A 57671-nucleotide genomic window follows, 5' to 3' on the forward strand; every position below is an offset into this window, starting at 1 on the left:
ATTCGATCCAAGAAGGCGTTAGAGAGTGTGATGCAGTTGCCAATATTTATGGAGACTTAATCCGTGGGACGAAAGAATTTGGGGGTGATTACCCTGCAATCGTACCAATGCTGCCTGCTGGAGAAAATACATCTACCCCACATATCACTTGGACAGATAAAAAATATACAAATAATCAAATGGTTATCATTGAAATCGCAGGATGCTACCAGCGCTACCATTCACCACTAGCACGTACCGTTTCACTTGGAAAGCCAAGTCAAGAAGCATTGGATGTATCCAAAATTGTAGTGGAGGGATTAAACGCAGCGCTTGAAGTAGTCAAACCAGGTGCTACTTGTGAAGAGCTTGAAATCGCCTGGTCAAAAGTTATTTCCAAGCATGGAATTGTCAAAGATTCAAGAATTGGTTATTCAATGGGATTAAATTATCCGCCTGATTGGGGCGAGCATACAGCGAGCATTCGCAGAGGAGATCACACCGTATTACAGCCGAATATGACGTTTCACTTAATACCAGGATTATGGTTTGATCATTATGGGATTGAGATAAGTGAATCTTTCAGAGTGACAGAGACTGGCTGTGAAGTGCTCACGAATTTTCCAAGAGAGTTGTTTGTAAACGAAAATTATAATCTTAAAGTTTAATAGAGTTTACAAGGAGTGAGCCATTTTGAAAATTTTTACAGAAAGAGACATTCGCTCTTTTATAAAGTTAAACAAAGAAGTGATTCACATTATTGAAGACGCCTTTAAGCAATTAGTGACAAATAAAGTGGTTATGCCTCCGATTATGCGTATTGATGTGAAAGAAAACAACGGAGAAGTAGATGTGAAGTCAGCGTATATTCCAAATAAAGAATTTTTCGCTTTAAAGGTCTCCTCTGGTTTTTTTCATAATTATAAATTGGGCCTGCCGAGTGCTAATGGATTCATGATGCTTATTAGTACGAAAACGGGCGAGCCTAAAGCCTTTTTACTAGACAATGGTTATTTAACAGAAATCAGAACGGCAGCAGCAGGAGCAATTGCAGCGAAATATCTAGCAAAAGAAGACGTGACTACTGTCGGAGTTATTGGTACGGGAGCACAGGCAAGATATCAAATGAGAGCGCTTAAACTTGTTCGCGATTACAAAGAAATACGAGTATACGGCCGATCGGAACCTAATGTTCGGAAATTTAAAGAGGAGATGGAGGCTGCTTTGAATATCACAGTCATCCCAGCCTCCTCTCCTGAACAAGTTGTAAAGGGCAGTGAAATTGTCGTTACAACCACACCTGCGAAAAGTCCAATGATTAAATCAGAATGGCTTCATCCTGGCCTTCATATTACTGCGATGGGGTCGGATGCTGAAGATAAACAAGAGCTGGAAGGAAATGTTATTGCAAACTCAGATAGATACGTGTGTGATTCCAAGGCACAGTGTATCCGGTTAGGTGAGCTCCATCATGTAGTTAGAGAAGGGAAAATGAATAAAGAGGATAATGTAACTGAGCTTGGCGAAATCATTGCTGGAAAATCTCCAGGAAGAATCAATGATCATGAAGTAACAGTCTGTGATTTAACAGGCACAGGTGTGCAGGATACTGCCATCGCTCTATATTCTTATCAGATGCTTGAAGCCTTCGAAACCATTGGTATGAAGGTTGATAACCATAAACAATTGACAGTGATGTAGGATATTCAGTAAAGGAGGTAATTTCGTTCATGATCGTAACGAATGACCTTATCAAAGAGGTAATGACAATCGAACACCAGCTTGTAGGCTGGAGGAGACATCTTCATCAATACCCGGAATTAAGTTTTCAAGAATTTCAAACGGCTCAATTTGTTGCTGAAACATTGAAGGGGATAGAAGGTGTCTCCATTCAAACCAATATTGCTAACACAGGAATTGTAGCAACTATTTCATCAGGAGAAGGAAAAACAGTGGCGATTCGTGCTGACATGGATGCCTTGCCAATCACGGAAAAAAATGAACATGGCTTTCAATCACAAAATCCAGGTGTTATGCACGCTTGCGGTCATGACGCCCATACAACGATTTTACTTGGTGCAGCAAAAATTCTTGCAAAAAAAGCAAAAGAAGGATTATTTCAAGGAACAGTAAAGCTCATTTTCCAGCCTGCGGAAGAAGCGACAGATCATGAAGGTTTATCAGGGGCACCACGCATGATGCAGGAGGGGATATTGGAAAATGTAGAGTCCATCATTGCTCTTCATATGTGTCCATGGGAGCCTGTAGGAACCATACAGGTGAATGATGGCTATAGTATGGCAAACGTCGATGTTTTCTATGGGAAAATTAAAGCGACAGGCGGGCATGGGGGATATCCGCATTTAGGCACGGATCCCATTTGGATGCTAGGATCCTTCTTGCAAGCATTTTATGGAATTATCTCTAGGAAAATATCTGCACTAGATACAGCCGTTGCGAGCATTGGTCAAGTCAAGACGGGAACTGCCAGCAATATCATTCCTGAAGAAGTATCCATAACAGGTACATTAAGGACCTATTCACCTGAAGTCAGAGATCAGCTGGCGAAAGAGGTGGAGCAAGCATTTAAAGTGGTTGAGCCATTCGGAGGATCCTATACATTCGAAGTGGAACGAGGGGAGCCAGCTTTAAATAATGATCCAAAAGTAAATGAAATGATAAAAAATGCTGCAACAGAATTATACCCAGCGATAAAAATCGTTCAAAAACCATTTGGACTTGGCGGAGAGGATTTTGGATATATGACAAGTCAGATTCCAGGAGCCATGTTCTTTCTTGGATGTGCACTTCCAGATAGAATTTCACGTGACTTGCATACGAATATTTTTGATATTGATGAAGGTTGTCTGCCAATGGGCGTATCCATTCTTACAGAATCTGCTCTTAAACTACTAAAGCAGGATTAATAATCCTTTTATAACTTCTCAGGAAGGTGTGATTGTTTATGAAAACTGAAGTACTTGGTATGAAAATGTTCCTTGCGGGTGAATGGATCAGTAAAGAGGAAACGATTGCAGTATTAAACCCTCAAGACGATTCATTTATTACAAATGTTCCTGCAGCATCAGCAGAAGATATGCTATTTGCCATTGAACAAGCGAAAGAAGGGGCTCGAATTGCTGCTTCGATGCCAGTTCACCAAAGGATCAGCATCTTAAACAAGGCTGCCAATTATATAAATAAAAATAGCGAAAAATATGCTGAAACGATTGCATTGGAAGGCAGTAAAACCATTCGTCAAGCAAGAGCCGAAGTGAAACGCTGTATCCAAACATTGCAAATATCAGCTGAAGAAGCAAGGCGTATACATGGGGAAACGATTCCTTTCGATCAAAGAGAAGGCAGTGAGGATCGCCTTGGCTATTATTATCGTTTTCCAATTGGAATCATTGCCGCCATTACACCTTTTAATGACCCGCTCAACTTAGTTGCACATAAAGTCGGTCCTGCTATAGCCTCAGGAAATGCCATTATCGTTAAGCCAGCAACTGTTACGCCTCTAAGTGCTCTTCTGTTAGCGGAAGCCTTTGAAGCTGCAGGTTTGCCTCCTAAAGTGATCTCCGTTATCACAGGGCATGGAGGGGAAATAGGCGATATATTAATTACGCATCCAGCCATTCGGATGGTTTCTTTTACAGGCGGACTCGAAACGGGAGAAAAAATTGCCCATAAAGCAGGTTTAAAAAAGATTAGTATGGAGCTTGGATCCAATTCTCCTGTCATCATTTTGAAGGACGCCGATCTCCCAGATGCTGTTGAAGCAACCGTTTCAGGAGCGTTCTATGCAGTGGGACAAAATTGTCTAGGAGTCCAGCGGGTATATATTGAACAGGATATTTACGATGAATTCTGCTCAAAGTTCATTGCTCAGGTAAGGCAATATCGAGTGGGCGATAAGATGCTAGAAACAACAGACATGGGTCCATTGATTAATGAAAAGGAAGCGATGAGGGTAGAAAAATGGGTGAATGAAGCCGTTGATAAAGGGGCAACTCTCCTAATTGGAGGCAAGCGTGAAGGTGCCTTTTATTCTCCGACCGTCTTAACAGATGTACCGGCAGATTGCACCATCGCACAACAGGAGATATTTGGCCCAGTTGTTTTACTATATCCTGTTGATGGTTTTTCATCCGCGATTGAAAAATCCAACGATGTGGACTATGGATTGCAGGCTGGAATTTTTACAAGAGACATTGAAAAAGCATTTGAAGCCATCGAAAAAATGAATGTTGGCGGAATTATGATTAATGACAGTAGTGATTATCGGATTGACGGCATGCCATTTGGCGGTGTGAAGGGATCTGGACTGGGAAGAGAAGGTGTGAAGTTTGCTATCCAGGAGATGACAGAGCCAAAGGTCGTTTGTTTTAAGTTGAATTATAAAAAATCGGTGTAATTGTAATGCAGGGACACCTTTCACTAGGCTTAAAAACAGCCACAAAACAGGCAATCTAAAAGCTTAATAGATGAAAAAATACAATTAAAAAATTGATACCTGGAAGGGGAAATTACGATGTTATTAAAAGTAGCTGAAAGCGGACAAAAAAAATACGAGGAATTGGCTGAACTTGATAAGAAGCATTTCTTTCATCCATCCACTTCATTCAGACAACAAAAGACAGAAGGACCAGGATTTATTTTTACAGAAGGAAAAGGAATCTATTTAAAAGATATAAGAGGAAGAGAAGTCATTGATAGTTTATCCTCTTTGTGGAATGTAAATATCGGCCATGGAAGAGAAGAACTGGCCATTGCAGCGATGGAGCAAATGAAAAAACTAGCTTACAGCTCAACATTCGCAACGAACAGCCATGAACCAGTTATTCGATTAGCGGCAAAAATTGCTGAAATGGCACCTGGGGATTTGAACTATACGTTCTTCACATGTGGCGGTTCAGAATCAAATGATACTGCATTTAAAACAGCACGTTACTACTGGAAGATGAAAGGCTATGAAAATAAAACAAAAATCATTTCTCGCGGCAAATCTTATCATGGTGTATCCATTGGTGCTTCACCTGCTACAGGATTGTTCCCATTCAGAGATTTCCCAGGATTATCTCAAGACCACCTATATGTAGATTCATCCATTGAGGCACTGAAGGAAATGATTGAGCGTGAAGGTGCAGAAACCATTGCAGCCATCATTTCTGAACCGGTTCAAGGTTCTGGCGGCGTGAACTTACCACCATCACAAAACTTCTTTAAAGAACTTCGTGAGATCTGTGATCAAAACGATATCTTGTTCATTGCTGATGAAGTAATCAATGGTTTCTACAGAACGGGTAAAAACTTTGGAATCGACAACTTTGATGTTGTACCTGATATGATGGCCATTGCGAAGGGTATTACTAGCGGTTATGCTCCGCTTGGAGGGGTAGTATTCACGGATAGACTTAAAGAAGAGTTAACGGAACTGACAGAAGGTAACTTCTACCACGGATATACGTACAGCGGTCATAATACGGCCTGCGCAGTAGCTCTTAAAAACTTAGAAATTATTGAACAGGAAAAATTAAATGAAAATGTAAATCAAATGGGTGCAGAATTGTTTAAAGGATTCAAATATTTAGAGCAAGCTCACGAAGAAATTGGAAATATTCGTCAGATTGGTTTGCTTGGTGCTATTGAAATTTTTAAAGATAGAGAAACAAAAACAACATTCGAAGAATCGGTTGCACCTAAGGTAGTAGAGGAAGCCCTTAAACATGATATGATCGGCCGGGCAATTGTTTATGAGGGTCAAGATACCATTGCATTTGCACCGCCATTCTGTATCACAAAGGATGAAGTAGAAAAAATCATTTCGATTATTGATACTTCCTTAATAGCAGTTAAAAAAACACTATAATAGATAAATAATTTAATGACCTTTATATGGGAATCTATCTCAAAAAGTCGTAATTATCAAAAAATAAATTCGATACTGCCTCTAACCAACTAAGGCAAGATAGATAATTTGAAGTTTGTCCAAGTTCATTTGCAATGAAATCACTCTGCTAACGGTATGAAAAAATCGGTTTTCAGTTACCGATGGGATGTTCAAGTAAAGCCTTTTCCAATACCGATATATCACATGATGTAAAGGCAGGGTGATTGATCAATAAGGTGGGTAGCATTGTGGTAAATACGATTGAAAAACAAGAGGTACGAATTGAGAAGGACTTTTTAGGATCAAAGGAAGTTCCTAAGCAAGCATATTACGGGATACAAACACTACGTGCCATTGAAAACTTCCCAATAACAGGATATAAGGTTCATGAAGAACTTATTAAAGCTTTAGCTATAGTTAAAAAAGCTGCGGCACTTGCTAATATGGATGTGAAGCGTTTATATGAAGGGCTAGGAAATGCCATTGTCCAAGCTGCAGATGAGATTATTGAAGGAAAAAGAAATGATGAATTCCTTGTCGATCCGATCCAAGGTGGAGCCGGTACATCAATGAACATGAATATAAATGAAATGATTGCTAACCGTGCGCTTGAGTTGCTTGGGCATGAAAAAGGGTCATATATGCATCTAAGTCCAAACAGTCATGTCAATATGTCCCAATCAACCAATGATGTATTCCCAACTGCTATTCATATAGCAACGCTCCATTTATTAGAGAAATTATTAAAAACGATGAGCAGTATGCAAGCTTTGTTTCAGGAAAAAGCCCAAAAATTTGACCATATCATAAAAATGGGACGGACCCATTTACAAGATGCTGTTCCAATCAGACTTGGTCAAGAGTTTGAAGCCTATCGTCGTGTGTTAGAGCGTGACATAAAACGTATTAAGCAATCACGTGAACATTTATATCGGATAAATATCGGAGCAACAGCTGTAGGAACAGGATTAAATGCAGATCCTCGTTATATTGAAAAGGTTGTGAGTTACCTAGCACGTATAAGTCAGCTTCCATTACAAAGTTCTGATCACCTGGTTGATGCTACCCAAAATACTGATGCTTATACTGAAGTTTCTGCTAGCTTAAAAGTTTGTATGATTAATATGTCGAAGATAGCTAATGATATCCGATTAATGGCTTCTGGTCCTCGTGCAGGATTAGCTGAACTTATCTTACCGGCTCGTCAACCCGGCTCATCTATTATGCCTGGGAAGGTCAACCCAGTAATGCCTGAAATGATTAATCAAGTAGCCTTTCAAGTCATAGGTAATGATCATACAATTTGTCTAGCTTCAGAAGCAGGTCAGCTTGAACTAAATGTTATGGAGCCTGTTCTCGTATTTAATTTGCTTCAGTCGATCAGCATTATGAATAATGCATTCCATGTTTTTTCAGAGCATTGTTTAAGGAGCATTGAAGCAAATGAAGAACGTTTAAAAGAGTACGTAGAACAAAGTGTAGGGATTATTACAGCCGTAAATCCACATATCGGATATGAAGTAGCGGCACGTATTGCTAGAGAAGCTATCTTAAATGGAAAACCAGTACGGGAGCTATGTTTGCAATATGATGTATTAACGGAAGAGGAACTTGAATTAATTTTAAATCCATACGAGATGACAAAACCCGGAATTTCGGGTGCGGCTCTATTAGATACAGATTGAATAAACGATTTGGGCAAGGCTTTAAACTATAGATGGGGTTGGTGTGTATGGTAACACAGGTACTACAGAAAATGCAGACAATTGTTCGTTATCAGAATCATACCGGTAAAATATATTACGGAATGGTTGAGGATGATGAAATTTTACAATTGTCCAGTGATTTTTCTGAAATTGTAAACAATGAATTAACATTTGATGGTGTAAGACTTAAATCTAGTGATGTGAAAATTTTGGAGCCTGTATCGCCCTCAAAAGTGATTAATTTCGGCTGGACCTATGCTGAACATGCACAGGAGACTGGGGGAAAGGCTAATCTCAAGGAACCATTTCTGTTTTTAAAGCCGACATCTTCCTTGATCCCAAATGAGGGGGAGATCATTCTTCCTTCCAATGAATTAACCAAACAGGTGGAAATGGAGGGGGAATTGGCACTCGTTATTGGGAAACGCGGAAAAAATATAAGTGAAGAAGAGGCAATGGATTATGTTCTTGGCTATACCATTTTTAATGATGTAACTGCAAGAGATCTTACAAAAACGGATCCTCAGTTCACACGCGGCAAAGGTTTCGACACTTTTGGTCCATTGGGCCCGTGGATTGTAAAAGGTATCGATCCAACAAATTTACAAATCGTCACAACTTTAAATGGAAAAGTGGTTCAGAAAGGAAATACGAATCAGATGTCACTCTCCATTCCTTTTCTTATCAGTTGGATTTCACAAGTTATGACTTTGGAACCAGGTGATGTGTTGGCTACAGGTTCGCCTTCTGGCAGTTGTCCAATGAAGTCAGGCGACGTCGTATCTGTGGAAGTAGAGAATATCGGTAAGCTATCTAATTATGTAATCTAGTATTATCATTTTTGGCTTACATCAAGATGAAGACTTGGCTGCGTCTCACTTAAAGGAGTTTTGTTTTTTAACAGTGTATAAATCTAATATAAAAAATCGAATGGAAGAAGGAGTTTTTAATATGATTATTGGGGTACCGAAAGAGATTAAAAATAATGAAAATCGTGTAGCTATTACTCCGGCTGGAGTGACAACATTTAAAAATAATGGACATGATGTATGGGTGGAAACAGGTGCTGGTTTAGGGAGCGGATTTGCAGACAACGATTATATCGAAGCAGGTGCCAAAATTGTATCTTCAGCACAAGAAGCATGGTCTGCTGAAATGGTGATCAAGGTAAAAGAACCACTTCCTACAGAGTACGATTATTTCCGAGAAGGCTTAATTCTTTATACTTATCTCCACCTTGCTCCAGAACCTGAGTTAACCAAGGCATTAATAGATAAAAAGGTCAATGCCATTGCTTATGAAACGATCCAATTAGAGAACGGCTCTCTCCCCCTGCTGACTCCGATGAGTGAAGTAGCGGGCAGAATGTCCATTCAAATCGGGGCACAATTCTTAGAAAAATCCAAAGGTGGAAAGGGAGTTCTTCTAGGTGGCGTACCTGGCGTTTCACCAGGAGAAGTAGTTATTGTAGGAGGAGGTATTGTTGGAACGAATGCTGCTAAAATGGCCCTCGGTTTGGGTGCAAGGGTAACTTTACTGGATATTAATGCTGATCGTCTTCGTCAACTGGATGACCAATTTCAAGGGCGCGTAAAGACTTTGATGTCCAATAGTCATAATATTGCAGAGGCTGTAAAAACTGCAGATCTACTGGTTGGCGCGGTCCTCATTCCAGGTGCACGTGCTCCTCGATTAGTTACGGAAGAAATGGTAAAAAACATGAGTCTAGGTTCAGTAATCGTTGATGTCGCTGTTGATCAGGGCGGATCAATTGAAACGATTGATCGAATTACAACACATAATGAACCCACGTATGAAAAGCATGGTGTTCTCCACTACGCTGTAGCAAATATGCCTGGAGCGGTGGCACGCACATCGACTCTCGCATTAACAAATGTGACGATTCCTTATGGTGTGCAGATAGCAAATAAAGGATATAAACAAGCTGCATTAGATAATAAAGCTTTGGCTAAAGGTATTAATATAGCAGATGGCAAAGTGACATATAAAGCCGTAGCTGAAGCACATGGTTATAACTATATCCCAATTGAAACGGTATTGCATGATCAAATAGTTTCTGTCTAAACTAGGAAACATGATATAACTCAGTTGCTCTATTTTAATCCCTAGTTTGACAAGGCAATAAATATTGTCAAACTGGGGATTTTTATATATCTAATTCTAATCATCTATTTTCTATGTCCTCACATATTTTAATTATAAATGGATAAGGATAATATAGTTGTTTAAAAAACAATAAAGTCAATTCAATACAAATAAAGATGTTAAAAATGAAAAAATATTTGCTTTATATATCAACATTTAACGTTAATCAGGATTAGGGGAATTTGTATGATATTCATAGGAGTAGATGAATTAGAACACAAGATCAACCAGCACGAATAAATGCTGATTCAAATTTGATATAGTATACGTAACAATAACAAATCAGTAATTACCTTCGAAGAAGGAGGCCGACATCCATCGAAGACTTGGTGTCAGGTACCAAGAATACTGAAAATGAACATTATTATATTAATTTAAAAAAAGTTCCCTTTGTTTAGGTTATTTTTCAAAAGGAATGAATAGAGATCAACCGCTTTCCAATGATGAAGAACAAATGCGTGCATTTTGGAGAATATAGGATGAAGTAATGTCCGAGTACGGTGAAGAGCTACAAGGTGTTTTGAAATGGGGAAAGTGCTAGTGACGGATATTCAGAGGGATCATAGCTCTTTATATATAAAGCAGCATATCCTGCAAACAATAACAAAATCCCATGTTGGATATTCAAGATTTAACATCTGCTGACGAAGATTCTGAAAAATTATGTGGCTGACAGAAGAAGAGTTTAAAGAATTGCTCAATATAATAAGGAAAGAACCCGTCAAAAGTAAAGGATTAGACCCGGAAGAAAAGTATTGCCGAGATCGAGCGATTATTTACTTGTTTATATATGCCGGGCTGAGTGTTGATGATCTATCAAACTTAAAATTAACCGATATTGATTTAGACATGAAACGGATAAGAATCGTAGGAAAAGGGTTGAAGGTTAGATCAGACCCGACTTCGAATTTATTGTGGGCTGAAATCAAGATTGGTTGATTTTCCCTGCAGAAATAGCTCAAAAAAAAGAAGCCGCATGCAGAGGCATCTCCCTATGTTTTTTTAAAGTCAGAGGTCTTCAAGGTTTACGGTTCGTGGGATTCATACCATGATTGAAGACTATAGTCAGCCTGATAAAAAATTAAATCCTCATATGTTCATCCATATATTTTATAAGTGGATGTTAAAAGTAACGAATAATAAAGTTGAAAAGGATAGAAGGTTAGCTGGTTATTAGATGTTAAAATAAATTCAAGAACATGGTTGTAATGAAAGTTTTCTATTTGTTTCTTGATACGCCAAAATATATAAATCTAGTTCCTGACTTGCTATTATTGTAATCTTGTGATCAAAGCCGTATGTCAGTCCCGTGTTAACTAACCTCTTTCTTAAATATTCAATATGAGATAATAATAGCTCATTAGCGGTTAATAGTGGAGATTGAGAAGATTTCAATATACACACCCCTCTTTATAAATAAATTGTTTATGGATTTTGGTAGAAGGGTTTGATCTATTCAACCCAGGTTCGCAAAATAGGAAAATCAAAACTATTGATAAAAAGGGGTGACACCTTCACGATAATCCAAAGATGTCACTCTTTTTAATGTGTCTTGGCGGGACGAAACGGTATCTTCTTGTTTAAAAATACTCACATATAAGAGAGGTGTTCGTTCTCTTAAAGGCTATCAGAGCATTCCAACTACCTGATGATTGTCCATCTGCTAAGTAGATTGGTGCCCATTCTTGATTGATAATGCCGAACAGCATAGCTAGGTGGCGGCCTCCTGATTCTACTTTGGCCATATTTGCATATTGTGGAAGCATATTATAGGCCTTTTCATAATCTTTTTTCATTACATGATTCAAGAATTCCTTATCAAGTGCATGTTCAGATAAAGATGGTTTGTTATGCCTACCGCGAACTAAATGATGTGACAGTGCCCCGCTTGAGATAAAAATGACCCTTTTATTAGATTCATGTAATACTTTGGCAATGACTTTCCCCCATTGATACGTTTCTTCTAGGTTTGCAGCTAATGTTACAGATAAATTAATTACCGGGATATCTTCATTTGGTACAAGATAGCGAAGTGGAACCACTGTTCCATAATCCCAGACAAAATATTTGTCATGAACTTCTTTTACCGTAATACCTGCGTCAACACCTGCTTTCACAAGTTGAAGCCCTAATTCTTCATCACCTGGATAATGGTATGGAACATCTTTAATCAATTCCGGTGCTTCTATAGCAGTAAGTAGCCCTTTATGAACTGGATAACAGTCTACATAGTGGGCAAAAGTCGACGGCCAGTGACAGGAAACTAATACGACAGCGTCCGGTTTAATATTAGCAATATCCTTTGCTACTTCTTTCATCCCGTCGACCATATTTTGTTGAAAATCAGGTGCTTGATCCTCGTGGCAAATACTTGGAACATGTGGTGCAAGAATGCTTAATTCGATAGTCATTAATAATTCCTCCTCTTAATCTTTATCTCATGGTTCTATTATTCTCTCTTCGGAAAACGTTCAATCTGTTACTTTGCGACATAATCCAGTAAAGTGTGAGCCCCTTTCTCACTGACTTCTTTTGGAGGCCATACACATAAGTCAAATGGATAATCTGATCCTGCTACAACTCTGTCCTCTCCAACTGTTTTCACAAGAAGGTCAATACTATCTTGATTCCAAAGAACCGTATCATACCAAAAACGCTTTAAATACTCAGAAGGCGAGGCTTGTAAATTAGAAGAAACAAGATTCCATTGTTGATATCCTTTAGCTAATCGGCCAATTTGGTATGGAAGGAATCCTCCACCATGGGCAAATAGAATTTTGATATTAGGATATTTATCAATAATGCCACTTAATAATAAATCAGTCGCGCAGACTGTTGTTTCCCATGGAACACCGATTAGGTTAGGCATCATCCTATTCTTTAACCGAGGATCTTCGCTTAACAATGGATGAATAAAAAGGATTGCTTTTAGCCTGTTTGCTTCTTCAAAAAATGGCTGAAAAAATGGATCCGAAAGCATCTGTTGACCTAATCCTGGTCCAATAATTGCCCCTTTTAATCCAATACTAATAGCTTCATTTAGTATCTCAGCAGCCTTGACTGGATTAATTAATGGTACTGTTCCAAGAGCAGATATTTTCTCAGGAATCTCTTTCTTTAAATCAGCCAGTGCCTTGTTATAGACTCTTGAAATTTCTGTAGTAATCTCCAATGGGAAATCATACAAAAAAAGTTGTGGGATTGGAGAAATCATTGAATGTGTTACTCCGACTTTTTCTTGCTGAGTTATAAATACTTCAAAATCAATAAAAGACTTTTTTAATTCAAATCCCCATTTGTTATTAATAACAAGAAAGGGCTCTATATTTTCCTCTTTATTGACCCATCTGGCATTTACAGCCTTTTGATTTTCTTTTATCCAATTAATAACGTCTACAGGGATGAAGTGGGTATGGAAATCATGCATATTTCTGCTCCTTATATTTAGTATTAAAGATCATTTCATCGTTGTATGTTTTCTCCATTTCACTCCTCTTTTTTCTCAAGTAGAATAGGTATTCAAAATTTTGAATACCAAAATTAATTATCCTAATACAATCATTAATGTTACTAATTATCCATGTTTATCCTATATGAACATATTTATCATAAAAGGCGAATCTTCATATTAACAAATTAAATAACTGTATAAATATGTGATAACAGGATTCGATGAAAACCCGAAAATAATAAAGAGTCTGTCAAAAGGGTGAACGAATCTCTTTTTGACAGACTCGATGAGAAGAAAATGTAGTTAAGTTTATTCGTTAATATAACTTTATCTATTATTCAGCTCATAGATGGTAGAAGGAATATTGAATTTCCGTCCTGCAAAGGGTAATGCTGGCAAGAGATAAGTATTCTTTTCTTACCAAACTTGCATGACTTGAGCCCTTTCAGCTGCCTCCCAAACAGGTAAAACAGTGAACCCATCTTGTTGCGCTAGTTCCCATTGTTCATCTCCAAGACGTAGACCAATAAGAACTTCAATCCCATGATTCCTTAGAAACTTCGCCCGCTGCTGTCCTCCGTTATTTTCATAACCCAGAATGGCAACCGTTTTACTTCTATAACATTTTACAATTAATTGTTCGTATTCTTGATCCGTCATTATTTTCCACCTTTCTAAAAAGAAGTAGACCTAAAGTAGTTCTACTATTCGTAATTTTAATATTATTATATCGATAGTATATTTATAAGCCAAATTGATTCTATTAATAAACCCTATTAAAGAAATAAATAGGCTAACAATCCTTTATAAGTCTATTAGTTTTTTCTATACCGCCGATAAAAAGAATCAATTTGATAATATCAGAATTTTATATAAAAATAGAATCATAAATCAATTCAAACCCACAACAGGAGGAATGAAACATGTTAACAGTAGAAAATAATCAATTATTAACACAAACAGGACCTGGTACAAAAATGGGCGATGTTCTTAGACAATATTGGATTCCGGCACTTATGGCGGAGGAGCTTCCGCATCCGGATTGTCCACCGGTACGAGTCAAGCTTTTAGGGGAAGAATTAATTGCTTTCCGTGATACAGATGGAAATCTTGGATTACTTGATGAATATTGTCCACATCGCAAGGTATCTCTTTTTTATGGAAGAAATGAGAATTGCGGACTGAGATGCGCATACCATGGTTGGCAATTTGACACGGAAGGAAACTGTGTGGATGTCCCTTCTGAACCAGATTCGAATTTTAAAAATAAAGTAAAGATTAAATCCTATCCTTGCGAAGAACGCGGCGGTGTGATTTGGACTTACATGGGACCGCCTGAATTAAAGCCGGAATTACCAGAACAGGAATGGATGCTTGTTTCGGATAGTCAGCGATATATTTCAAAAAAAGTTCAACAATGTAATTATTTTCAGGGATTAGAGGGCGGAATTGATTCAAGTCACGTTTCAATCCTTCACTCAGGTTCAGTTGGAGGCATTGGGGTTTCTGGAAAGAGTCAGAGTGCTTCTTTGTTAGGGAAAGATACGGCACCGCGTTTTGAAGTAGTCGATACTGATTACGGTTTATTAATCGGTGCAAGACGCGAAGCAGATGAGGAAAACTTCTATTGGAGAATTACACAGTTTCTAATGCCTTTTTATACGATGATCCCGCCATTTGGAGGAGCTCCAAGAGGAGGACATGCATGGGTGCCTATTGATGATGATAACTGTTGGGTTTGGACTTGGAGCTGGACACCGGATCGCGACCTTACAGAAGAAGAAGTTACACAAATGGCGTCAGGGGCGGGCATTCATCCGTTATTAATTCCTGGTACATTTATTACACAAGCCAATCCTAGCAATAATTTCCAAATTGATCGTGACATGCAGAGAAGAGGCGAATCATTCGCTGGTATCTTTGGAATCGGAATGGAAGATCACGCCGTTCAAACGAGTGCAGGGCCGATTGTGGATCGTTCAACAGAAAAGTTGGGAACAAGTGACACGGCTATTATAAAGGCAAGACAATGTTTATTAAAAGCAGTAAAATTGCTGGAAAACGGAGAAGACTTGCCAGCTCTTGAGCCTAGCTCACATCATGTTCGTTCCGCTTCTGTTTTACTTCCAAAGGGAGTGCCATTCCAAGAAGGAGCAAAGGAAGCTTTACAATTAAGTGAACATGATTATGAGGCAGTTTAATCAAGAAAAAAATACTAAAAATTCATAATATTAAAATTAATGTTCCGAGTTAATACACTCAACGGGTCGGAGGATATTCTTCGATTCGTTGAGTATTATTTTTACCCACAAAAAAATAAAGAGGTGGAATTATATGTCTAGAGCAGCATTAGCAGCAGTTGCAACGGAAACAAAGAATACGGAAATTAGAAAGGTTTCTCTACCAGAGGTCGAAAGTGATACAGGGATATTGAAAATTGAAATTGTGGGTGTTTGCGGAACCGATGTCGCTTATTATGAAAATTTAAAAGCACCAATGATTTTAGGTCACCATGTCGTCGGATATATTGATGAAGTGGGTGAATTGGCTTCAAAGCGATGGGGAGTGAAGCAGGGGGATCGCGTAGTTATGGAAGAGTATATTCCATGCGGTCAATGTGAAATGTGTCGAACAGGTTACTATCGCCTGTGTTCCAATACGAATCCCAGAGAAAATGGAATTCGTTATGGAGCCACTCCGATTGCTGTTGAGCCTTCTCTGTATGGCGGCTTTAGTCAATACCTGTATTTACATCCAAATGCCGTCTTACACAAAATTCCTTCCCATGTTCCGGCTATAGAGGCTGCCTTAGCTTTGCCTTTGTCTAATGGATTTGAATGGATGCGAATTGTGGGCGGAGTAGGTCCCGGTTCTGTAGTGGTCATACAAGGCCCTGGTCAACAAGGGCTTGCATGTGCTTTAGCTGCGAAAGCATCCGGAGCAGAAACGGTTATTATGACAGGAAGAAACAGCAGTTCGGAACGGTTAAAACTTGCCCTTGAATTAGGTGCAGATTGTACAGTGAATGTAAGCTCCGAGAATTTGGTTGACAGGGTATCAGAAATTACAAATGGAAAAATGGCCGATCTTGTAATTGATGTAACGAGCGGGGGGACAGATCCGGTTGTCTCTTCTCTAGAGGCTGCCAAAACAGGTGGAACTGTATTATTGGGAGCAGCAAAATACAAGCATTTTAATGACTTTGATCTTGATATTATTTACAATAAGACATTAACGGTTAAGGGAGTTCGCGGACATAGTTATAAATCTGTCCAAATGGCAGTCGATTTCATTGCATCTGGGAAGTTCCCTCTCGCAAAGATGAACTCCCATAACTTTAAATTAAGCGACACGGATCTGGCACTTAGAACGGCTGCCGGAGAAACCGACCCTTCCCGATTATTAGTAACCGTTTCTCCGTGGCTCTAAATCGTTACATCCATAAAAATAGCCCCTGTTACAGAGGGGCTTTTTACTGTCTGAAGGTAAAGTGTACGTTTGAAATAGTATTATCAATTATCATATCCCGACAGAAGACTCTGGTTATTTACTTAGATTTTGCCCCTGATAGTTTGCTCAGAATGGACTCCTTTCTTCCACTAATCTTCTTATTTAGTGCATAAAGAGATTGCCCTTTTTCAGCAATCACCTTTCTTAGCTCAATAGCTACTTACAGTGGGTGATATTACTTGTTAATATACTGGGGTCCCAATTTTTTCAATCTCTGAATTAGACTTTTACTTCTACATTTTCCATTTTTACTGTCATTTCAACAAATCTTCCAGCCAAAGTAGGACTATATTTTTCTGGAGAATGATAAATGTAAGTGCTAGTGCTAGACTAAAGTGAACAGTTTACGATCAATAATATTGAACACTTATTTACTAAAATAATTCCTCACCTTATGATAGCTTTTTAAGCTTCTATGGTAAGGCGTGTTTTTTGCAAGCAGAAAGTGCAGAAAAATGCAGCGAAATTTACATAGGCTTGCAATTTAGTATTTTCCATTAAACTCCACCCGGTTCTACTACGGAAGAAAGGGCATTTTTCAACCGGTAACTTTCCCCTGCGAAGGCTAAGACATGCGCATGGTGAACCAATCTGTCCAAAAGGGCAGAAGTTAGACGATTATCCCCAAAAACCCGATTTCATTGACCAAATTCCAAATTGGAAGTTACAATCACACTCTTTTGCTCATAACAGTCCGTAATTATGTGAAATAATAATTCCGATCCTTGCTTTTGAAAAGGGACGTACCCCAATTCATCGAGTATAAGCAAGTTGCACTTCTCAATCTGCCGTTTTAATCTATGTAAAGTGCCTTGTTTCATCGCTTCTTCTAATTGTCCAACTAAATCAGCCACTCTGAAAAAACGGACTTTATACCCCATTTCACAAGCCTTCACGCCTAAAGCCGTTCCTAGGTGAGTTTTTCCTTTATGGAAAGCTTACCATAATGGTAAAACACACATGGCGGTTGGATTAGGATTTAGAAGCCATCAAGTAAGGTTACAAAGTTTCTTTTATTTCAATGGGCGACTTGGTACATACGTTGAAAACTATGGATATAACGAGAAAGTCCCAAACAAAGATTAGAGAATGAAAGAATCACACTTAGTTATTATTGATGATTTAATGTATACGGCCATGGATCCAAGAGAAGCAAATTTATTTTTTCAATTGGTCAATGACTTGTACAATAATTCGTCTATTATCTTAACCTCTAATCGTTCTCCAAAAGAGTGGACCGAACTGTTAGGTGACGTTGGTGTAGCAACAGCTATTTTGGATCGCCTCATTCATCGTGCAGAAATTGTTCATTTTAATGATTCAAGTTATAGAATGAAACATGAGAAATAATTATTAAAGAAGAAAGTATTCAAAATTAATAAGCAAATTTGTTCAAATGTACTTGACGCTTACAATAAAGCCTGAAACGCCAACTAAGTTCGTCTTTTATAAGCCTAGGGAGTAGTTGGGGGATGAATAGCGCTAGGTAAAAGTTAAATTGTTTAATTATTGTAATAATTGTATTATAATATCCTCTATAGGGTATTCTTTGAAAATGAAGATGGGGGTTCAGAAGGGAATTCTTCTGTTAAGAAAGTAACAACCACGGAAATTTATTTGAAGGAAATCATGAAAAAGGAAAATGACGCAGCGCAGAGTACATTGATGAGAAGAAATATTAAACAAGAACTTTTTAGCTCATTATCTTTGCGAGATAGTATTTTTCATTTCCCCTTTGTTTTTTATTTATTTTCTAGTTTTATTTTCTTACAAAAATAAGCTGATTTCAAGTTGATACTTTTTCTCCTGAATATAGAAAACATTAATAGCTTGTTAATAAGAGTAAAGGAATAACAAAATACCCCTAAAAAATAGAGGTATTTATCCATCTTATTTTGTTATTAATAGCGTGATATAACCTTGTTGCAGGTCTTTTAAGAGATCAATGTATCTTCTTCAGTATTTTGCTTATGGACAGCTGCCTTTTTCTCCAGTTTAATAAATAGGAATACTAGTCCTCCTAAGAATGGTGCAACAGCCATTGTAGCGAAACAATAAAAGTAACTGCCTGTTGCATCAATCACGGCACCTACAGCCAATGGCGAGATCATCGCACCTAGTTGCCAAATCATATTAACTAAACCGGATGCCGTTCCCAATAGTCTTTTTTCTACCGATTGGCCAATTATCGTATTCAAAACAGGGTAAAATGCATATCCTAAAATTCCCATCAATGGAATTAACAAATAGACTAATGGAAGATTTTTGTTTATTCCGAACCAGACTAACACTGGACCTAATAAAACCAAAATCCCAACCGTAAGAGCTTTTCGATTAACGTAGTCTGATAAAATCCCTGTAATTGGTTTAGACAACAATGCTGCAAATCCAAAGATCGACATGAGCAAACCAGCTTGGACTAAACTAAGATGCAACGATTTATTTAAATACGAATTCGCCCACGTTGCAATTGCCGTTGTAGCCCATTGCCCGCCAAAACCTGCAATCCCTACTAACATTAGATTCTTATTTTTAAGCAGTGACAGCATATCACTGCCAGAAACTTTATTAATTTGACCTTCTTTTTTCTTTTGAGAAATCGGAGTGAATTCTTTAAGAACAAAGAATCCGATCACTAACGCGATTAACGGAAGAATACCCCCAATGTAAAACGCATATCTCCAACCAAAACCATTAGCAACGGTAGGGACATAAAGGTTTACCAAGGAAACGGCTAATGAAGTAGATGTCATAAAAAGTCCATTCGCCAGTCCGCGCTTATTTTCAGGAAACCAATCATTAATTAACACAATACCTGCTGAAAAAATAGCCCCTGCACCCATTCCGGTTATTACCCTTGTGGCCATTCCCAATTCAAAATTTGGTGCAAATCCTGTAAGTAAAGTAAATATCCCCAGCATTGTAAAACATGAAAGCAAGACCTTACGATAACCATATTTATCAACGAGAAAACCGCCAGGAATCTGTGTAATAACATAGCCAATGTAAAAAGCTGTCATATAGCTTCCAGCTTGAGCAGCGTTAATACCCATGTCTTCTGAAGCCACAGGAATAATTGGAGTCCAGGACATTCTACTTACATATGAAAGTAAATAGGCTAACCAAGCAATGAATAAGGCGACAAAAGCCAATTTCAACTTATTTTTCATTTTTTCTTATTCCCCCTATAAGTTTTTTTAAGAATCGAATAACTTCTTAGTACCTTTCCAATACTATATTCTTATTACAAGCAATTAAACTGAAAGTGCTTACAATAATAAGAATGAAAGCGAAATACTTTTTTAACATAATATCTTCCTTTAATCGATATAAGTTAAATTGATAATTATTTCAATGATCCCTCCTATTTGTTTTATTTTAAAATAGTGAATAAATTGAAACTATTCAGTAAAAATAGAATAACAACCATTTATTTATAATTCAAATTGATAATTTACATAGGGCATATTAATAATCTTAATAACTTTATTAGTATGATAATATTAAAAACTATAATAAGTTAATAGGCTATATTAAAAAATGGTTAAAATAACATCGGGACGGCAGCAGAAGAAGTTTTTCCAGCCGCCCCATGCTCATCGATTAGTCGAATGAGAACATAGTTATATAAAATCTATTTCTAAACAAGGAAATCCAGCTAAAAATTTAGCTGGACTTTTTTAATAGAACCTACGAGGATATCTGTAAAAATTAAAATGAATTAGAGGTTTTCGAATTTACCAAAGATCATTTTGGATGTTTCGATAATTGTTTCTTTTATATTTTGAGGCAATTTAGAATGTAATACTAGATAAATGGGAGTAGGAGGAAGAGACTTACTAAGAGGAACTTTTTTTAGGTTACCATTCTTAAGTTCTTCTCTTACAATAATCTCTTGTAAAAAAGCAATACCTAATCCTTTACGAACCATCATTTTTAACCAGCCCACATTACTAATTTCTGCTTTTTTATAGTCTTTCAAACGGTTTTTTTCCAAAAATTCTTCTATATTTTTAGTGGTAACAAACTCGCTATTGTATACGATTATCCGTTCGTTTTCTAAATTGGACGGAGTTACTTTTTCCAACTTTGTAAGCGGATGATCAGGTGCGCAAACAAGTATATTTTGTTCATTGGCTATCTTAATTACTGAAAGATCTGGATGACTTCCTTTCTCAAAATGGTATGCAAATCCTATATCCACTTTTCCAGTACTAATATCTTCGGTAAGTTGCTCAGTTGATCTGATTTCGATTGGGAACTCGTAGCTAGGAAAGCAGTCATATAATATTTTCAATAATTCAGGCATGATCTCCACACCCATATGATTGATACAGGATATTTTAATTTCTTTGAGGTGTTCAGGTTCCACTTTCACTACATCTTGAACCTCTTCAATGAGTTGAACGGCCTTCTGAAAATAGGGATACACTTTTTTACCAACGTGTGTTAATGTTGTTTTCTTTCCATTTTCTCTATCAAATAGCGTACAATTGAGTTCATTTTCAAGTTGTTGAATTCGTACACTGATGGTTGGTTGACTTATATATAAAGCATCAGCCGCAGCCGAAAAACTGTTTTTCTCTACTACCATGAGGAATGCTTCAATATTTTTTAATTCCATAATTGTGTTCTCCCTTTTTCATCATTGCATTACCTATTAATAATTTTAATATATGACTAATAAACTATCAAATAGATATAATTTACTGTTTATGTAGTGAAAATAATTTTTAAAAAATAATAAAGGATTGGTCTCCAATGTAATCGACCATTAGTCTTCTAAAATCTATTAATTAATATTTCAAGTAATAAAATAAATGCAATGGAAAGCAACCATCTCTGAGGGGCTCTTCATTTTTAGGAGATTGGCTAGTTCTTGAAAATTATTATTGAAGTCATTATAGAAGGTTATAATGCCATAATTAAATTTTATACTGGTGGGCATAAAAAAAGTTAGGTATAGAGTATTTGAGGCGGTAACCACAATCAATTTTTAAGTTAACAATCGGATTATATAGTTTTATATCATCCGATTATGTTGATGAAAGCTTAATTCTTTATATTTACCGATTATTAAGTTATTTATAAAGCTTTTCAAAGGGGACAGCTAAAGAATTAATAAAATCTATACTATTCGTATAATACCAATTTTACGCTGCGTGAGCATTTAGAAGTCATTAACCACTGGGAAGCGATTGCCTATGTAGAGGAAATTGTCCATAAAGAAGAACCCGTATCTGAGTGGCAGATTTGGAATTTACATCGATAGTATTGAAAGGGATTGATGATGCCTATGCAGGTGTCTATCGCGATCGAATGGTTTTTATCTCCGGTGCCTCACATATACCACCAGCTCCTTATTTAATTCAAGAACAAATGGAGCAAATGATGACATGGTATCACTCAGGAGCAACATCCCTTCATCCAGTTGAACGCGGTGCGATGTTGCATGCCAATTTTGTTGGTATTTATCCATTCATTGATGGAAATGGTCGTACAGCACGTCTATTACTGAACTTAGAGCTAATGAAGGATGGATTTACCTTTTTACAAAACATACTCTTTTTGCACTTTCTTTTCGAAGTTTGCAATTTCAATTTAATTCACTTTTATTTCAAAACTTCAGTTTAAAGTGCGAATTATTGATTTTCCTGTTTTTTCTATTAATTTTGGTATGATTCAAACCAAAATTAATAGAAAAAATGGGAGACATCAACTGTATACTTATTATTAGAAATATTTTAGAATAGGAATACGCTTACATTATATAAGAAAAAGATGAACGTTACAAAATACTAGGGGGGACATGGAGCACCGCGACCCTAAATTGAAATAGAATAAGGATTCGCTTCACTCTAATGCTCCGAAAAGATCGAGATTTGCTAGAATAGTAAGATTAACCGCTGTCGGAAGTGGTACTTCAGGGGTGTTTAGTTCTTTTCTTCAGTTTCTCAAGAAGCAGATTGAAATTCTAAACAGTGGTGTTACTTCCCATAAAAAAAGTGTATAGAACTATTTGTCCTACACACTTTTTTATGGTCTTGTCAATTGAATGGACCAAGGTGCCTGTCCCCGCGTCCCTGGGCATTTACCCGAATTTCGACATGACTTCCTCCATTCCTTGACTAGTCTTTTTGAGGACAGTATAAACAAGAATAAATAGGGGGAATAAACGTTGAGAAATTTAATATGGTTTATATAGATCTCTACGTCTTAATACGATTCGCCTATGGATAAAAACAATAACTTCACTAATTTTTTACTATTGAAAATAGTAACGAAAATGGGGGATTTTCGATGGTAATGGTTTGTAAAGATCATGTCACAAAAGGAGTACGTGTATTACCTGCTCCACATGTGAAACAAATTCCAGAAAAAAGAAAGGAATGCTGCTTATTTTGTAAACAACAAGCAGCATATCAATTGTTTACTATAATGGGTGCACAGGCACCCCTGGAAAATCTTGTTTCACAAAACGTTTTACAGGATGGTTCATTGAAGGAAAATAATGAAATAAATGGAAGGGAGAGCAACTGATTATCCACCGGGGCAATGTGACAGGGACATTAATGGAACCTGTTATTCTAACGAATGTGACGAATGCTATGGCCATCGCACAGAATGAACAATTTGCGCCTGTTGCAGCCATTTTACCAGTAGATAGCGAAGAAGAGGCCATTAAAATCGCTAATGATAGTGAATATGGTTTAAGCGGTTCTGTCTTTACCAGGGATTTAGAGCAGGGTGTTGAAGTAGCATTAAAAATAGAGACTGGAATGATTCATGTAAATGACCAAAGTGTAAATTGTAAATCGATAGTCTTCGGGGAGTTTAACTAGATCTTCTTTGATTTGATTAAGATGAATATAACGATTAACCTCTATCAGTTAGAAGTAATGAACTCAGATCCAATTTTATTTTTCAAAAGCTGTAACGTTTATTGAAGTATTTAGCATACTTTGTATGCAGGTTTTCATGAAATAGCTCGTAGTGGTTTCTACCAATTCCATTTGAAAGTGGATATGGCTTGTCATGAGGCAATAGGCGGGAAGATGAAAGGGGTATAATTCTTTTGTTTCTGTCAACAGTTTCATGTACTGCATTCGATCATAATCATCATGGAAAAGGGGGTACTGACGTATGCCTCTGCGTGTAATATGATATTTTGCACCTGGCAGCCAAACACGATTTTTTCTAACCAAGAAATCATCTCCTTAGGAGTGTCAGGCACCACAAATGGACAAATATACTGCGAATGCCTTTTTACGGTGCCTGACACCAACATTTGTAAGGGTTTATATTACTTCTTAAAAATAACATCAACTAGCCACTTTGATAAAAGAGTGGTATTTGTTTTTTATGTTCTTATACGTATCAAGGTCTTTTAAATCAGAGCGTAAACTATCACAGGTGCAATGAGTCAATCTGTTTCGATAATCGATTTTAATCCATTCACTGTCTTTAAATTCTCTATGACAAACTTTACAAACTCCCATAATAAATGTCTCCTCTTTTATTATCGTTTGTGTATTTATTCACATTCTAACATATATTTACCTGGAAATGTTTGAATATTCCTTGAAGAAGAATCCATTGTAATGATCGTTAATGAGCTGTTTTTAATTGAAAGAAGTATTTACTTTTTAGACTCTTAAATGTATCTAAATCTTCCAGATTAGACTTTAAACTATCACATGTACAATGGGTTAATCTGTTTCTATAATCCAATTTAATCTAATCATTATCCTTTAATTTTTTTTTGCAAACTTTACAAGCACTCATTTTAAATCTCCTACGTTTTATTACTTGTGTATTTATTCACATTATAACACGCACTAATTATAGATGTCTATATATTATTGGATAATTATTGAATAACTTTTGGGTAAGTTTTTTAAAAATAAGAGGGTGTCCCAAAAGCAAATTTTTAGGGCACCCTCCGAATTAATCTATAATCCCAGTTGTACTTAAAAACACAAGAATAATTACAATTGGGACTGCCCATCTCATTAAGAGCTTCCATGTGTGAAAGTAAGGCTGCGATAAAGTATTAGCCAGGAAAAACTCCTGTTTTACAAGAGATTGATTCATTTTATACATAATAAAGAACGCAATAAATAGATTTCCGAGCGGGAGCATGATATTACTGACTAAAAAGTCGGTCAGGTCAAATACTGTCCTGTCAAGCCATTTAAAATCTGCCAGCAGGCTTGATGACAAGGCAGCAGGAATGCCGGCAAAGAAGACAATGATTCCTGAAATCCAAGAGACCTTTTTCCGCGAATATTTTCCGTTGGCCGTAAAAGCTGCCACAATAATTTCTAATAAGCTAAAGGATGAAGTAAGTGTTGCAAATAAAAATAGGATTAAAAATAAGCTTAAAAATAATTCCCCAAACGGCAGATGTCCAAATACCGTCGGAAGTACAATAAAGAGTAGGCCCGGTCCTTCGGTTGGTTCAAGACCAAAGGAAAATACGACAGGGAAAATCGCCAGTCCAGCAAGCAATGAAACAAATATATTCATGAACACAACAGAATTAGCCGAAGCAGGAATGCTGACATCTTTATCTAAATAAGAACTATACGTTACCATACAAGAGAATCCAACGGCTAAGGCAAAAAAGGACTGACCAAGCGCATATAAAACGGATTCACTTGTGATTTCTGAAAAGTCGGGCTCAAGGAAAAACTTCACGCCTTCCATTGCACCATCCAAAGTTAAAGAGCGAATCACTAGTATGATAAAAAAGATGAAAAGCAGCGGCATCATATATTTATTGGCTTTTTCAATCCCATTTTGCACACCAAGGGCTATAACTACAATGTTAACAAGTAAGAAAATAGCTAGTCCGACAATCGTAATAACGGGGCTTCCGGTGATCATGCCAAATAGCTCTGGATAGTTAGCTCCATTTTGAATCACTTTGCCAAATATGGATAACAGGCTGTAAATGAATACCCACCCTCCGACAACGCAATAAAAGGAGAGGAGAAGGAAGCAGCCTACCACGCCAAGGCGGCCAAGGTTCACCCATAAACTTTTAGGAGCTAATGTTTTATAAGCGCTGATAGCTTCCCTTCCGGAGCCGCGGCCAATAATAAATTCTGAGATAAGCATTGGCAGTCCGATTATTAACGTAAAAATAACAAAGATAAGAAAAAACGCTCCGCCGCCGCTCATACCGGTGACATAAGGGAATTTCCAAATAGCCCCCAAACCAATGGCAGCACCTGCTGAAGATAAAATGAATCCCAGCTTCGATGACCATTTTTCTGTCTTTTTTTCCATAAAATATTCCTCCAAAATAAATCAATCCGAAAGCTAATATGTATGTAATCCAAAATGCATGAAAGGGCAAACATATCTATTAAACAAACGTTTGTTTATTAACCTCCGATGTCTTTTTACATCATAACATAATCAAGCTGGCTAATAACATATTTTAAGGGGGAGTAGTATCTTTCAGTTCCCTACTAAAGACAACTACATGCCCCAGGTGGTATAATAACCTTGAATTTATGATAATATAAGTGTAAATAACAAATGGGGATGATTTCATGTTTATCGTAACAGAGGAAGCAAAAGCAGAAATTCAAGGCAGAATGGCAGAGTTTGGGAAGGCATATGCACGGCTTCAAATGCGTCATAGCTGCTATATGAAATTGAAATTAACGGTAGAAGATGAGATTCTGCCTAATGATATAGAAGAGGTAGTGGATGGTTTGCATTTTATTATCGATAAAGGCCATGAACATTACTTTTTCAATAAAAAAATTGTGTATGGACCAGATAAATTTGGCTTTAAAGAGTTTGATTTAGCACCATTAGAGGAAGACGAAGCTTAAAGCATATTCACACGATTCTCTCATATATTGTTACAAGCATGTACAAGGGGGGATCGATTTGAGATTTTATTATGGGCAGCAGATGCCACTACGCATACTGGATGAAGCAGAGTTTTGGAAGCACCAGGAAGAGGAACATACCGTAGTAATCAGAGCGCTGGTACCAAATTTAGAAGAGGAATATGTTGAAGCATTAGAGGAATGGGAAAAGGCACTTGGTGAGACGCATAAAAAAGTGCTTCGGTTTATTGAAACGGTTACCCGTTCAGGACTCCAAATTTCTCAGGCTTTGCAGCAGCAAGTAATGCAACTGGTGTCTTTTTGCTTGCAGCAAAGCTTACAGTTTATCAAGCTATGCCAGCAGATAAAAACCGAGAGCAAAGCTGTGAGTGCAAATCCGACTGCAAAGGTAGTCATTGATCACATTATTCGTGAGTCAGAATACTTTGTTGGGATCGCCCAGGCATTATTATATCATCAATAGCCATATTCATTCATTTTTATCATAGAAAAGAGCAGTGCATGACAGACAGACTAACGGGTTCTATTTTAAAGTGCAAAAAGTAAAAAACAAAAGCATGGTAATTCGTAAAGGAATGCCATGCTTTTTATATTTCTCTAAACCCTTATAAACCCCCAAAATCAAACGTTAAAATGCTGAAATAATGGGTGAAACTACTGGTGTTTTTAAAAGGAAATAAGTTATTTCTGTAACTTGAATATACTTACGATATTAGGAGGAATGATGGCATAGGTATGAGAATTCATAGGTGGAGATTTTCCGGCTAATGTATATAGTAGGGGCTTAAAAAGCAGATATATTCCGGCTAACTGTTCTAAATAAGACAAAATCCAAAGATTTGGATAAAATAAACGGAAAAAACTCCCTCTATTTTTAGGGACATATGGGTATTTCCCAATTTAAACGGAATTTTACCGTTTATTTTTCAAGCACAGTGAACCGTTAACAGTCAGAAACTGCTTTTTTCTATTTAATATAATAACGTACATAATCAAAGTTGGAGGTAGGGACCTTTTTGATTACCTCTCCATTTTCATTCTTATAGATTTCATATTCCCGATAGGTTTCTACCATATACCCGCCCACTACCGATTTATCTTCAAGAACCTTTTCTAATGTATAATCCTGTGCCGCCACTTCTTCACTTTCAGAAGCGGCTTCCTCATCTGTTGATACAACCGGCTCACTCTGTTCAGTGTCAGTATCAGTATCAGTTTCAGCCGCACCCTGGGCCTCGGCTAATAACACTTCATTCGGAATACTAGAGACACGGACATGCTCCTTGTTTATGAGGGAATAGGGAGATTCTAAGTAGATTAATAGAATGATGGTTATGGCAAGTCCGATCATAGGGATGGATTTTTTCATTTTTATCTACTCCTTCAAATTGTCTGATTAACAAGTTAGGCTGCAGTTAGCTATTACTTCAAATATATGCAAGTCCTCTTTTTTCATGTCCACACATTGTTAACAATTACGGATTTTTCCACTGTAGAACGTGATATTCATCACGGTGTATTTTTTTATAAAGAGTATACTTTCAGTATGAGAATAGTTCTCATCAATTAATAGACAAAAGTTAAATTCTCACTAATGGGGTGAGTAGAGATGGATAAAATAATTGACTTTCAGAAAACCGTTTATGAAATATGTACAGAGGATCCCTTTGTTATGGAAATCATGAAGGAGCTTGGCTTTGATCAAATCACGAAGCCGGGCATGCTGCAAACAGCAGGACGGGTGATGACGATAGCAAAAGGAGCCCGAATGAGAGGAATTGAGCTGTCTGACATCGCGCAAACATTTGAAAACCACGGCTATATCGTGAAGCAATCGATATGAATAAATACGAACATTATATTCTAGGAGGTTGAAACTGCTTCAAAAAAGTTAATAAAACCTATCATATCCTATTAAATTATATAGAAAATTTAATTTCATTTTCCCTTCATTAATCTTGTCATTCCTCTTTGGAACAGGTAAAATAAGAACAAATGTTCGAAAAGGGGTAAGCGTGATGAAGATCACAAAAATAGCAGTATTAGCAGTAGATAATGAACAGTTAAAGGATTTGGAACGGTTAAATCGATTAATGGCCGTTTTTTGCTCTGCTATACGATATTCCTTTAATCGTTTAGTGGAGGGGGAAAAAGAGGGAAAGCTCATAAAGAGAGTACAGGATCTATTTCACCTGAATAAACGATACGCCGAAGACGCTGTGATGCAAGCAAAAGCCGTTATGTCTAGCCAAGAAGAGTTATTGCCCATTCGACTAGAGAGTGTACAGGCAAAAATTCAAAAAACAGAGCGGAAAATAACGGATTACCAAACAGGGAAAAAAACGCCTAAAAAAGTTACAGCGGAGACCTGTTTGGAAGGCCTAGATGCTCGTTTAACCAAACTGAAAGAAAAGGAATCCACTCTTTTAAAACATCAACAAGAAGGTAGTACCATCTGTTATTTTTGGGAAAAAGGAAAACTTCTATAAACGTTTAAAAGGAAAAATCACCAATCATGAATGGAAGGAATTACGATCCAACACACTTTATTCTCGTGGGGATAAAACGAAAAAGGGGAATTTAAATATCCGAATAGTCTTCTGTGATCAAGAGCAAGAATTTTATCTCCATATAGCCAATCCATTACTTGTTGAAAAGGGAAAAAACAGTCCACGGTTGAGTTTTAAACTACAGATTCCTGACAAATATTTTTCTGACATTCTGGATGTTGTGATGCCTTCAACAACGGGAGTGAATGTCAAAGGAAAACCAATGGAAGAATATAAAGTTTATTCCATTGAACTAAAACGGAAAAAAGAAAAGTATTATGTTCATATTACCTATGATTTGGAAACTCCTTGTTCTGAATTACATTGGAGCGAAAAAATGACTTCAGATACGGTAGCTGGAATTGATTTAAATATTGATCGGGTGGCTGTATCGATTGTAACAAAGCAAGGAAATTGGTTAGAGAGTAGAACATTCTATTGTCATGAAATGGAATATGTGAAAAGGAATCGGAGAAGCAATATAGCAGGTGAAATAGCAAAACAAATCATCGACTTTTTAGTTAGTTGGAATGTAGGAGGATTTGTTTTAGAAGATCTTACATTTAAACAAGATCATGATACCCATCATCGATTCAATCGTTTGGTACACTCTTTTGCTAAGCAGAAACTGCAAAAAGCAATTATTTCTAGGGGGTTGAAATTCGGTTTTAAAATAAAGAAAGTCAATCCAGCCTTTTCTTCTGTCATTGGACGATTTAAATACGCAAAAATGTATGGCTTATCCGTACATGAGGCAGCTTCTTTTGTGATCGGAAGAAGAGGCTTAGATTTTGAAGAAAAAATTCCAAAGGAATTACTAAAGGAATTGAAGACGAAGGTGAAACCTTTTTTGATTCAACTTCTTCTTGGGTCAATGGAAGAATCCGAGAAGCACTCAAAAAAGGGGAAACAAAGACGTCAATATATAGGTATGATGATTAAAAATATTGAACATTTCAAAGAAAATCACCGTTGGAAACTGTGGAATGTTGTGCATAAAACATTAATGATGAAGAACCAGGAATTACAACTGAAGGAGGTGTCATCCTGGTGCTAAAATCTCTGCGGTAAACTGACCTCTGGAAGGAATGGTTTATCGCAGCCAAGCTGGCTCTAACAGAGCGCCACAGGTTGTTTTGAACAATAGGTTCATGACATGGGGCTAAAAAAGTCCCTTCCTGATGGAATGACGTGGGAATCGTCACAGTATGTCCTTTTTTCTTGGTTCGGGGACGGAATAAATGTAATTTTTGATAGATTTTAGTAACCAGGATGGAATCATGAGCGAACTAATCAATAATCGTGAAGTAATGGAAAATAAAAGTGAACGTCAAGCCATGTTGAAGGAAATTATTAAAGAGCTGCATGCCGGGAAAAGCGTTGAAGAAGTAAAAGCAAGGTTTGAAGAAGCTGTCGGTGATGTAACCGTTGCGGAAATTTCTCAGATGGAGCATGACTTGATGGTGGAGGAAGGAATCCCTGTTGCGGAAGTACAGCGCCTTTGCTCTGTCCACACGGCTATTTTTAAAGGTTCCATTGAAGAAATTCACCGTTCTGACAAGCCGGAGGATCAGCCAGGGCACCCTGTTCATACATGGAAATTAGAGAATAAAGAAATTGATCTGCTTGTTAACTTTAAGCTTCAGCTTCATATGGAACGCTTTGAAAAAGAAGATTCCGATGAAAATCGATTTAAGCTGATCGAGGACTTAAACCTGCTATTGGATGTAGATAAGCACTATTCCAGAAAGGAAAATCTGCTGTTCCCTTACCTCGAAAAGTATGGAATTGACGGTCCTACGAAGGTCATGTGGGGAGTAGATGATGCCATTCGTCTGGCGATTAAAGAAGCAAAGGCATTTTTAGTAGAATACTTTGGAAATAAAGTAGAAGTTATCGGTGTTCTGAAGCATGTAATTAAAGAAGTTTCTGAAATGATCTTCAAAGAAGAAAATATCCTATTCCCAATGGCGCTTCAAACATTAACAGAGGATGAGTGGGTCAATATTGCTGCTGAAAGTGATGAAATCGGCTTCTGCTTAACAGCACCGCATGGAGTATGGAAGCCTGAACGCCATCCTTTGGCTGTGGAAGAAGCAAAAGAAGAAGAGGTAAAAGCAGACGGATTTATCCGTTTTGAAACAGGAATTGTATCACTGAAACAGCTAGAGACATTGTTGAACCATCTACCAGTTGACCTAACGTTCATTGATGAAAATGATGTGGTTCGTTATTTCTCTCATGGAAAAGAAAGAATTTTTGCTAGAACAAAGGCTGTTATCGGACGTACTGTGCAAAACTGTCATCCACCGCAAAGTGTCCATGTCGTAGAAGAGCTTTTACGAGATTTCAAATCCGGTAAAAAGGATGCAGAAGATTTCTGGATTTCATTTAAAGATAAATTTGTCTATATTCGTTACTTTGCAGTAAGAGACGAGAATGGAACATACATGGGAACGCTGGAATTCACACAAAATGTTGCGCCAATTCGTGCCTTAGAGGGAGAAAAACGTATTTTATCATGAGAAAAAATTTGAAATAGACTTGTAACTTATGAGGCAAAAGAAAAACAAACACAAACGCCTATTAAAAGGGTGTAGTCTTCGTTACTCCATATAAAGCTAATCTTATTGATGGAAGAGGTACATTGTAAAACGCTCCATGAAAAAAGCCAGTCATTATTCCATTGGACACCCAATAGCTTTCAATACAGTATAGGTCAACTGCAGTTTTGCAGTTGGCCTTAATCGACTAACGAACTCCTACATCTTCTATTTCATATCAAATTCCTCCTTCAAATCCGTACCTCATTTCTTATACTGAGTGCAGTTATTTTACCCTCTTTATATGTGATAACTAATCAGTAACACTGTAGAATTCCCTGTTAATTTGTTATAATATTCATAAAACTTATAATATTATGTTATTTATATGAAAAATTAAACAAATATAGTGAAAGTGGGAGATAGGTCAATATGATTACAGGTCATTTTCTCAATAATCAATTACTAGATATAGTATTTGAAAGTACATATTATGGAACCGTTATTGTTGATAGTGATGAGAAAATTCAATATATGAGCAAAAATTATTGTGAATTTTTAGGGCTCGAACGGGAATTAGTGATTGGTCATCATGTAACGAATATAATTGAAAACACGAGGATGCATTTAGTCGTACAAACAGGAAAAACGGAAATTGCTGATTTGCAATTTCTTCATGGCAATTATTTAATCACTAATCGTATGCCAATTATCGAAAATAATAAAATAATCGGTGCAATAGGGATTATACTTTTTCGTGATCTTGCTGATTGGAAGAGTTTGAACAGCCATATTAACGAGATTCTGACAAAACATAATTTCTTCAAACAAGAATGGGAATTTCCTAAAGGAGTAAGGTATACATTAAACGATTTAATTGGGAAATCACCTAAAATACAAGAGTTAAAAGATCGTGTAATAAAAGTTGCGGTGGGTGATATCTCTGTTTTGATTCGGGGAGAAAGCGGCACAGGTAAAGAAGTGATTGCACATAGTCTTCATCAGTTAAGCGGTCGCAGTGAAAAACCATTTGTAAAGGTGAATTGCGGTTCCATTCCGGAACATTTAATTGAATCCGAACTGTTTGGGTATGAAGAAGGTGCTTTTACTGGAGCAAAAAAGGGAGGTAAACCGGGTAAGTTTCAACTTGCTGATGGTGGAACCATTTTCTTGGATGAAATTGGTGATATGCCTCTTCATATGCAGGTTAAGTTATTAAGGGTTCTTCAGGAGAAGGAATATGAGCCTGTGGGTTCAATGTATCCTAAAAAAGTAAATGTACGAGTGATTGCAGCTACAAACCGTCCTTTAGAAAAAATGATTGAACAAAAACGATTTCGGGAAGATTTATTTTATCGCATCAATGCGATCCAGTTATTTATCCCTGCGTTACGTGATCGAATGGAGGATCTCCCTTTACTTGTAGACCATTTCCTAAAACGATCTGCGTCCAAAATTGGAAAACGCGTGACTTCTATACACCCCGAGGTTCTTTTATTAATGCAGCAATATGAGTGGCCGGGAAATATAAGGGAATTAGAGAATGTGATTGATGCAGGCGTTTATCTTACCGCTAACAAAGAAATCCAAATAGAGGATTTACCTGAGTATTTAAAGAATCATTCGTTCGAAACAGAAGAAAGAAGTTTAAAGGATATTGTAGAGAAAACAGAAAGAAAGGTAATAGAGGATGCATTAAAGAGATTTAATTTCGATAAAAATAAGGCAGCGGCAGCATTGGGAATCGGGAACTCTACCATATATGAGAAAATAAAAAAATACCAGATTTTTGGACAAAGTAAATAAATCCAGACTTTCAGAATTTTTTCCGAAAGTCTGGATTTATTTTTATTTCAAGGTATTGTTGCCTGTTTCTTTGAAATGCCAAGCTTTGACTCATATGAAATGGGTCATGCTTCATTACAAATGAACGGACATATTTTCATTGCTTTCCAGAAAGTCAGAAAAAGCAGCAGTAGATTCGATTATTAAAATCAAAAAATACTGATTATGCAGACAATTTAATTTTTGGCACGAACCTTGCTTTAGTTAAGGATGAGAACGATAGCAGGAAAAGAGGAGGAAAGTTCATTGGATATTGGTCTTTTCACAAGAAAGATGGTAAATGATTTTAATACATCAAATCCTGGAAAAATAGCCATACAAGAAGAAACGGGAAAATCGTGGACGTATTCAGAGCTCCACCATATATCAAATTCTTATGCGAACAAACTATATGAACTTGGAGTTCGAAAAGGGGACCGTGTTGGAATTTTGCTTCATAACTGTCTTGAATATTTCGGCCTTTATTTTGCTGCTGCGAAAATCGGAGCCATTGCTGTACGGCTTAACTTTCGGCTCTCAAGTGCTGAGCTTGAATATGCATTAAACGATTCACAGACAAAAATCTTATGCTTTCATTCAAGTTTAGATCAACAGCTGGAACAAGTTCTTCATCAAGTTTCGGTTGAGAATTACATTTGCCTTGAAAATGACCAAGGTACAATCCCAAGTTGGTCTAAGCCGTGGAGTCTATTAGAAAGCGGTTCAGCAGATGAGGTAAAAGTCAATCACATTAAACTAAGTGATCCGGTTATGCTGATGTATACATCTGGGACAACTGGCAGACCTAAAGGTGCGATTTGGACCCATGATACAACGTATTGGTTTTCTGCGATACAAGCATTGAAATGGAAATTTACTGGGCAGGAAATTGGGATGACTACTGGACCACTATATCATGTTGGAGCGATGGAAGATATTGCACTTCCGATTCTGATGATGGGCGGTACGGTTATCATTACAAAAAGCCAAGGTTTCGAGGTTAGAAGGATCCTATCAGTCTTTGAACATGAAAATGTCACTCATTGCTTTTTATTTCCATTTATGATTTATGAGATGCTAAATCTGCCTGAGCTGGATAATTATCATCTAAAGGCGTTAAAAACGATTTATACCGGTGGTGACCCGTTAATGCCATGGGCACTTGAACGGTTAAAAATGAAGTTTCCGCATCTTGGAGTTGTTCAAGTGTACGGTTTAACTGAAGGGCAGCCAATTGCAGCTGCGCTCGATCCAGAAGATGCTTTTACGAAGGGTCATACCGTTGGAAAACCATTGCCACTTACAGAAATAAATATTATTGATGATCATGGAATGCCTCTTGCTGTTGGAGAAATTGGTGAAATTGCTATAAAAAGTCCAGCTGTTTCAGAGGGTTATTGGAGGAAGCCGGATGCAACAATGGAAACATTTGTGAATGGATGGTGTAAAACTGGAGATTTAGGAAGATTTGATGAAGATGGGTACCTATCGATCGCAGGCCGAAAAAAGGACATGATTCGAAGCGGTGGTGAAAATATTTACGCCGCAGAAATTGAAGATGTCTTATACCGCCATCAGGATGTGAAGGAAGTTTCTATTATTGGTATTCCCGATCCAAAATACATTGAAGCTGTATGTGCTGTCATTGTTAAAAAGGAAGGATCCAACCTTACGGAAGATGATGTAATTGAATTCTGTAAAAAACACCTTGCAAGTTATAAGAAACCTAGAGAGGTCAGATTTGTTGAAAAAATCCCTCGCACTCCATCAGGAAAGGTTCAAAAGTATATTTTACGAAATCAGTATAGCAATGCCCTTAATTAAAATTTAACGGTAGAAATCCATGTCTAATTCTATAGAAGTTTAGGAGGAATCCGATGAATACAATTCAAGTTGTATCGTTTTCGCAGGAGAGACAAATTGCAAAAATTGTGATTAATAATTCGCCTGTCAATGTACTTAGTGCGGACGTTATTGAACAATTGACACTTTTAATCGAAGAAATAGAAAACAATCCTGAGATTAAGGTGGTTATTATTACCGGCGATGGTGAAAAAGCTTTTGTTGCTGGTGGAGATATAAAGGGCTTCCCAGAATGGATGGGAAAAGGAGTAGAGGAAGCAAAAAAGAAGTCCCTTTGGCTTCAAGAACCACTTAACAAGCTTGAACGGTTGTCCCTGCCAACGATTGCTGCTATTAACGGGGTAGCGCTAGGGGGAGGCTGTGAACTAGCTTTAAGTTGTGATATTCGTATAGCGGAAGAACAAATAAAGATTGGGCTTCCGGAAATTAAATTGGGTTTGTTTCCTGGGGCTGGAGGAACACAAAGGCTGTCTCGGCTTGTTGGAAAAGCGAAAGCAAAAGAAATGATTTTCACAGGAGAGCCTCTAAACGCGGAAGAAGCCAAACAAATTGGACTGGTTAATCACGTTGTTCCTAGAGGGAAATCACTGGAAAAGGCGATGGAAATGGCAGAATCCATTACTAGCTTTTCATTACCTGCTCTTTCTTTTGCCAAGCGTTCAATTGACATTGGCTATGAACAGCCTTTAGAGGAAGGGTTAGTAACGGAAGCTGAATATTTTGGCCATGTTTTTCAAACGAAGGATGTAAAGGAAGGCGTTGAAGCCTTTATTCAAAAACGGGAACCTAAATTTTTAGATAAGTAAGCTAGAAATCTATTGAGTTATGGAAGGAGCGAAACGATTGTTCTCTAAAATTTTGATTGCTAATCGTGGTGAAATTGCTTTAAGAATTATACGGACTTGCAAAAGGCTTGGCATTCAAACTGTTGCTATCTATTCAGAAGCAGACGCCGACTCACTATTTGTACAACAAGCAGACGAATCCTATTGTGTAGGTAAACCTCCGGTCAACCAAAGCTATTTAAATGCGGATGAAATTATCCGTGTTGCCATAATAAGCGGGGCGCAGGCCGTTCATCCAGGGTATGGACTTTTATCAGAAAATGCCGATTTTGCGAAGAAATGTTTAGCTGCAGGACTTGTATTCATTGGTCCATCACCGGAAATCATTGCTTCCATGGGAAGCAAAATAGAAGCACGTAAGACGATGAAAAACGCCGGTGTACCGGTAATCGAAGGAATTGATACTTCATTGGACAATGAAGTGGAAGCAAGAGAGGCTGGAAGGGTCATTGGCTATCCACTGATGTTAAAGGCTTCAGCAGGAGGCGGCGGAATCGGAATGCAGCTTGTGAACTCTGAGGAAGAGCTTTTGAAGGCCTTTGCCGGTAATAAAAAAAGGGCTGAGTCCTTTTTTGGTGATGGAGCAATGTTCTTAGAAAAATATATTGCAGAACCACATCATATTGAAGTCCAGATTCTAGCAGATACACATGGCAATGTAGTTCCGCTTTGGGAAAGAGAGTGCTCCATCCAACGCAGGAATCAAAAAGTAGTAGAAGAAGCCCCATCGCCCTTTATCAGTGAGGAAACACGTGAAAAAATGCTTGATGCAGCAGTCAAGGCAGCCAAACATATTGGCTATTTCAATGCCGGGACTATTGAGTTTTTAGTCGATCGTGAGCAAAACTTCTACTTTTTAGAAATGAATACGCGATTGCAAGTCGAGCATCCCGTTACAGAAGAGATTACCGGTCTCGACCTTGTCGAAGAGCAGTTGAAAGTGGCTTCTGGTGAACACTTATCCTTTTCACGGGGTGATGTTCAGCTAAATGGGCATGCCATTGAAGTACGGATATATGCGGAGGACCCTGTCAGGTTTTTACCATCACCGGGGAAAATTACAGCATTTCAACTTCCGGAGGGAGAAGGCATCCGCAATGAATGCGCCATTGAGGCAGGTTCACAGGTGACTCCATTTTATGACCCGATGATTGCAAAGCTGATTGCTTGGGGGGAGACGCGCAGGGAGGCATGTAACAGAATAAAGAAAGCACTGGAAGATTATAAAATTGAGGGAATCAAAACCAATATACCTATGCTGATCCAAACGGTCAGCCATGAGCAATTTTTATTAGGATATACAACAACAGAGTTCGTGAATGAGTATTACTTACCAAAGAAAACGACCGCAAAATGAGGAGGAAATAAAAATGACAACAATTGCAGCAAGTATGGCAGGGAATGTATGGAAAGTGTTGGTTTCAGAGGGTGAAAAGGTAGAGGAAGGCCAGGATGTAGTCATCCTTGAATCGATGAAAATGGAAATTCCGATTTCTGCTGAGCAGGATGGTGTAGTGAAGAAAATTCATATTCAAGAAGGAGACTTTGTTAACGATGCAGATGGGCTCGTTGATATTGAATAGGAGGCTGGATTATTGAAACTTCCAAAAAGAGTCACGATAAAAGAAGTCGGTCCTAGGGATGGTCTACAAAATGAAAAGCTGTCTATTACATCTGAAGATAAAATCACATGGATTAATTCGCTTTCAGAGACCGGTCTTACCTATATTGAGGTAAGCTCCTTTGTACATCCAAAATGGATTCCGCAGCTTGCTGATGCCTCTGAAGTACTAGGAAAGATTGGGAGAAAACCGGGAATTACATATGCTGCTCTAGTTCCTAATCTTAAAGGGCTTGTCCTGGCGCTAGAATCCAAAGTAGATGAAGTAAGTGTCTTTATGTCAGCAAGCGAGGCGCATAATCAAAATAATATTAATAAGCCGATAGAGGAAACATACCCAGTTCTAGAAGAAGTAGTAAAGGGAGCAAAAGCGGCAGGAAAGACGGTTAGAGGCTATTTATCTACTGTGATCGGATGCCCTTATGAAGGTCCAATTGCTCCTTCCCAAGTCAGAAAGGTAGCCGATCGCCTTTTCTCAATGGGAATTGACGAACTGTCCTTAGGAGATACGATTGGAGTCGGCGTGCCAAGCCAGGTTGAAAGGCTCCTTGAGGAACTTTTGCCTCATTTTAAAGCACATCAGCTCGCTATGCATTTCCATGATACAAGAGGAACTGCGCTAGCAAACATAGTGAAGTCAATTGAAATGGGAATCACAACCTTCGATAGTTCCCTTGGAGGATTGGGAGGGTGCCCGTACGCAAAAGGGGCCTCAGGAAATGTTGCTACTGAAGACTTATTGTACATGCTTCATGAAATGGGGATAGATACAGGAATTGATTTCAACGCAGTGATGAAATCAGCTAAGTTCATTGAAGGAATCCTAGGGAAAAGGCTGAACAGCCGCCAGATGGATATTTTGTTTGCAGAAGAAAAGGGGTGCTTGGCATGAATAATACATTATTGAAAACTGTTCAAGTTCAAAAGCGAAGCAACGGAATAGCCATCGTTACATTATGCCGTCCGGAAGCAGCCAACTCCTTATCAAAACAGATGCTTCGTGAGTTGCGTGACGTTGTAGCTGATTTAAAAAATAATACCGACGTTCGAGTGGTCATCCTGACGGGTGCCGGAGAAAAAGCATTTTGCGCAGGGGCGGACTTAAAAGAGCGTAAAGAGATGAATGAGAATGAAGTCAAGCAAGCTGTACGGTTCATCGGTGCGATTGTAAATGAAGTGGCAGCTTTGCCGCAGCCAACTATTGCTGCCCTGAATGGGGTGGCATTCGGAGGCGGACTTGAACTGGCTTTGGCATGTGATTTGCGTGTCGGTGCGCTTGAAGCAAAGGTAGGATTAACAGAAACGTCTCTTGGCATTATACCGGGTGCTGGCGGAACGCAGCGGCTACCGCGCTTAATCGGCCTTGGAAAAGCGAAGGAAATAATCTTTAGTGCGAAGAGGATGACAGCGGAAGAAGCTGAAGCCATTGGCATTCTTGAATATATCGTCCCTCGTGAAAAACTGTTGCAAAAAGCGCTTGAGATTGCAGAGGAGATGGCGAAGAATGCTCCTCTTGCACTTATCCAATCAAAGATTGCTATCAATAATGGAATGGAAGTGGATCTTTGCACCGGACTGAAAATAGAAGAACTGGCATACGACACATTAATACCTACTGAGGATAGATTGGAAGGCTTAAGGGCTTTTGCAGAAAAACGCTCTCCTCAATATAAAGGGCAATAGGAGGAAATATGATGGACACAATATTATCCAAAACAGACTTCCAAATCAAAAAAGAATCCGTTTTACAAGGCGGTCAAGAGAAGTATCATCAAAAAAATCAAGAAGAAGGGAAAATGTTCGTTCGTGATCGGCTGAATTTACTTTTTGACAATGGTTTAAGTGCCGAGGACGGTATGTTTGCCAATGTGCTGGCTGGGGACCTTCCGGCTGATGGCGTCGTAACTGGAATTGGTAAAATTCATGGCCGCACGGTTTGTATCATGGCAAACGATTCCACTGTAAAAGCAGGATCTTGGGGGAAACGAACCGTTGAAAAAATCATTCGTATTCAGGAAACTGCAGAAAAGCTGCGGTGCCCAATGCTGTATCTTGTTGACTCAGCTGGTGCACGCATCACGGATCAATTAGAAATGTTCCCGGGCAGAAGAGGGGCTGGACGGATTTTCTATAACCAAGTAAAAATGTCAGGAAAAGTGCCGCAAATTTGTCTTTTGTTTGGACCATCCGCAGCAGGGGGAGCCTATATTCCTGCATTTTGTGATATTGTCGTCATGGTCGAAGGCAATGCCTCAATGTATCTAGGATCTCCTCGTATGGCAGAAATGGTTATAGGTGAAAAAGTAACGCTTGAACAAATGGGCGGAGCTAAAATGCATTGCTCTATTTCTGGATGTGGTGATGTACTGGCAAAAAGCGAAGAAGAAGCAATCACTTACGTCAAAAAATATTTAACCTATTTTCCGAATAATTTTACCGAAAAGCCTGCTAAAGCTGAGGCGAAGGCTCCTGCTGCCTTTGAAAAAACGATTGAGGATCTAATTCCAAAAAATCAAAATACTCCTTTTGATATGTATCAACTGATCGAACGATTGATTGACGAAGGATCCATGTGTGATATTAAAAAGCTGTTTGCTCCTGAGCTTATCACTTGTCTCGGACGCATCAACGGTCAGCCAATTGGGATTATTGCCAATCAGCCTCGTGTGAAAGGTGGAGTGCTATTCCATGACAGTGCTGATAAAGCAGCAAAGTTCATTAACCTTTGTGACGCCTACCATATTCCATTGTTATTCCTTGCAGATGTTCCAGGCTTCATGATTGGTACAAATGTAGAAAAAGCAGGAATTATCCGGCATGGTGCTAAAATGATTTCCGCGATGAGTGAAGCGACTGTACCAAAAATGACTGTTATCGTCCGTAAAGCGTATGGCGCAGGGTTATATGCAATGGCTGGACCGGCCTTTGAACCAGACTGCTGTATCGCGCTTCCGACAGCATCCATTGCTGTAATGGGACCTGAAGCAGCGGTAAACGCGGTATATGCAAATAAAATTGCAGCCCTTCCCGAAGAGGAAAGAGCTTCATTCATTGCACAAAAAAGGGAAGAATATCGTGAAGATATCGATATCTATAGACTCGCTTCTGAGTTAATCATAGACGACATTGTTGAACCAAATCGTCTTCGTGAAGAACTGGCTTCCCGTCTAGAAGTTTATATGTCTAAATATCTTGTATTCTCTGAACGTAAGCATGGTGTTTACCCTGTTTAACTTCATTCAGCAAATGTTTTTGTACCGAAAGCTTGCGGCAGGTACAGAAGTCCTCCACTTCTAAAGTTATGGGATGAATGTTGACAAGAACTGCCTGGAGAGAGAGCAGTTGGCGATAGATGGTACAAATTCAAGAGTTTTTCGTAAAAAGGGGGACCTTAACATGTTTAATAAATATTTCGAGGAGTACAAAATTGGGGAGACATGGACTTCTACAGGTCGTACAATAACAGAGTCAGATTTAGTCATGTTTTCTTCCTTTAGCGGAGACTGGTTTCCTCTTCACACCGATAAAGAATATGCAGCAAATACGCATTTCGAGCAGCGTATAGCCCACGGGATGCTGATTCTTTCGGTTACCACCGGATTGTTAAGATTTGAACCAGGTATCGTAGTAGCATTTTATGGAATGGACAAGGTGAGATTTACAAATCCCACTTTTATCGGTGATACAATCTATCTCAATGCAACTGTGATTGACCTAAAAGAGAAAGGTCAGTCACAAGGGGTAGTTACTGTATTACAAGAAGTTAAGAAGCAAACGGAAGAAGTCGTTGCAGTCTTGGAAATGAAAATTTTGATGAACAAACATACTTTAGAATAGTTGGGAATAATTTAAAAGCTTTTAACAGAGTATAAAAGGATTTCCTATATGGATAGGGCCATGTAAATACGAGAATCAATTACATGACTCTATCTATTATTCAAAAGGTATTTTGTTAAAAGCTTAATACTTTTATAAAGAGTAAGGTTCCATTCCTTTGAGTATAAAAGTATATCACTAATTATCTGAATTTTCTTTATATATACATCCGAGCAATCATGCGGATATTTCCCTCTTTCGGCAGCTCTTGCAGAGCTACTCTGATTTTTAGGTTATATCTAGAGATACTTTATATAGCTATATAAGGAGATGAATTTATGGATCTGATTATTATTCTAGCAGCTCTAGGACTACTCATATTTGTTGCTTATAGAGGTTTTTCTGTTATTATTTTTGCTCCAATATGTGCATTGTTGGCTGTATTGTTCACGGAACCAAGTCATGTGTTACCGTTTTTCTCTAATATTTTTATGGAAAAGATGGTTGGCTTTGTAAAATTGTATTTTCCTGTTTTCTTACTTGGTGCTATTTTTGGTAAAGTAATTGAGATGACCGGAATTGCTGAGAGAATAGCTAAGATCATTGTTCGATTTATTGGGGCTAAACAGGCCATCCTTACGGTCGTACTAATGGGTGCCATTCTTACATACAGCGGGGTAAGCTTATTTGTAGCTGTATTTGCTATTTATCCTTTTGCAGCTCAGTTGTTCCGAGAGGCAAATATTCCAAAACGACTTATACCTGCTACCATTGCATTTAGTGCATTTACTTTTTCAATGGATGCCATTCCAGGATCACCACAGATTCAGAACGTCATTCCAACAGGCTTCTTTAACACGACTATCTATGCTGCTCCAATACTAGGAATGATTGGTGCAGGGTTCATTTTCGTTTCTGGTATGCTGTACCTAGAGAGCCGTCGGCGTAAGGCAGCTGCGAATGGAGAAGGCTATTATGGAAAAGGAGAACATGCGATAAGTGAGATGGCAGCTACAAGTGAAATGGCTGCTGTACCCGCTACTGACATTTCAATAGGAAAGATAAATGCAAAAGATTGGCTTGCTTTCCTGCCGCTTGTGTTGGTCGGTGTGATGAATAAGTTTTTCACCACTTATATTCCTAAATGGTATGAAAACGGATTTGATTTCGCAAAAGTTGGCTTAGAAAGTTTTGGGACCGTTAACATGAATCAGTATCTGTCCATTTGGTCAGTGGTATTGGCGCTGCTTGTAGGAATACTAACTGCGATTTCCCTAAACTTTAAGGCTGTTAAAACGAATTTTCAGGAAAGCATGAATGTAGGGATTAGCGGCGCTTTGCTTGCTACAATGAATACTGCATCTGAATTTGGTTTTGGAGGAATTATTGCAGCTTTACCCGGATTTACTATCGTTCAGAATTCCCTCTCAGCAACCTTTACCAACCCCTTAGTTAACGGGGCAGTGACAACAAACGTGCTTGCAGGAATAACAGGCTCTGGGTCTGGAGGAATAAGCATAACTTTAGGTGTAATGGCAGAGAAGTATGTAGAGGCAGCTAATGCTTTCAATATCCCATTAGATGTCATGCACCGCGTCATGTCTATGGCAGCCGGCGGGATGGACACTCTGCCGCATAATGGCGCTGTCATCACTTTACTTTTAGTTTGCGGCTTGACACATCGCCAAGCTTATAAAGATATCTTTGCTATAACAATCATTAAATCTTTAGCAGCCTTCTTAATCATTGGTGTTTATATGATTACGGGCATTGTATAAAAAGGGATCCAAGGTTGCTTCGTTTTCAATGACCTAATGACATTGCTAAATATACGATTCATACAACCATCAAGAAAAGGGACTCCTATAACAGGAGTCCCCTTTTCATTAAAAATACAGCAAGAATATAATCGCTGCGACAATAATTCGGTAAATAGCAAAAGGTACAAGCTTGACCTTATTAATCAGCTTCAAGAAGAAGCGGATTGAGAAAAGGGCAAAGACAAATGCACTGATAAAACCGGCAATAAAAAATGGCAAAGCATCGATCGTGAAGTACTGCCAGTTTTTCAAAAGAGAAATAAAGCTGGCTCCAGCCATAATGGGAACCGCCATAATAAAGGTAAAATCAGCTGCAGTCCGGTGGTTTAGTCCAAAGAGAACACCACCTGAGATCGTAGCTCCTGACCGTGAGAACCCCGGCCAGAGGGAAAAACACTGAACAAGTCCGACAACAAGGGCGTGCTTATACGTGATTTCATCAAGGGAATTAACGGTCGGGCGTTTTCCGCCGAATATATCGGCTGCAATCATGAGAAGCGCACCGAGAATCAAGCCAATGGCGACAGTCTCAATCGAGAAAAGATTTTCATCAATGTAATCCTCGAACAAGACGCCAAGAATACCAGCGGGAATTAATCCTACAATCACATGAAGCAGGTTCAAATGCCCGCCATGTCTTGTTACAACTCTCTCTTTATTGAAAAGACGGTTTAACCCGAGTATATCAATAAAACGGTCCCTAAAGACAATGACAGAAGCCAGGATGGACCCGAGCTGGATAACAACTTTAAATGTATTGGCAACATACTTTGTTAGGAATTCTTCAGATTTCAGCCACATATCATCCACGATGATCATATGGCCGGTAGAGGAAACAGGTGCAAATTCCGTTAATCCCTCTACCATGCCGAGAATAATTGCTTTCAATAGTTCTATAAAATCCATGGTGTAACATGCTCCTTATTTAGTTTTAAGCTTTCTTTCTTTTATTGCGGAAAAAGAAGATGACGAATGCCACAATCCCTACAGCGATAATGGCATAGGCAATATTTGAATAGACATCCATAAAGCTTGTGATGGCATGCCAATTGTCACCTAAAGCGGCGCCGACAGTAACAAGAATGATATTCCATATTAACGTTCCGATAAAAGTAAAAATAAGGAATAAGACGAACTTCATGTTCGACATGCCCGCAGGAATAGAGATTAAACTGCGAATTAACGGGACCATCCGGCAAAATAACACGGTCCAAATTCCGTAGCGATCAAACCATGAGTCAGCCTTCCGAATATCGTCCTTTGTTACTCGCAAAATATGTCCCCAGCGGTCGATAATCTTCTCAAGTCTTTCCACATCAAGCAAAAGACCGATTCCATACAAAATGACAGCCCCAACAACAGACCCCGCTGTTGACGCAATAATCACACCTGGAACCGTCATACTGGTATAAGTGGTCATAAAACCTCCAAACGGAAGAATGATTTCTGATGGGATAGGGGGAAAGACGTTCTCTAAAGCAATCATAAGGAAAACGCCAAGATATCCGTACTGCTCCATAAAATCTGTAATCCAGCTTTCCATATTCAACCTCCAACTAGCAATCATTTATGTAAAATCTACTCTTGTCCAATGATTTATGAAGGACCTTGCTAAGACGGGCATGCCTATGTATTTGGACAATCTCCATTACAATAGTATGCCGCTTGAAAAAAGTCCATGCTGAAAGATTATCATAAAATGGAGTAAATGCCCATGCTTTTTCCGACATCCTGTCCTTTCTCCTACAAAAAAATCTCCCTGCGCTTTTTTCAAAAAAAGTGCCTGACACCGCAAAAAGATATCTGTCCTTTGCGGTGTCAGGCATCAGTTAGCTGGCAACCCAAGTTTAGTAAACATCCTGTTTTGTAAATACAATGAATGAGATAATTAAAGAGACGAGCCACCATCCAGCTAAAAGAGTAATAGAGAAAAGCAAGGTCATTCCTTCAATTGGCGGGGCAACACCGCTTAGATAACCAGTTAAATTTAAATTAACCATAAATAGATATTTAGCAAATTCCCATGATGAAACCATGTTGCTCAAAATTGAACCGGAAATCAGTGCGGCAAGCATAACCCCCATTCCAGCAGCGGTGCTCCGAATCAGCACGGAAAGCATAAAGGAAAGCGTACCAACGACAACAGCAATAAACCAAACCAACCCAAAGTCCATAAATAAAAATCGCCATTGGCTCACTAAGCGTACTTCAGATGTGTCCAAATTTCCGCCTTGAGCGGTGAAGCCGGTAATGATTGGGGCATTCATCCCCCGATAACCAAAAACAAGCCCTGAAAGAAGATAGGCAAGCAAGCCAACCATCGCGATGATAATGGAAATGGACAGTATCAACGCGATATATTTACTCAAAAGGATCCGCCATCGTTTCACAGGCCGTGTCAGCAGCAGTTTAATCGAACCCAATGTGTGTTCGGAGGAAACGAGATCACTGGCAATCACCATCACTAGCAAAGGAATAAACATCGGACCTGAATTTTCGATGAACATTCTTACAAATGATGGAGCACCAGGTTCATTTGGATTAATATCATGGTCCAGATAGTATTGCGATTGTTTCAAAGAAATTTGCAGTCGTTCGCGAAGATCCTCTGACATTCTGCTTGAGCTTAACCGGTTGGAAATATCAACAATCTGCGCTTGTACCTGTGCACGCCAGTCCGTCCCCAGCTTTTCCTGCCGCTCCACCGTTTCTTTATACTGAGCATATGTAAATAACCCAACAAGTACGGCTGTAATCAGTGCAATCACAATAAGCCGTTTCCGAGCCAGAATCTTCATCATTTCATTATGTACAAGCTTAATCAACGGTTTCACCACCTGTCAGCTGTAAAAATAAATCCTCTAAGACAGGAATTTTACGATTCATTTCTAAAATAGAGATGCCTTCTTCCATTAAAGCCCTGCTCCATTCACCGGCTTTTTCATCAATAAGCGGGGTAATAACATAATCATCCTCCACTTGCACGTCTGTATAACGCTCCAGCACTTCTTTTCCCCGCTCTATAGGATTGATCCTCCAAACAAGTTTCTCCTGTTTCGTTAGCAGGTTTTCAACTGAATCAATGCGGATGATTTCGCCCTTTTTCATAATCGCAACGCGGTCGCACAGAAGCTGGATTTCACTTAAGAGATGGCTGGAAACTAAAACACTTAGTCCTTCATTCTCAGCAAGGTTGCGAATAAACTGCCGCATTTCACGGATCCCGGCAGGATCAAGCCCGTTCGTCGGTTCATCTAAAATAAGTACCTTTGGCCGATTTAGTAAGGCTTGGGCAATTCCTAGTCTTTGTCGCATCCCGAGAGAATAGGTTTTCACTTTATCATGAATGCGGTCATCAAGCCCGACAAATTTGATCGTTTCTTCAATTTGCTGTTCGGAAACGGAAGGAAGCATTCGCGCGAAGTGAAGCAGATTATCCCATCCGGATAGGTAGGGATATAATTCTGGATTCTCAACAATACAACCCAAATACTCCATAGCCTTTGTAAATTCTTTTCGCACATCATAGCCACAGATCGAAATCGACCCGGTTGTTGGTTTAATGAGGCCTGTCAGCATACGGATTGTTGTTGTTTTCCCGGCTCCGTTTGGTCCTAGAAAGCCGAATACTTCTCCTTTATGGAGCTCGAAGTTTAATCCTTTAATAATTTCTTTTCGTCCAATTGTTTTTCGCAGATTTTTCACTGCTAACGTTACTTCAGTCATTAGCGCGAGTCTCCTTTTCCCAATTGATGAGCGGGGCTAATCTGTCTGAAATTAACTGATAGCCGGCATGGTTCGGATGGAATTTATCTGAATATAGATACTCGTTGACGGACATTTGGAATAAATCAAAGGTTGGCACAAAGACTATTTTTTCAAATTGGCCGGTGACCGTTTCTGTTGCATAATTCCAGCCGCGTACAACACTATTAGTAGCATCACTTTCATCTAAATCAATAAATGGATTATAAAGTCCGAGAATAAAGATGGTTGCCTGTGGGTTCTGCTGACGGATGGTTGTAAAAATTTGCTGCAAATTGGTTATAAAAGTCTGCTGCAGCCCCTGAACCTTCTCCAAATTTAAATCGATTAGAGTTTCTCCTTGCTGAAAAAGATCGTTCCCGCCAATGGTCATAAGGATGACGTCCGCTTCTTGTATTTGGCGGCCGATATTCTGCTGGCCTAATTGTTGAAGGAGATCAGTTGACGTTTGACCGTTAATTCCTAGATTATACATCTGTATTTTCTGCGGACTTAATCTCTCCTTTAGTTCCTCTGTCACAAGTCCAACGTAGCCCATGCCGGCATCATCGCCGGTTCCTCTTGTGAGGGAATCACCGAGTGCCACGACTGTCAGGTCTTTAGCTGTGACATCCGCTTCTTTTTCCGTTTCAACTGGTTTTGTTTCAATGGTTTCGGCTTTCCCATTGTAAAAGTCTTCTATTGACCAAGCGAACCCAAAAAGCCAAAGTAACGATAAAAGCGAAGCGATGACGGTTGTGATTCGGGCTGTGTTTTTTTTCAAGATTCATCATCTCCTAAAGTTGAACAATAGTTGAATATAGTTAAAAAAGGCATTCCATCACAATTATTTCTATTGTCGTAACAGTTTAGTCTTTTTTTTCTAAATATAGTATAAATGGAGGGAGGGAGATAATTTGTGACAAATAACGAAACTATCATAAATGTAAAAATAAAAAAAGTATCTAGAAGAATACTAGATACTTTTTTTTTTTTTACATTATACCGTCTCTGCAGCTAATAGATTGTTTATTATTTTAAAAATGTATTTTCTATATCATCCAACATTAGATTAGCAGCCTTTACACCACCTGCTGTATTCCAAATAACGTCGTCAACTTTGTGGACTTCACCCTTTTTAGCTACCTCTAGGTTCTTAAACAGAGGATCCTCAAGCCATTCTTTTTCAAGCTTAGATGCGGCGCCATCTCCAGTTTCATAAGTAAAGTAGAAGAGGATATCTCCATCCATTAGAGGCATTTGTTCTTTCGTAGCTCCTTTAATAGCAAACTCATCTACATTTTGGCTTTCAGGTCTAGCAAATCCAAGCTGGTCTAGAATAACCCCGGAGAAAGAATCTTTTTGGTAAATACGGACATCTCCAGCCATAAAGCGAACCATGGAAACTTTCATATTCAACTTGTCACCTAGTTTTTCTTTTAGATCAGCAATACGTGTATCATATGCGTCAATAACTTCTTTTCCTTTGTCTTCCTTATTTAGGGCTTTAGCATAAAGCTCGAAGTTGTTTTTCCAATTGCCGCGTAAGTCCTCAGCAAATACTGTTGGGGCAATAGCGCTTAGCTGCTCGTAAATAGCTTCTTGGCGCATTTTATTTCCAATGATTAAGTCAGGCTGTAAAGCAGCAATTGCCTCTACATTTACTTCGCTTTCTAATCCAACTACTTCAACATCCTTCATTTCATCGGCAATATGGTCATACCAAGGATCGCCTGTCCATGATTGAACAGCGCCAACAGGTGTTACGCCAAGTTCTAGAAGAGCCTCAGTACCTTCATTTGTTAAAATAACGACTTTTTCAGGTGTCTTTTCGATTGTGGTTGAACCCATTGCGTGCTCGACTGTATAGCTGGTATCCTCTGTTTTTGGGCTTTCTGCTTTTTTTTCAGAACTAGTTTTCTCTTCGTTACCGCCGCAGGCAGCAAGGATGACGATCATCATGATTGAAAAAAGTGAAAGAATAGTGCGGGTTAATCTCATTTTCTGTTCCTCCTATAATTGCTAATGATAATCATTATCAATTTGAAATATATGAATATTTTAAAATCAATTATAGCGGTTGTCAATAGATAATTGAAAATGATTATCAAAATCATTGATTGATAGAATAAAATAAGATTTATTTCGATCGGAGTATACATTTCTATTTAATCAAAAGGTTTAACATCCCAAATAAATGGTTATAAATTTTATTATGAAATGAAAACGGGGAGGGGTCATATGTGGAAACAACTTTTACTGAGATGGATTCCATTTTTAATCGAACCAAAAATGCTTTAGTAGAGTTTATGGGAATCCTTACACCGATTGTTGAAAATGCGAAGGATGACCATGAGCGTCTATTTTGGCATCACATTTTTGAAGAAGAAGAACATCGTTCCGATCGCTTGGAGATTCTTATGCCGAAGATTCATGCTGGTGCGCCTCTCACCGATAATCAACTTGAGCTTGTACATTTATTACAGGATATCAGTATTGAGAAATTCGGTTTACACAATTTTTTAGAGCACTTAGATTTATTTCTTTTTCAATTTAAAGGAACGGAATACGAAGAGCGAGTACAGGCCTTAAGAGACTTCACCTATGAGGATTATCAACAAATGAAGGTTATTATGGACCAATTAAATCAAGAATTTCAGGCAGGAGTCGAATTTAAAACATCCATTCCAACGGATGAAAAGAAGGAAAATGGTTCAAATGTAAAAATTGCTGCCTATTCACACGAACATGTACAAGAGGCTCCTCCTGTTAAACAAAGCTTTAGGAAAAGGTTAACAGTTGGAAGTTTGAAACAACAATAGGATAAATGGGGAAGTGAGTTTAATGGATAAATCAATTCAATTTTCTGAGTCCTCCTTAACGAGAGAGGAATGGCAAGAACTTGATCAGACGGTATTTGATAGTGTTAGAAAACAGTTAGTAGGAAGAAAAGTGATTGATATTTATGGACCGCTTGGGGAAGGTGTTCAATCCGTTACGAATGATATTTATGAAACACCTGAACGGGGATCCCTTAGTTTTCACGGGGAGGACTTGGGTCTTTCGGTTCCAACAAAGAGGATTACTCTTACAATCCCTTTATTGTATAAAGATTTTATTTTATACTGGCGAGATATACAGCAGGCTAAAACGCTTGGCAGCCCGATTGATTTTTCAGCAGCAGCTAACGCTGCACAGCAATGTGCGCTGCTGGAAGATGATCTGATTTTTAATGGGTCAAAGGAATTTGATATCCAAGGAATCATGAATGTAAAAGGGAAATTATCTCATATTCGAAGTGATTGGATGGAGTCTGGAAATGCTTTTAGTGATGTGGTTGAAGCCAGAAATAAATTGTTAAGAATGGGTCATACAGGGCCATATGCCCTTGTTCTGTCTCCTGAATTGTATGCACTGGTCCACCGCGTTCATCAAGGTACACATGTGTTGGAGATTGAGCATATCCGCGAATTAATGCCAGCAGGAGTGTTCCAATCTCCGATGATAAAGAGCGGTACAGGAGTTGTACTTGACGCAGGGAAGCAAAATATGGATCTTGCTGTAGCAAGTGACTTTGATACAGTATTTTTAGACCAGGACAATATGAATTATTATTTCCGGGTATACGAAACCATTGTTCCAAGAATTAAGCGTCCAAGCGCGATATGCACGTTAGAAGATTTCTCCGATTAATAGCTGCTAAATGAAAAAGAGGGTGTCCATAAGGTTTTAAAGTATCCGCAAATGTATCCAGTTTTACATGTAGGCTCCTGGGTACGTACTGATATTCTATATGGATTCCCTCTTTTCTGTTAGGCAATGGAATAAACGTTATTCTTGGGATAGATATGGCTAATATTTAATTCCCTTTTAACAGCAGAAAGGCCGATATCCTCAATGATCATCTTTGCCTCTTCAAGAAAAATAGTATTTAGGCTGTCTTTATTTATTTCAAGTAATCTCTTTAGGTACTTTAGTTTTTCTTTTGTTTTGGTAGCTTTATATGCTTGATTGTTTAATTCGTAAATATTCTTATGCTTCGGTTCTTGCAGCAGACCAAGTTCTGTAATATTGACAATGATGTTTTCATGGTCTTCCGTTACAAATCCAATAGAATAGATGGAAGAGCCAAGTAAATCCAAATGTGTAATAACGGCATTCTGATAAACTTCTCCAGTACGAACGCGAAGAGACTTTGCTTCAATGACGCCGCCAATTTTTCTTTCATTTACTAGTAATTTATGAATATCTTTTAAACCGTTAATTTGATAAGACATATTGTCATCTCCTTTTTTATGAGAAGGAAATATCTTAATGAGAATAATTTTCATTATCATTATACAAAGGAAACTAGTGATTGGTCAATAGAATAATTGATGTACAATTTTAACAATTGAAAGGGGATACAAAAGTGAAAAAACTTACAATTGGTTCTTTGAAGTATGGCAGCATAAAGAGTAACGTTTCTGTTGATCAGCCTGCCTTTGTAGAACGACTGAAGGCTAATGAAACAAACACTACAGTTAAAGAAACGGGCAAGATAGTGGATATTAAACAAAACCAGCAATCTTTTCAAGTTAAAGTAAAAAAAGGGCAATCTATTTTGGATGCAGCACTTGAGCAAAATTTCCCTTTGGAATACAGCTGTAAAAAAGGAACCTGTGGTAAATGTAAAGTAAATGTAGTGAATGGAGACACTTATCTTCAACCGACAAACAGCCAAGAGGAAAAGAAATTACAGGATTTAATTAAAAGAGGGTTCCGTCTGGCTTGTCAGGCAATAGCCAGATGAATCCACTAATGATGAAGAGTAAAAAAATTCTAAGTCCCTGTGTTAATGATGTATCTATGAGATACATCTATTTTTTATGCTTCTTTTACAGGAGATCTAATTGAAAATGATTATCAAAATCATTGACAGAGTGATAGTTTTTCAAATAGACTAAATCTATCAATTAATTTATAAAATTCGAAAGGTTTACGGTTATGCTTCTAAAGACAAACGTACAGAGGTTAATTGGTCTTATCATTGCTATCATTTTATTAATCTTGTTAATGTGTGCCAGTGTGGTATATGGCTACACTGATACAACATGGAAAATAGCTTGGGATGCTTTTCAAAGTAATAATGGATCAAACGAACATCTTGTTATAACAACTGTTCGATTACCTAGAGCATTAATTGCTGCTGCTGTAGGCAGTAGTCTAGCAATCGCCGGGGTACTATTGCAAACATTAACGAAGAATCCCTTAGCCTCACCCGAAATTTTTGGGATAAACTCCGGGGCTAGTTTTGCTGTTGTGATTGGGGTAACTCTTTTCTCAATCGGAAATTTGCAAGCCTTTGCATGGGTGGCGTTTTTAGGTGCAGCGATAGCGGTTGTTGGGATTTACTCAATCGGATCAATTGGCAGGGAAGGATTAACTCCATTAAAGCTCACGTTAGCGGGAGCTGCATTAACTGCAATGTTTTCTTCCTTTACTCAGGGGTTTCTTGTCTTAAATGAAGCAGCATTAGAGCAGGTTTTGTTTTGGTTAGCAGGGTCTGTTCAGGGAAGAAAGCTTGAGATATTAACTGCTATATTCCCTTACTTATTGATTGGCTGGCTTGGATCCCTCTTAATGGCTGCAAAATTAAATATCTTGTCAATGGGTGATGATGTTGCCAAAGGATTAGGACTCAATACTTTTTTATTAAAAATTGGCGTAGCTGTGATTATCATTCTATTGTCAGGCGGTTCTGTTGCCATTGCCGGTCCGATTGCGTTTATAGGAATTGTTACTCCCCATTTGACTCGTGCAATCGTAGGGATTGATCATCGCTGGATTATTCCATTCTCGGGTCTGCTTGGAGGCATGCTCTTACTTACAGCTGATATCCTGGCTCGCTATATTATTATGCCAGAAGAAGTTCCTGTTGGTGTAATGACTGCTATTATTGGAACGCCATTCTTCATCTATATTGCAAGAAGGGGGTTTAATTCAAAATGAGTCCTTACAAGAGTGTCAGATGGTTTAGAGGAAAAATCTCCTTTCTTTTAGATAAAAGAGCGGCAAAAGTGTTTGTAATAATGGCTGTAGCTGCTACGCTGATTTTTATTGTCAGCACCGGGACAGGTGATATGAAGATTAGCCCTCTTTCCGTGATACAAGTTTTTTTTGGCGGCGGTACGGAGATGGAGCAGCTCGTTGTTACGAATTTTCGATTACCAAGAATTATTATAGCGCTTATGGTGGGGATTTCCTTGGCTGTGGCTGGTGGAGTTCTCCAAGGTATGGTTAGAAATCCATTAGCATCTCCGGATATGCTAGGAATTACAGGAGGTGCAGCTGTTGCTGTTGTTGGGTTTTTAGCATTTTTTAGTGATAAAAATAACGCTTTAACCGTAAGTATTAAATGGATGCCGTTAGCTGCCTTTATAGGGGCTGGAGTCATTGCGTTACTTGTTTATTTTTTAGCATGGAAAAATGGAGTTTCGCCTATTCGTCTTATATTAATCGGGATTGGAATATCTGCGCTTATGCAGGCGCTCACGACTCTAATGATGATCTTAGGCCCAATTTATCGTGCAAGTCAGGCAAATATTTGGATTACCGGAACCGTAAACGGGTCCAGTTGGGATCAGGTTAGTATATTGGTTCCATGCACGGTCTTCCTTATCATATCCGCCTTGATAATGATACGAAACATGAATATACAGGAACTTGGCGATGAGATAGCGACCGGAGTAGGGGGGCATGTTCAAAGGCAGCGTTTTTTCTTGATGATGATTAGTACGGCACTAATAGGAAGCTCTGTTGCCTTTGCAGGAGGAATTGGATTCGTAGGTTTAATGGCACCACATATGGCAAGAAGACTTGTTGGATCTTCATTCGGTGCATTATTACCTGTTTCAGCACTAATTGGAGGAATTCTTGTCATGCTGGCAGACTTGATCGGCAGGACTTTATTTTCTCCATTAGAAGTCCCGGCAGGAGTATTTACTTCGGCAATAGGAGCACCCTATTTTATATACTTACTGTTTAAAACCAGGAATGCATAGAAAAGCGGAGGCGCCTGGCCCAGCCGCGACCAGCTTAAGACGATTCGGGGAGAAGGTTGTACTGTAACCTTCTCATCGAAGCGGCTTAAGACCTCGAGCGGCTAGGCGCTGGAGCTAGACAATAGAAAAGTGGAAGCACTTATATAGGATATAAATTGAATGGTAAAAGGAGAGGACCAGTATGGAGCAGGCAATTGAAACGAAAGAGCTTACTCTTTCATATGGTGATTCAATTATTATTGAAGAAATGGATCTTTCCATACCAAAAGGGGAGATTACCGTTTTTATTGGTGGAAATGGCTGTGGGAAATCTACACTTCTTCGTTCTATTGCCCGGCTATTAAAACCAAAATCAGGGGCTGTTTTACTAGATGGAAATGTAATTGCCAAAATGTCAACAAAGGATGTTGCGAAACAAATGGCCATACTTCCCCAGTCCTCGGAAGCACCTGAAGGTCTGACGGTTCTACAGCTTGTTAAGCAAGGGCGTTATCCGTATCAAACATGGCTGAAGCAATGGACCAAGGAAGATGAAGAGAAAGTGAATAATGCATTAGCTGCAACAGGGATAGAGGATTTGAAGGATCGGGCTGTTGATTCCCTATCAGGAGGTCAACGTCAAAGAGCGTGGATTGCGATGACATTGGCTCAAGATACGGATATTATTCTTCTCGACGAACCAACAACCTATTTAGATTTGACACATCAAATTGACATACTTGACCTTCTGTTTGAGCTAAATGAAAAGGAAAAAAGAACAATTGTTATGGTTTTACACGATTTAAACTTATCTTGCCGCTATGCCCATAATATAGTAGCGATCAAGGACAAGAAAATCTTTGCACAAGGACAACCTGAATTTGTGATTAATGATAAATTGGTGAGAAATGTATTTGGGTTAGAATGCGACGTCATTTTAGATCCGCATTACGGTACCCCTTTGTGTATCCCTTTTGGGAAAGGAAGACGCATTAATAAGAAGGATGGAGTTGTGTATGCCTGACATTCTTAATAGAGCAGAAATAGAAGAGTTACTCCAGTTTCGTTTAACTACGGAAAAGAATGCATCAGACCAATCCATTCGCTTAAATGAGTTATTTGATGATCATGTATTGTTAAAGTATTTAGAGCAGGCAGGTACCTGCATCGGGTCTCCTGATGTAAAGGTAACAGCCTCCCTTTTTGTCAAAAGATATGCTATTTTAGCCGTCATTTCATTATACGCAATGACGTCATGGAATAAAAAAATAAACATGTCATTCCAAAATATAAGTCTCCAAACTGAAGAAGGAGATAGGAACTGGTTACCCCGTTTTTATTTTCACCAAATGAGTGTAGAAACTGCTTGTACAGATAGGATACGTTTTAGGGAAGATGTGATGAAAGAAGTATTCCTATATATATATGCAATAATTACACAAATATCAAAGGTGACAAAACAGTCCAAACAAATTCTTTGGGAAAACATTTCTGTTTATTTATTTTGGCTCTATGAAAAAGTGTTAACAAAAATAGATGATAAAGAAATAGAGAAAAGAGTGAGTGAAGACTATTATTATCTAATCAATGAAGCACCTGGGAGTCTTTTTGGAGACTGCCGGGAAAATCCATTAAAAAAGTTTTATGGTAATAAAAAGTACGAGGATCAAAATCAGGCTGAAATTCGGATTAGAACAACCTGTTGTTTATATTATAGGTTAGAAGGTTCTCCTAAACGTTGTAACACATGTCCTCATTTCTGCAGGAGTGAAGAGCCAATTTAGAGGATGTCATCTGGCATCCTCTTTTATTATCTTAAGAATTGGAGATTTCATAGAGATACAAAAAATGGAACCCCCAAGAGGAGGTTCCTTATGATTAGATTTTTAAGACACCGCCGGAGCTTGCATTTGTAACAAGCTTGGAGTAGCGGGCTAAATATCCTTTTTTCACTTTTGGTTCAAAGCCTTTCCAGTTGGCTTTACGTCTTGCCATTTCTTCATCAGAAACCTCAAGCGTAATCTTACGGTTATTCATATCAAGTTCAATGATATCTCCGTCCTCAACAAAGGCGATTGGACCGCCTTCTGCAGCTTCAGGTGAGATATGTCCGATGGAAATTCCACGGGATGCACCTGAGAAACGGCCGTCAGTAATTAATCCAACCTTTGCTCCTAAGCCGCGTCCGACGATTTGAGAAGTAGGAGCAAGCATTTCAGGCATACCAGGACCGCCTTTAGGTCCTTCGTAGCGGATAACTACAACGTTACCTTCCTGTACTTTACCTGTAATGATGCCAGAAAGTGCATCCTCTTGAGAATCAAAGCAGATCGCAGGTCCTCTATGGTAGCCGCCAACAGATGGATCCACTGCACCTACTTTAACGATTGAACCTTGTGGTGCAAGGTTTCCAAATAAGACAGCTAGGCCGCCTTTTTCTGAATGAGGATTATCTAATGGACGGATGACATCCGTGTCTAAGATATCTGCGCCTGCAACATTTTCGCGTAATGTTTTACCAGATACAGTCAGGCAGTCGCCATTAATGGCACCTGGCTTTTTAAGAAGCTCGTTGATGATTGCACTCACACCGCCTGCTCTATGCACATCTTCAATATGATAGCTTGAAGCTGGTGCAATTTTTGCCAGATGCGGCACTCTTGCTGCAACTTCATTGATACGTTCCATTGAATACTCAATTTCCGCTTCTTGCGCTAATGCTAATGTGTGTAGAACAGTGTTTGTAGATCCGCCCATAGCCATGTCTAGTGCAAATGCATTATCAATTGCCTCTAATGTTACGATATCACGAGGTTTAATATCCTTTTTAATAAGCTCCATTAATTGTTTAGCTGATTTTTTAACAAATTCACGACGCTCAGGAGCTACAGCTAAAATCGTACCATTGCCAGGAAGGGCAAGACCAAGTCCTTCTGCTAAACAGTTCATAGAGTTTGCTGTGAACATTCCTGAACAAGAACCGCATGTAGGACATGCAACTGACTCAATTTCTTTTAATCTTGCTTCATCAATATTACCAGCCTGGTAGGCACCTACTCCTTCAAAAACAGAAGTCAGGTCAAGTGCATTACCGGCTGAATCTGTACCAGCTGCCATTGGGCCGCCGCTGACAAAGATTGTAGGAATATTCACACGAAGGGCCGCCATCATCATCCCTGGAGTGATTTTATCACAGTTTGGAATACAAACCATTCCATCGAACCAGTGAGCCGATACAACTGTTTCTACTGAGTCAGCAATAATTTCACGGCTTGGAAGGGAATAGCGCATTCCGATATGGCCCATCGCAATTCCGTCATCTACACCGATTGTATTAAATTCAAATGGAACACCGCCGGCTTCAATAATTGCTTCTTTTACCAATTTTCCGAATTCCTGTAAATGAACATGTCCAGGAACGATATCAATATAAGAATTACAAACCGC

53 protein-coding genes and 3 pseudogenes (2 of these 56 running past the window's edge) are annotated in these 57671 nt (G+C 38.5%); 38 read left to right on the top strand and 18 right to left on the bottom strand.

From position 1 onward, the window contains the following. The 9 genes and pseudogenes from R4Z09_RS01520 to R4Z09_RS01560 all read left to right on the top strand — a co-directional run. Nucleotides 1–647: the 3' portion of a M24 family metallopeptidase gene (locus tag R4Z09_RS01520; RefSeq protein ID WP_338453176.1), read on the top strand. 544 nt of this gene lie to the left of the window's left edge; 647 of the gene's 1191 nt are visible here — the last part of the coding sequence; its start codon lies off the left edge, out of view; it ends in the stop codon at nucleotides 645–647. A 25-nt stretch (nucleotides 648–672) separates the two neighbouring features. Then, complete coding sequence (locus R4Z09_RS01525) at nucleotides 673–1680, top strand: cyclodeaminase (RefSeq protein ID WP_338450662.1); 1008 nt, start codon at nucleotides 673–675, stop codon at nucleotides 1678–1680. Nucleotides 1681–1709: 29 nt separating this feature from the next. Continuing rightward, nucleotides 1710–2906, top strand: coding sequence for an amidohydrolase (locus R4Z09_RS01530; RefSeq protein WP_338450663.1), 1197 nt, complete (start codon nucleotides 1710–1712; stop codon nucleotides 2904–2906). Nucleotides 2907–2944: 38 nt separating this feature from the next. Beyond that, nucleotides 2945–4396 carry an aldehyde dehydrogenase family protein gene (locus R4Z09_RS01535; RefSeq protein WP_338450664.1) on the top strand — a complete coding sequence of 484 codons (1452 nt, stop codon included), beginning with the start codon at nucleotides 2945–2947 and terminating at the stop codon, nucleotides 4394–4396. 117 nt (nucleotides 4397–4513) lie between these two features. Next, on the top strand, nucleotides 4514–5851 hold the full coding sequence (locus R4Z09_RS01540; RefSeq protein ID WP_338450665.1) for an aspartate aminotransferase family protein: 1338 nt from the start codon (nucleotides 4514–4516) through the stop codon (nucleotides 5849–5851). Nucleotides 5852–6132: 281 nt separating this feature from the next. Continuing rightward, the gene (aspA, locus tag R4Z09_RS01545; protein ID WP_422392279.1) at nucleotides 6133–7557 is read left to right on the top strand and encodes an aspartate ammonia-lyase; all 1425 of its coding nucleotides are present in this window, start codon (nucleotides 6133–6135) and stop codon (nucleotides 7555–7557) included. Between the two features lie 47 nt (nucleotides 7558–7604). Next, a complete protein-coding gene (locus R4Z09_RS01550) occupies nucleotides 7605–8408 on the top strand; it encodes a fumarylacetoacetate hydrolase family protein (protein ID WP_338450667.1) in 804 nt (267 codons plus the stop codon). 121 nt (nucleotides 8409–8529) lie between these two features. Further along, nucleotides 8530–9663 (top strand): alanine dehydrogenase, encoded by a 1134-nt coding sequence (gene ald, locus R4Z09_RS01555; protein WP_338450668.1) that lies wholly within the window; start codon nucleotides 8530–8532, stop codon nucleotides 9661–9663. Between the two features lie 685 nt (nucleotides 9664–10348). Then, nucleotides 10349–10921: pseudogene (locus tag R4Z09_RS01560) on the top strand (tyrosine-type recombinase/integrase); the annotation flags it as partial. 14 nt (nucleotides 10922–10935) lie between these two features. Here R4Z09_RS01560 and R4Z09_RS30965 read toward each other — a convergent pair. The 4 genes from R4Z09_RS30965 to R4Z09_RS01575 all read right to left on the bottom strand — a co-directional run bounded on the left by R4Z09_RS30965 (nucleotide 10936) and on the right by R4Z09_RS01575 (nucleotide 13855). Next, nucleotides 10936–11148, bottom strand: coding sequence for a Spo0E family sporulation regulatory protein-aspartic acid phosphatase (locus R4Z09_RS30965; protein WP_422392240.1), 213 nt, complete (start codon nucleotides 11146–11148; stop codon nucleotides 10936–10938). A 176-nt stretch (nucleotides 11149–11324) separates the two neighbouring features. Then, a complete protein-coding gene (locus R4Z09_RS01565) occupies nucleotides 11325–12155 on the bottom strand; it encodes an extradiol ring-cleavage dioxygenase (RefSeq protein WP_338450669.1) in 831 nt (276 codons plus the stop codon). 68 nt (nucleotides 12156–12223) lie between these two features. Further along, nucleotides 12224–13171 (bottom strand): amidohydrolase family protein, encoded by a 948-nt coding sequence (locus tag R4Z09_RS01570; protein WP_338450670.1) that lies wholly within the window; start codon nucleotides 13169–13171, stop codon nucleotides 12224–12226. 441 nt (nucleotides 13172–13612) lie between these two features. Then, the gene (locus R4Z09_RS01575; protein WP_338450671.1) at nucleotides 13613–13855 is read right to left on the bottom strand and encodes a hypothetical protein; all 243 of its coding nucleotides are present in this window, start codon (nucleotides 13853–13855) and stop codon (nucleotides 13613–13615) included. A 263-nt stretch (nucleotides 13856–14118) separates the two neighbouring features. On the opposite strand from R4Z09_RS01575, the gene R4Z09_RS01580 reads away from it, so the two are divergent. After that, nucleotides 14119–15396: a Rieske 2Fe-2S domain-containing protein gene (locus R4Z09_RS01580; protein WP_338450672.1), complete on the top strand. Its 1278-nt coding sequence runs from the start codon at nucleotides 14119–14121 to the stop codon at nucleotides 15394–15396. 133 nt (nucleotides 15397–15529) lie between these two features. Then, nucleotides 15530–16624, top strand: a complete 1095-nt coding sequence (locus tag R4Z09_RS01585) for a zinc-dependent alcohol dehydrogenase (RefSeq protein WP_338450673.1) — start codon at nucleotides 15530–15532, stop codon at nucleotides 16622–16624. A gap of 578 nt (nucleotides 16625–17202) precedes the next feature. On the opposite strand, the pseudogene R4Z09_RS01590 reads toward R4Z09_RS01585, so the two are convergent. Beyond that, nucleotides 17203–17631 (bottom strand): annotated as a pseudogene (locus tag R4Z09_RS01590) (ATP-binding protein); the annotation flags it as partial. A gap of 163 nt (nucleotides 17632–17794) precedes the next feature. Here R4Z09_RS01590 and R4Z09_RS01595 point away from each other — a divergent pair. After that, nucleotides 17795–18055 carry an ATP-binding protein gene (locus tag R4Z09_RS01595; protein ID WP_338450674.1) on the top strand — a complete coding sequence of 87 codons (261 nt, stop codon included), beginning with the start codon at nucleotides 17795–17797 and terminating at the stop codon, nucleotides 18053–18055. Nucleotides 18056–18639: 584 nt separating this feature from the next. Here R4Z09_RS01595 and R4Z09_RS01600 read toward each other — a convergent pair. Next, nucleotides 18640–19875: an MFS transporter gene (locus R4Z09_RS01600; RefSeq protein WP_338450675.1), complete on the bottom strand. Its 1236-nt coding sequence runs from the start codon at nucleotides 19873–19875 to the stop codon at nucleotides 18640–18642. 551 nt (nucleotides 19876–20426) lie between these two features. Further along, nucleotides 20427–21329, bottom strand: coding sequence for a LysR family transcriptional regulator (locus R4Z09_RS01605; protein WP_338450676.1), 903 nt, complete (start codon nucleotides 21327–21329; stop codon nucleotides 20427–20429). A gap of 629 nt (nucleotides 21330–21958) precedes the next feature. On the opposite strand from R4Z09_RS01605, the gene R4Z09_RS01610 reads away from it, so the two are divergent. The 3 genes and pseudogenes from R4Z09_RS01610 to R4Z09_RS01620 form a co-directional block, all read left to right on the top strand. Beyond that, nucleotides 21959–22339, top strand: a complete 381-nt coding sequence (locus R4Z09_RS01610) for a Fic family protein (RefSeq protein WP_338450677.1) — start codon at nucleotides 21959–21961, stop codon at nucleotides 22337–22339. A 666-nt stretch (nucleotides 22340–23005) separates the two neighbouring features. Beyond that, nucleotides 23006–23245 carry a hypothetical protein gene (locus tag R4Z09_RS01615; protein WP_338450678.1) on the top strand — a complete coding sequence of 80 codons (240 nt, stop codon included), beginning with the start codon at nucleotides 23006–23008 and terminating at the stop codon, nucleotides 23243–23245. A gap of 8 nt (nucleotides 23246–23253) precedes the next feature. Beyond that, a pseudogene (locus R4Z09_RS01620) lies at nucleotides 23254–23529 on the top strand (aldehyde dehydrogenase family protein); the annotation flags it as partial. 93 nt (nucleotides 23530–23622) lie between these two features. On the opposite strand, the gene R4Z09_RS01625 reads toward R4Z09_RS01620, so the two are convergent. Together R4Z09_RS01625 and R4Z09_RS01630 are read right to left on the bottom strand one after the other, a co-directional pair. Further along, nucleotides 23623–23910: a hypothetical protein gene (locus R4Z09_RS01625; RefSeq protein ID WP_338450680.1), complete on the bottom strand. Its 288-nt coding sequence runs from the start codon at nucleotides 23908–23910 to the stop codon at nucleotides 23623–23625. Between the two features lie 742 nt (nucleotides 23911–24652). Beyond that, complete coding sequence (locus R4Z09_RS01630) at nucleotides 24653–25999, bottom strand: sodium-dependent transporter (RefSeq protein ID WP_338450681.1); 1347 nt, start codon at nucleotides 25997–25999, stop codon at nucleotides 24653–24655. 269 nt (nucleotides 26000–26268) lie between these two features. On the opposite strand from R4Z09_RS01630, the gene R4Z09_RS01635 reads away from it, so the two are divergent. Together R4Z09_RS01635 and R4Z09_RS01640 are read left to right on the top strand one after the other, a co-directional pair. Beyond that, a complete protein-coding gene (locus R4Z09_RS01635) occupies nucleotides 26269–26556 on the top strand; it encodes an iron-sulfur cluster biosynthesis (RefSeq protein ID WP_338450682.1) in 288 nt (95 codons plus the stop codon). Between the two features lie 58 nt (nucleotides 26557–26614). Further along, the gene (locus R4Z09_RS01640; protein ID WP_338450683.1) at nucleotides 26615–27040 is read left to right on the top strand and encodes a DUF2935 domain-containing protein; all 426 of its coding nucleotides are present in this window, start codon (nucleotides 26615–26617) and stop codon (nucleotides 27038–27040) included. A gap of 504 nt (nucleotides 27041–27544) precedes the next feature. On the opposite strand, the gene R4Z09_RS01645 is transcribed toward R4Z09_RS01640, so the two are convergent. Continuing rightward, nucleotides 27545–27946: a hypothetical protein gene (locus tag R4Z09_RS01645; RefSeq protein WP_338450684.1), complete on the bottom strand. Its 402-nt coding sequence runs from the start codon at nucleotides 27944–27946 to the stop codon at nucleotides 27545–27547. Nucleotides 27947–28186: 240 nt separating this feature from the next. Between R4Z09_RS01645 and R4Z09_RS01650 the strand changes: the two genes are divergently transcribed. From R4Z09_RS01650 to R4Z09_RS01715, 14 genes are all read left to right on the top strand, one after another. Further along, on the top strand, nucleotides 28187–28420 hold the full coding sequence (locus R4Z09_RS01650) for a DUF1858 domain-containing protein (RefSeq protein ID WP_338450685.1): 234 nt from the start codon (nucleotides 28187–28189) through the stop codon (nucleotides 28418–28420). A gap of 175 nt (nucleotides 28421–28595) precedes the next feature. After that, entirely contained in the window at nucleotides 28596–29066 is a 471-nt protein-coding gene (locus R4Z09_RS01655; RefSeq protein WP_338450686.1) for a transposase, read from the top strand. Nucleotides 29067–29310: 244 nt separating this feature from the next. Beyond that, complete coding sequence (locus R4Z09_RS01660; RefSeq protein WP_338450687.1) at nucleotides 29311–30183, top strand: IS200/IS605 family accessory protein TnpB-related protein; 873 nt, start codon at nucleotides 29311–29313, stop codon at nucleotides 30181–30183. A gap of 223 nt (nucleotides 30184–30406) precedes the next feature. Then, the gene (locus tag R4Z09_RS01665; protein ID WP_338450688.1) at nucleotides 30407–31651 is read left to right on the top strand and encodes a DUF438 domain-containing protein; all 1245 of its coding nucleotides are present in this window, start codon (nucleotides 30407–30409) and stop codon (nucleotides 31649–31651) included. Nucleotides 31652–32101: 450 nt separating this feature from the next. Then, the gene (locus tag R4Z09_RS01670) at nucleotides 32102–33475 is read left to right on the top strand and encodes a sigma-54 interaction domain-containing protein (protein WP_338450689.1); all 1374 of its coding nucleotides are present in this window, start codon (nucleotides 32102–32104) and stop codon (nucleotides 33473–33475) included. A 285-nt stretch (nucleotides 33476–33760) separates the two neighbouring features. After that, on the top strand, nucleotides 33761–35317 hold the full coding sequence (locus R4Z09_RS01675) for a long-chain fatty acid--CoA ligase (protein ID WP_338450690.1): 1557 nt from the start codon (nucleotides 33761–33763) through the stop codon (nucleotides 35315–35317). Nucleotides 35318–35370: 53 nt separating this feature from the next. Continuing rightward, nucleotides 35371–36162 carry an enoyl-CoA hydratase gene (locus tag R4Z09_RS01680; protein ID WP_338450691.1) on the top strand — a complete coding sequence of 264 codons (792 nt, stop codon included), beginning with the start codon at nucleotides 35371–35373 and terminating at the stop codon, nucleotides 36160–36162. A gap of 37 nt (nucleotides 36163–36199) precedes the next feature. Next, nucleotides 36200–37558 (top strand): acetyl-CoA carboxylase biotin carboxylase subunit, encoded by a 1359-nt coding sequence (locus R4Z09_RS01685; protein ID WP_338450692.1) that lies wholly within the window; start codon nucleotides 36200–36202, stop codon nucleotides 37556–37558. Next, entirely contained in the window at nucleotides 37521–37784 is a 264-nt protein-coding gene (locus tag R4Z09_RS01690) for an acetyl-CoA carboxylase biotin carboxyl carrier protein subunit (RefSeq protein WP_338450693.1), read from the top strand. Before R4Z09_RS01685 ends, R4Z09_RS01690 begins: the two co-directional genes overlap by 38 nt. A gap of 12 nt (nucleotides 37785–37796) precedes the next feature. Next, nucleotides 37797–38714, top strand: a complete 918-nt coding sequence (locus R4Z09_RS01695; protein WP_338450694.1) for a hydroxymethylglutaryl-CoA lyase — start codon at nucleotides 37797–37799, stop codon at nucleotides 38712–38714. Then, complete coding sequence (locus R4Z09_RS01700) at nucleotides 38711–39505, top strand: enoyl-CoA hydratase (RefSeq protein WP_338450695.1); 795 nt, start codon at nucleotides 38711–38713, stop codon at nucleotides 39503–39505. The genes R4Z09_RS01695 and R4Z09_RS01700 overlap by 4 nt, the downstream gene beginning before the upstream one ends. Nucleotides 39506–39516: 11 nt before the next feature. Continuing rightward, the gene (locus R4Z09_RS01705; RefSeq protein ID WP_338450696.1) at nucleotides 39517–41055 is read left to right on the top strand and encodes an acyl-CoA carboxylase subunit beta; all 1539 of its coding nucleotides are present in this window, start codon (nucleotides 39517–39519) and stop codon (nucleotides 41053–41055) included. Nucleotides 41056–41218: 163 nt separating this feature from the next. Further along, nucleotides 41219–41659 carry a MaoC/PaaZ C-terminal domain-containing protein gene (locus R4Z09_RS01710; protein ID WP_338450697.1) on the top strand — a complete coding sequence of 147 codons (441 nt, stop codon included), beginning with the start codon at nucleotides 41219–41221 and terminating at the stop codon, nucleotides 41657–41659. 317 nt (nucleotides 41660–41976) lie between these two features. After that, nucleotides 41977–43416: a GntP family permease gene (locus R4Z09_RS01715; RefSeq protein ID WP_338450698.1), complete on the top strand. Its 1440-nt coding sequence runs from the start codon at nucleotides 41977–41979 to the stop codon at nucleotides 43414–43416. A 108-nt stretch (nucleotides 43417–43524) separates the two neighbouring features. On the opposite strand, the gene R4Z09_RS01720 is transcribed toward R4Z09_RS01715, so the two are convergent. The 6 genes from R4Z09_RS01720 to R4Z09_RS01745 all read right to left on the bottom strand — a co-directional run bounded on the left by R4Z09_RS01720 (nucleotide 43525) and on the right by R4Z09_RS01745 (nucleotide 49203). Beyond that, a complete protein-coding gene (locus R4Z09_RS01720; protein WP_338450699.1) occupies nucleotides 43525–44364 on the bottom strand; it encodes an undecaprenyl-diphosphate phosphatase in 840 nt (279 codons plus the stop codon). A gap of 25 nt (nucleotides 44365–44389) precedes the next feature. Beyond that, the gene (locus R4Z09_RS01725) at nucleotides 44390–45001 is read right to left on the bottom strand and encodes a DedA family protein (protein WP_338450700.1); all 612 of its coding nucleotides are present in this window, start codon (nucleotides 44999–45001) and stop codon (nucleotides 44390–44392) included. Nucleotides 45002–45305: 304 nt separating this feature from the next. Next, nucleotides 45306–46283, bottom strand: a complete 978-nt coding sequence (locus R4Z09_RS01730; RefSeq protein WP_338450701.1) for an ABC transporter permease — start codon at nucleotides 46281–46283, stop codon at nucleotides 45306–45308. Continuing rightward, the gene (locus R4Z09_RS01735; protein WP_338450702.1) at nucleotides 46276–47184 is read right to left on the bottom strand and encodes an ABC transporter ATP-binding protein; all 909 of its coding nucleotides are present in this window, start codon (nucleotides 47182–47184) and stop codon (nucleotides 46276–46278) included. Before R4Z09_RS01735 ends, R4Z09_RS01730 begins: the two co-directional genes overlap by 8 nt. Further along, entirely contained in the window at nucleotides 47177–47986 is an 810-nt protein-coding gene (locus R4Z09_RS01740) for an SGNH/GDSL hydrolase family protein (protein WP_338450703.1), read from the bottom strand. Before R4Z09_RS01740 ends, R4Z09_RS01735 begins: the two co-directional genes overlap by 8 nt. A 248-nt stretch (nucleotides 47987–48234) precedes the next feature. Further along, complete coding sequence (locus R4Z09_RS01745) at nucleotides 48235–49203, bottom strand: iron-siderophore ABC transporter substrate-binding protein (protein WP_338450704.1); 969 nt, start codon at nucleotides 49201–49203, stop codon at nucleotides 48235–48237. Between the two features lie 242 nt (nucleotides 49204–49445). On the opposite strand from R4Z09_RS01745, the gene R4Z09_RS01750 reads away from it, so the two are divergent. Next, complete coding sequence (locus R4Z09_RS01750) at nucleotides 49446–50024, top strand: IMEF encapsulin system ferritin-like cargo protein (RefSeq protein WP_338450705.1); 579 nt, start codon at nucleotides 49446–49448, stop codon at nucleotides 50022–50024. 22 nt (nucleotides 50025–50046) lie between these two features. Continuing rightward, the gene (locus tag R4Z09_RS01755; protein WP_338450706.1) at nucleotides 50047–50895 is read left to right on the top strand and encodes a family 1 encapsulin nanocompartment shell protein; all 849 of its coding nucleotides are present in this window, start codon (nucleotides 50047–50049) and stop codon (nucleotides 50893–50895) included. Nucleotides 50896–51014: 119 nt separating this feature from the next. Here the strand turns inward: R4Z09_RS01755 and R4Z09_RS01760 are convergent, their stop codons facing one another. Beyond that, on the bottom strand, nucleotides 51015–51479 hold the full coding sequence (locus tag R4Z09_RS01760) for a hypothetical protein (protein ID WP_338450707.1): 465 nt from the start codon (nucleotides 51477–51479) through the stop codon (nucleotides 51015–51017). Between the two features lie 134 nt (nucleotides 51480–51613). Between R4Z09_RS01760 and R4Z09_RS01765 the strand changes: the two genes are divergently transcribed. The 5 genes from R4Z09_RS01765 to R4Z09_RS01785 all read left to right on the top strand — a co-directional run bounded on the left by R4Z09_RS01765 (nucleotide 51614) and on the right by R4Z09_RS01785 (nucleotide 56008). Beyond that, nucleotides 51614–51994: a 2Fe-2S iron-sulfur cluster binding domain-containing protein gene (locus R4Z09_RS01765; protein ID WP_338450708.1), complete on the top strand. Its 381-nt coding sequence runs from the start codon at nucleotides 51614–51616 to the stop codon at nucleotides 51992–51994. A 194-nt stretch (nucleotides 51995–52188) separates the two neighbouring features. Then, nucleotides 52189–53193, top strand: coding sequence for an iron ABC transporter permease (locus tag R4Z09_RS01770; RefSeq protein ID WP_338450709.1), 1005 nt, complete (start codon nucleotides 52189–52191; stop codon nucleotides 53191–53193). Beyond that, complete coding sequence (locus R4Z09_RS01775; RefSeq protein WP_338450710.1) at nucleotides 53190–54245, top strand: iron ABC transporter permease; 1056 nt, start codon at nucleotides 53190–53192, stop codon at nucleotides 54243–54245. Before R4Z09_RS01770 ends, R4Z09_RS01775 begins: the two co-directional genes overlap by 4 nt. Before the next feature lie 181 nt (nucleotides 54246–54426). Further along, the gene (locus R4Z09_RS01780; RefSeq protein ID WP_338450711.1) at nucleotides 54427–55248 is read left to right on the top strand and encodes an ABC transporter ATP-binding protein; all 822 of its coding nucleotides are present in this window, start codon (nucleotides 54427–54429) and stop codon (nucleotides 55246–55248) included. Beyond that, nucleotides 55241–56008 carry a (2Fe-2S)-binding protein gene (locus R4Z09_RS01785; RefSeq protein ID WP_338450712.1) on the top strand — a complete coding sequence of 256 codons (768 nt, stop codon included), beginning with the start codon at nucleotides 55241–55243 and terminating at the stop codon, nucleotides 56006–56008. Before R4Z09_RS01780 ends, R4Z09_RS01785 begins: the two co-directional genes overlap by 8 nt. A 94-nt stretch (nucleotides 56009–56102) precedes the next feature. Here the strand turns inward: R4Z09_RS01785 and ilvD are convergent, their stop codons facing one another. After that, nucleotides 56103–57671 carry the 3' portion of a dihydroxy-acid dehydratase gene (gene ilvD / locus R4Z09_RS01790; RefSeq protein ID WP_422392280.1) on the bottom strand. The gene runs 114 nt beyond the window's last position, so the window shows 1569 of its 1683 coding nt (coding positions 115–1683); the start codon falls outside the window, past its right edge — the gene reads right to left on this strand; it ends in the stop codon at nucleotides 56103–56105.

The sequence above is a fragment of the Niallia oryzisoli genome (genome assembly GCF_036670025.1).
GTDB lineage: Bacteria > Bacillota > Bacilli > Bacillales > Cytobacillaceae > Bacillus_BD > Bacillus_BD oryzisoli.

Bases quoted from the DNA above. Each gene is read 5' to 3' on its own strand.
- R4Z09_RS01570 (WP_338450670.1), bottom strand. From the start codon at position 13,171: ATGCATGATTTCCATACCCACTTCATCCCTGTAGACGTTATTAATTGG.
- R4Z09_RS01710 (WP_338450697.1), top strand. From the start codon at position 41,219: ATGTTTAATAAATATTTCGAGGAGTACAAAATTGGGGAGACATGGACT.
- R4Z09_RS01565 (WP_338450669.1), bottom strand. From the start codon at position 12,155: ATGACTATCGAATTAAGCATTCTTGCACCACATGTTCCAAGTATTTGC.
- R4Z09_RS01760 (WP_338450707.1), bottom strand. From the start codon at position 51,479: ATGTCTTATCAAATTAACGGTTTAAAAGATATTCATAAATTACTAGTA.
- R4Z09_RS01680 (WP_338450691.1), top strand. From the start codon at position 35,371: ATGAATACAATTCAAGTTGTATCGTTTTCGCAGGAGAGACAAATTGCA.
- R4Z09_RS01645 (WP_338450684.1), bottom strand. From the start codon at position 27,946: ATGAAAAAATCCATCCCTATGATCGGACTTGCCATAACCATCATTCTA.
- R4Z09_RS01585 (WP_338450673.1), top strand. From the start codon at position 15,530: ATGTCTAGAGCAGCATTAGCAGCAGTTGCAACGGAAACAAAGAATACG.
- R4Z09_RS01775 (WP_338450710.1), top strand. From the start codon at position 53,190: ATGAGTCCTTACAAGAGTGTCAGATGGTTTAGAGGAAAAATCTCCTTT.
- R4Z09_RS01655 (WP_338450686.1), top strand. From the start codon at position 28,596: ATGAAGATCACAAAAATAGCAGTATTAGCAGTAGATAATGAACAGTTA.
- R4Z09_RS01755 (WP_338450706.1), top strand. From the start codon at position 50,047: ATGGATAAATCAATTCAATTTTCTGAGTCCTCCTTAACGAGAGAGGAA.
- R4Z09_RS01535 (WP_338450664.1), top strand. From the start codon at position 2,945: ATGAAAACTGAAGTACTTGGTATGAAAATGTTCCTTGCGGGTGAATGG.
- R4Z09_RS01540 (WP_338450665.1), top strand. From the start codon at position 4,514: ATGTTATTAAAAGTAGCTGAAAGCGGACAAAAAAAATACGAGGAATTG.
- R4Z09_RS01635 (WP_338450682.1), top strand. From the start codon at position 26,269: ATGTTTATCGTAACAGAGGAAGCAAAAGCAGAAATTCAAGGCAGAATG.
- R4Z09_RS01705 (WP_338450696.1), top strand. From the start codon at position 39,517: ATGGACACAATATTATCCAAAACAGACTTCCAAATCAAAAAAGAATCC.
- R4Z09_RS01595 (WP_338450674.1), top strand. From the start codon at position 17,795: ATGAAAGAATCACACTTAGTTATTATTGATGATTTAATGTATACGGCC.
- R4Z09_RS01770 (WP_338450709.1), top strand. From the start codon at position 52,189: ATGCTTCTAAAGACAAACGTACAGAGGTTAATTGGTCTTATCATTGCT.
- R4Z09_RS01530 (WP_338450663.1), top strand. From the start codon at position 1,710: ATGATCGTAACGAATGACCTTATCAAAGAGGTAATGACAATCGAACAC.
- R4Z09_RS01650 (WP_338450685.1), top strand. From the start codon at position 28,187: ATGGATAAAATAATTGACTTTCAGAAAACCGTTTATGAAATATGTACA.
- R4Z09_RS01785 (WP_338450712.1), top strand. From the start codon at position 55,241: ATGCCTGACATTCTTAATAGAGCAGAAATAGAAGAGTTACTCCAGTTT.
- R4Z09_RS01700 (WP_338450695.1), top strand. From the start codon at position 38,711: ATGAATAATACATTATTGAAAACTGTTCAAGTTCAAAAGCGAAGCAAC.
- R4Z09_RS01720 (WP_338450699.1), bottom strand. From the start codon at position 44,364: ATGGATTTTATAGAACTATTGAAAGCAATTATTCTCGGCATGGTAGAG.
- R4Z09_RS01660 (WP_338450687.1), top strand. From the start codon at position 29,311: ATGCCTTCAACAACGGGAGTGAATGTCAAAGGAAAACCAATGGAAGAA.
- R4Z09_RS01780 (WP_338450711.1), top strand. From the start codon at position 54,427: ATGGAGCAGGCAATTGAAACGAAAGAGCTTACTCTTTCATATGGTGAT.
- R4Z09_RS01745 (WP_338450704.1), bottom strand. From the start codon at position 49,203: ATGAGATTAACCCGCACTATTCTTTCACTTTTTTCAATCATGATGATC.
- R4Z09_RS01630 (WP_338450681.1), bottom strand. From the start codon at position 25,999: ATGGAAAAAAAGACAGAAAAATGGTCATCGAAGCTGGGATTCATTTTA.
- R4Z09_RS01715 (WP_338450698.1), top strand. From the start codon at position 41,977: ATGGATCTGATTATTATTCTAGCAGCTCTAGGACTACTCATATTTGTT.
- R4Z09_RS01665 (WP_338450688.1), top strand. From the start codon at position 30,407: ATGAGCGAACTAATCAATAATCGTGAAGTAATGGAAAATAAAAGTGAA.
- R4Z09_RS01615 (WP_338450678.1), top strand. From the start codon at position 23,006: ATGGTAATGGTTTGTAAAGATCATGTCACAAAAGGAGTACGTGTATTA.
- R4Z09_RS01670 (WP_338450689.1), top strand. From the start codon at position 32,102: ATGATTACAGGTCATTTTCTCAATAATCAATTACTAGATATAGTATTT.
- ald (WP_338450668.1), top strand. From the start codon at position 8,530: ATGATTATTGGGGTACCGAAAGAGATTAAAAATAATGAAAATCGTGTA.
- R4Z09_RS01575 (WP_338450671.1), bottom strand. From the start codon at position 13,855: ATGACGGATCAAGAATACGAACAATTAATTGTAAAATGTTATAGAAGT.
- R4Z09_RS01550 (WP_338450667.1), top strand. From the start codon at position 7,605: ATGGTAACACAGGTACTACAGAAAATGCAGACAATTGTTCGTTATCAG.
- R4Z09_RS01725 (WP_338450700.1), bottom strand. From the start codon at position 45,001: ATGGAAAGCTGGATTACAGATTTTATGGAGCAGTACGGATATCTTGGC.
- R4Z09_RS01735 (WP_338450702.1), bottom strand. From the start codon at position 47,184: ATGACTGAAGTAACGTTAGCAGTGAAAAATCTGCGAAAAACAATTGGA.
- R4Z09_RS01690 (WP_338450693.1), top strand. From the start codon at position 37,521: ATGAGTATTACTTACCAAAGAAAACGACCGCAAAATGAGGAGGAAATA.
- R4Z09_RS01600 (WP_338450675.1), bottom strand. From the start codon at position 19,875: ATGAAAAATAAGTTGAAATTGGCTTTTGTCGCCTTATTCATTGCTTGG.
- R4Z09_RS01605 (WP_338450676.1), bottom strand. From the start codon at position 21,329: ATGGAATTAAAAAATATTGAAGCATTCCTCATGGTAGTAGAGAAAAAC.
- R4Z09_RS01580 (WP_338450672.1), top strand. From the start codon at position 14,119: ATGTTAACAGTAGAAAATAATCAATTATTAACACAAACAGGACCTGGT.